This window comes from Advenella sp. (assembly GCF_052108595.1).
In the GTDB taxonomy this organism is placed as follows: Bacteria; Pseudomonadota; Gammaproteobacteria; order Burkholderiales; family Burkholderiaceae_B; genus Advenella.
Map to the genome: position 1 here is coordinate 3,233 of NZ_JBQEAU010000013.1, position 53,693 is coordinate 56,925.

General features: G+C 55.3%; 54 protein-coding genes and 1 tRNA gene. 25 read left to right on the forward strand and 30 right to left on the reverse strand.

Annotated features, from left to right (window positions below; translation table 11 throughout):
* Window positions 1–114 precede the first annotated feature (114 nt).
* Both ACTIKR_RS03895 and argF read right to left on the reverse strand, forming a co-directional pair.
* Complete coding sequence (locus tag ACTIKR_RS03895; RefSeq protein WP_193088921.1) at window positions 115–1,335, reverse strand: argininosuccinate synthase; 1,221 nt, start codon at window positions 1,333–1,335, stop codon at window positions 115–117.
* A 194-nt stretch (window positions 1,336–1,529) separates the two neighbouring features.
* A complete protein-coding gene (gene argF, locus ACTIKR_RS03900; RefSeq protein WP_193088922.1) occupies window positions 1,530–2,480 on the reverse strand; it encodes an ornithine carbamoyltransferase in 951 nt (316 codons plus the stop codon).
* 292 nt (window positions 2,481–2,772) lie between these two features.
* On the opposite strand from argF, the gene ACTIKR_RS03905 reads away from it, so the two are divergent.
* Complete coding sequence (locus ACTIKR_RS03905) at window positions 2,773–3,072, forward strand: DUF3579 domain-containing protein (RefSeq protein WP_014751133.1); 300 nt, start codon at window positions 2,773–2,775, stop codon at window positions 3,070–3,072.
* Window positions 3,073–3,795: 723 nt separating this feature from the next.
* On the opposite strand, the gene rpsT is transcribed toward ACTIKR_RS03905, so the two are convergent.
* From rpsT to lpxK, 7 genes are all read right to left on the reverse strand, one after another.
* Window positions 3,796–4,062 (reverse strand): 30S ribosomal protein S20, encoded by a 267-nt coding sequence (gene rpsT, locus ACTIKR_RS03910; RefSeq protein WP_193088923.1) that lies wholly within the window; start codon window positions 4,060–4,062, stop codon window positions 3,796–3,798.
* Between the two features lie 190 nt (window positions 4,063–4,252).
* On the reverse strand, window positions 4,253–5,866 hold the full coding sequence (murJ, locus tag ACTIKR_RS03915; RefSeq protein WP_193088924.1) for a murein biosynthesis integral membrane protein MurJ: 1,614 nt from the start codon (window positions 5,864–5,866) through the stop codon (window positions 4,253–4,255).
* Window positions 5,867–5,948: 82 nt separating this feature from the next.
* The gene (locus tag ACTIKR_RS03920) at window positions 5,949–6,707 is read right to left on the reverse strand and encodes a 3-hydroxyacyl-CoA dehydrogenase (RefSeq protein WP_442327196.1); all 759 of its coding nucleotides are present in this window, start codon (window positions 6,705–6,707) and stop codon (window positions 5,949–5,951) included.
* A 17-nt stretch (window positions 6,708–6,724) separates the two neighbouring features.
* Window positions 6,725–7,384 (reverse strand): adenylate kinase, encoded by a 660-nt coding sequence (adk, locus tag ACTIKR_RS03925; protein ID WP_193088926.1) that lies wholly within the window; start codon window positions 7,382–7,384, stop codon window positions 6,725–6,727.
* Window positions 7,385–7,449: 65 nt separating this feature from the next.
* Complete coding sequence (gene kdsB / locus ACTIKR_RS03930; protein WP_442327197.1) at window positions 7,450–8,238, reverse strand: 3-deoxy-manno-octulosonate cytidylyltransferase; 789 nt, start codon at window positions 8,236–8,238, stop codon at window positions 7,450–7,452.
* 1 nt (window position 8,239) lies between these two features.
* Complete coding sequence (locus ACTIKR_RS03935; RefSeq protein ID WP_193088928.1) at window positions 8,240–8,545, reverse strand: Trm112 family protein; 306 nt, start codon at window positions 8,543–8,545, stop codon at window positions 8,240–8,242.
* Window positions 8,546–8,574: 29 nt separating this feature from the next.
* Window positions 8,575–9,651 carry a tetraacyldisaccharide 4'-kinase gene (gene lpxK, locus ACTIKR_RS03940; RefSeq protein WP_193088929.1) on the reverse strand — a complete coding sequence of 359 codons (1,077 nt, stop codon included), beginning with the start codon at window positions 9,649–9,651 and terminating at the stop codon, window positions 8,575–8,577.
* A gap of 575 nt (window positions 9,652–10,226) precedes the next feature.
* On the opposite strand from lpxK, the gene xseA reads away from it, so the two are divergent.
* Both xseA and sodB read left to right on the forward strand, forming a co-directional pair.
* Window positions 10,227–11,534: an exodeoxyribonuclease VII large subunit gene (xseA, locus tag ACTIKR_RS03945; protein ID WP_442327216.1), complete on the forward strand. Its 1,308-nt coding sequence runs from the start codon at window positions 10,227–10,229 to the stop codon at window positions 11,532–11,534.
* Between the two features lie 50 nt (window positions 11,535–11,584).
* The gene (gene sodB, locus ACTIKR_RS03950; protein ID WP_193088930.1) at window positions 11,585–12,160 is read left to right on the forward strand and encodes a superoxide dismutase [Fe]; all 576 of its coding nucleotides are present in this window, start codon (window positions 11,585–11,587) and stop codon (window positions 12,158–12,160) included.
* Between the two features lie 92 nt (window positions 12,161–12,252).
* Here sodB and ACTIKR_RS03955 read toward each other — a convergent pair whose 3' ends face one another.
* The 3 genes from ACTIKR_RS03955 to ACTIKR_RS03965 are packed head-to-tail and all read right to left on the reverse strand — an operon-like array spanning window position 12,253 to window position 13,431.
* The gene (locus ACTIKR_RS03955; protein WP_193088931.1) at window positions 12,253–12,609 is read right to left on the reverse strand and encodes a hypothetical protein; all 357 of its coding nucleotides are present in this window, start codon (window positions 12,607–12,609) and stop codon (window positions 12,253–12,255) included.
* 9 nt (window positions 12,610–12,618) lie between these two features.
* A complete protein-coding gene (locus ACTIKR_RS03960) occupies window positions 12,619–13,134 on the reverse strand; it encodes a DUF192 domain-containing protein (protein WP_442327198.1) in 516 nt (171 codons plus the stop codon).
* A gap of 48 nt (window positions 13,135–13,182) precedes the next feature.
* Complete coding sequence (locus ACTIKR_RS03965) at window positions 13,183–13,431, reverse strand: cold-shock protein (protein ID WP_014751120.1); 249 nt, start codon at window positions 13,429–13,431, stop codon at window positions 13,183–13,185.
* Window positions 13,432–13,669: 238 nt separating this feature from the next.
* Between ACTIKR_RS03965 and clpS the strand changes: the two genes are divergently transcribed.
* From clpS to ACTIKR_RS03995, 6 genes are all read left to right on the forward strand, one after another.
* Window positions 13,670–13,978 carry an ATP-dependent Clp protease adapter ClpS gene (gene clpS / locus ACTIKR_RS03970; RefSeq protein ID WP_193088933.1) on the forward strand — a complete coding sequence of 103 codons (309 nt, stop codon included), beginning with the start codon at window positions 13,670–13,672 and terminating at the stop codon, window positions 13,976–13,978.
* Between the two features lie 43 nt (window positions 13,979–14,021).
* Entirely contained in the window at window positions 14,022–16,322 is a 2,301-nt protein-coding gene (clpA, locus tag ACTIKR_RS03975; protein WP_193088934.1) for an ATP-dependent Clp protease ATP-binding subunit ClpA, read from the forward strand.
* A gap of 2 nt (window positions 16,323–16,324) precedes the next feature.
* Window positions 16,325–17,602 carry a paraquat-inducible protein A gene (locus ACTIKR_RS03980; RefSeq protein ID WP_193088935.1) on the forward strand — a complete coding sequence of 426 codons (1,278 nt, stop codon included), beginning with the start codon at window positions 16,325–16,327 and terminating at the stop codon, window positions 17,600–17,602.
* Between the two features lie 89 nt (window positions 17,603–17,691).
* The gene (locus ACTIKR_RS03985) at window positions 17,692–19,539 is read left to right on the forward strand and encodes a PqiB family protein (protein WP_442327199.1); all 1,848 of its coding nucleotides are present in this window, start codon (window positions 17,692–17,694) and stop codon (window positions 19,537–19,539) included.
* The gene (locus ACTIKR_RS03990; RefSeq protein ID WP_193088937.1) at window positions 19,536–20,192 is read left to right on the forward strand and encodes a PqiC family protein; all 657 of its coding nucleotides are present in this window, start codon (window positions 19,536–19,538) and stop codon (window positions 20,190–20,192) included. Before ACTIKR_RS03985 ends, ACTIKR_RS03990 begins: the two co-directional genes overlap by 4 nt.
* 93 nt (window positions 20,193–20,285) lie before the next feature.
* The gene (locus ACTIKR_RS03995) at window positions 20,286–21,443 is read left to right on the forward strand and encodes an ABC transporter substrate-binding protein (RefSeq protein WP_193088938.1); all 1,158 of its coding nucleotides are present in this window, start codon (window positions 20,286–20,288) and stop codon (window positions 21,441–21,443) included.
* A 378-nt stretch (window positions 21,444–21,821) separates the two neighbouring features.
* On the opposite strand, the gene ACTIKR_RS04000 is transcribed toward ACTIKR_RS03995, so the two are convergent.
* From ACTIKR_RS04000 to ACTIKR_RS04035, 8 genes are all read right to left on the reverse strand, one after another.
* Window positions 21,822–22,823 carry a Bug family tripartite tricarboxylate transporter substrate binding protein gene (locus ACTIKR_RS04000; RefSeq protein ID WP_193088939.1) on the reverse strand — a complete coding sequence of 334 codons (1,002 nt, stop codon included), beginning with the start codon at window positions 22,821–22,823 and terminating at the stop codon, window positions 21,822–21,824.
* Window positions 22,824–22,960: 137 nt separating this feature from the next.
* Window positions 22,961–23,407, reverse strand: coding sequence for a dUTP diphosphatase (gene dut / locus ACTIKR_RS04005; protein WP_193088940.1), 447 nt, complete (start codon window positions 23,405–23,407; stop codon window positions 22,961–22,963).
* On the reverse strand, window positions 23,404–23,922 hold the full coding sequence (locus ACTIKR_RS04010) for a hypothetical protein (RefSeq protein WP_193088941.1): 519 nt from the start codon (window positions 23,920–23,922) through the stop codon (window positions 23,404–23,406). The genes dut and ACTIKR_RS04010 overlap by 4 nt, the downstream gene beginning before the upstream one ends.
* A 55-nt stretch (window positions 23,923–23,977) precedes the next feature.
* Window positions 23,978–24,601 (reverse strand): DedA family protein, encoded by a 624-nt coding sequence (locus tag ACTIKR_RS04015; RefSeq protein WP_442327200.1) that lies wholly within the window; start codon window positions 24,599–24,601, stop codon window positions 23,978–23,980.
* 33 nt (window positions 24,602–24,634) lie between these two features.
* Window positions 24,635–25,852 (reverse strand): bifunctional phosphopantothenoylcysteine decarboxylase/phosphopantothenate--cysteine ligase CoaBC, encoded by a 1,218-nt coding sequence (gene coaBC / locus ACTIKR_RS04020; protein ID WP_193088943.1) that lies wholly within the window; start codon window positions 25,850–25,852, stop codon window positions 24,635–24,637.
* The gene (gene lspA, locus ACTIKR_RS04025; RefSeq protein WP_193088944.1) at window positions 25,849–26,367 is read right to left on the reverse strand and encodes a signal peptidase II; all 519 of its coding nucleotides are present in this window, start codon (window positions 26,365–26,367) and stop codon (window positions 25,849–25,851) included. Before lspA ends, coaBC begins: the two co-directional genes overlap by 4 nt.
* The gene (gene ileS / locus ACTIKR_RS04030; protein WP_442327201.1) at window positions 26,360–29,227 is read right to left on the reverse strand and encodes an isoleucine--tRNA ligase; all 2,868 of its coding nucleotides are present in this window, start codon (window positions 29,225–29,227) and stop codon (window positions 26,360–26,362) included. The genes lspA and ileS overlap by 8 nt, the downstream gene beginning before the upstream one ends.
* On the reverse strand, window positions 29,217–30,182 hold the full coding sequence (locus ACTIKR_RS04035; RefSeq protein ID WP_193088946.1) for a bifunctional riboflavin kinase/FAD synthetase: 966 nt from the start codon (window positions 30,180–30,182) through the stop codon (window positions 29,217–29,219). The genes ileS and ACTIKR_RS04035 overlap by 11 nt, the downstream gene beginning before the upstream one ends.
* A gap of 49 nt (window positions 30,183–30,231) precedes the next feature.
* Between ACTIKR_RS04035 and purN the strand changes: the two genes are divergently transcribed.
* From purN to ACTIKR_RS04060, 5 genes are all read left to right on the forward strand, one after another.
* Window positions 30,232–30,909: a phosphoribosylglycinamide formyltransferase gene (purN, locus tag ACTIKR_RS04040; RefSeq protein ID WP_226816943.1), complete on the forward strand. Its 678-nt coding sequence runs from the start codon at window positions 30,232–30,234 to the stop codon at window positions 30,907–30,909.
* Between the two features lie 100 nt (window positions 30,910–31,009).
* A complete protein-coding gene (locus ACTIKR_RS04045; protein ID WP_442327202.1) occupies window positions 31,010–32,371 on the forward strand; it encodes an RsmB/NOP family class I SAM-dependent RNA methyltransferase in 1,362 nt (453 codons plus the stop codon).
* 382 nt (window positions 32,372–32,753) lie between these two features.
* Window positions 32,754–33,956 carry a DesA family fatty acid desaturase gene (locus ACTIKR_RS04050; protein WP_193088948.1) on the forward strand — a complete coding sequence of 401 codons (1,203 nt, stop codon included), beginning with the start codon at window positions 32,754–32,756 and terminating at the stop codon, window positions 33,954–33,956.
* Window positions 33,953–36,217 carry a UvrD-helicase domain-containing protein gene (locus ACTIKR_RS04055; RefSeq protein WP_442327203.1) on the forward strand — a complete coding sequence of 755 codons (2,265 nt, stop codon included), beginning with the start codon at window positions 33,953–33,955 and terminating at the stop codon, window positions 36,215–36,217. Before ACTIKR_RS04050 ends, ACTIKR_RS04055 begins: the two co-directional genes overlap by 4 nt.
* A 294-nt stretch (window positions 36,218–36,511) precedes the next feature.
* Window positions 36,512–36,588 (forward strand) — tRNA-Val (locus tag ACTIKR_RS04060).
* Between the two features lie 282 nt (window positions 36,589–36,870).
* On the opposite strand, the gene ACTIKR_RS04065 is transcribed toward ACTIKR_RS04060, so the two are convergent.
* Window positions 36,871–37,203, reverse strand: coding sequence for a winged helix-turn-helix transcriptional regulator (locus ACTIKR_RS04065; protein WP_193088951.1), 333 nt, complete (start codon window positions 37,201–37,203; stop codon window positions 36,871–36,873).
* Between the two features lie 148 nt (window positions 37,204–37,351).
* On the opposite strand from ACTIKR_RS04065, the gene ACTIKR_RS04070 reads away from it, so the two are divergent.
* Together ACTIKR_RS04070 and ACTIKR_RS04075 are read left to right on the forward strand one after the other, a co-directional pair.
* The gene (locus tag ACTIKR_RS04070) at window positions 37,352–37,678 is read left to right on the forward strand and encodes a nuclear transport factor 2 family protein (RefSeq protein WP_193088952.1); all 327 of its coding nucleotides are present in this window, start codon (window positions 37,352–37,354) and stop codon (window positions 37,676–37,678) included.
* A complete protein-coding gene (locus ACTIKR_RS04075; RefSeq protein WP_442327204.1) occupies window positions 37,675–38,457 on the forward strand; it encodes an SDR family oxidoreductase in 783 nt (260 codons plus the stop codon). Before ACTIKR_RS04070 ends, ACTIKR_RS04075 begins: the two co-directional genes overlap by 4 nt.
* A gap of 182 nt (window positions 38,458–38,639) precedes the next feature.
* Here the strand turns inward: ACTIKR_RS04075 and ACTIKR_RS04080 are convergent, their stop codons facing one another.
* The 5 genes from ACTIKR_RS04080 to ACTIKR_RS04100 all read right to left on the reverse strand — a co-directional run bounded on the left by ACTIKR_RS04080 (window position 38,640) and on the right by ACTIKR_RS04100 (window position 42,303).
* Complete coding sequence (locus ACTIKR_RS04080) at window positions 38,640–39,584, reverse strand: alpha/beta hydrolase family protein (protein ID WP_442327205.1); 945 nt, start codon at window positions 39,582–39,584, stop codon at window positions 38,640–38,642.
* A gap of 17 nt (window positions 39,585–39,601) precedes the next feature.
* A complete protein-coding gene (locus tag ACTIKR_RS04085) occupies window positions 39,602–40,033 on the reverse strand; it encodes a PaaI family thioesterase (RefSeq protein WP_193088955.1) in 432 nt (143 codons plus the stop codon).
* Window positions 40,034–40,555: 522 nt separating this feature from the next.
* The gene (locus ACTIKR_RS04090) at window positions 40,556–40,708 is read right to left on the reverse strand and encodes a hypothetical protein (RefSeq protein ID WP_193088956.1); all 153 of its coding nucleotides are present in this window, start codon (window positions 40,706–40,708) and stop codon (window positions 40,556–40,558) included.
* A gap of 320 nt (window positions 40,709–41,028) precedes the next feature.
* Window positions 41,029–41,370 (reverse strand): hypothetical protein, encoded by a 342-nt coding sequence (locus ACTIKR_RS04095; protein WP_442327206.1) that lies wholly within the window; start codon window positions 41,368–41,370, stop codon window positions 41,029–41,031.
* Window positions 41,371–41,415: 45 nt separating this feature from the next.
* Window positions 41,416–42,303: a LysR family transcriptional regulator gene (locus ACTIKR_RS04100; protein ID WP_442327207.1), complete on the reverse strand. Its 888-nt coding sequence runs from the start codon at window positions 42,301–42,303 to the stop codon at window positions 41,416–41,418.
* A gap of 251 nt (window positions 42,304–42,554) precedes the next feature.
* Here ACTIKR_RS04100 and ACTIKR_RS04105 point away from each other — a divergent pair, with 251 nt between their 5' ends.
* The 4 genes from ACTIKR_RS04105 to ACTIKR_RS04120 all read left to right on the forward strand — a co-directional run bounded on the left by ACTIKR_RS04105 (window position 42,555) and on the right by ACTIKR_RS04120 (window position 46,773).
* The gene (locus ACTIKR_RS04105; protein WP_442327208.1) at window positions 42,555–43,340 is read left to right on the forward strand and encodes a sulfite exporter TauE/SafE family protein; all 786 of its coding nucleotides are present in this window, start codon (window positions 42,555–42,557) and stop codon (window positions 43,338–43,340) included.
* Window positions 43,341–43,468: 128 nt separating this feature from the next.
* Complete coding sequence (locus ACTIKR_RS04110) at window positions 43,469–44,239, forward strand: YoaK family protein (RefSeq protein WP_193088959.1); 771 nt, start codon at window positions 43,469–43,471, stop codon at window positions 44,237–44,239.
* 265 nt (window positions 44,240–44,504) lie between these two features.
* On the forward strand, window positions 44,505–45,917 hold the full coding sequence (locus tag ACTIKR_RS04115; RefSeq protein WP_442327209.1) for an exonuclease domain-containing protein: 1,413 nt from the start codon (window positions 44,505–44,507) through the stop codon (window positions 45,915–45,917).
* 403 nt (window positions 45,918–46,320) lie between these two features.
* Window positions 46,321–46,773 carry a YaiI/YqxD family protein gene (locus tag ACTIKR_RS04120; protein ID WP_193088961.1) on the forward strand — a complete coding sequence of 151 codons (453 nt, stop codon included), beginning with the start codon at window positions 46,321–46,323 and terminating at the stop codon, window positions 46,771–46,773.
* Here the strand turns inward: ACTIKR_RS04120 and ACTIKR_RS04125 are convergent.
* A complete protein-coding gene (locus ACTIKR_RS04125) occupies window positions 46,758–47,933 on the reverse strand; it encodes an NAD(P)H-dependent flavin oxidoreductase (RefSeq protein ID WP_442327210.1) in 1,176 nt (391 codons plus the stop codon). The two genes, ACTIKR_RS04120 and ACTIKR_RS04125, sit on opposite strands and share 16 nt — an antisense overlap.
* A 475-nt stretch (window positions 47,934–48,408) precedes the next feature.
* Here ACTIKR_RS04125 and ACTIKR_RS04130 point away from each other — a divergent pair, with 475 nt between their 5' ends.
* Window positions 48,409–48,714 carry a hypothetical protein gene (locus ACTIKR_RS04130; RefSeq protein WP_193088963.1) on the forward strand — a complete coding sequence of 102 codons (306 nt, stop codon included), beginning with the start codon at window positions 48,409–48,411 and terminating at the stop codon, window positions 48,712–48,714.
* A 146-nt stretch (window positions 48,715–48,860) separates the two neighbouring features.
* Window positions 48,861–49,022 (forward strand): DUF1328 domain-containing protein, encoded by a 162-nt coding sequence (locus ACTIKR_RS04135; protein WP_024006252.1) that lies wholly within the window; start codon window positions 48,861–48,863, stop codon window positions 49,020–49,022.
* Between the two features lie 46 nt (window positions 49,023–49,068).
* On the opposite strand, the gene ACTIKR_RS04140 is transcribed toward ACTIKR_RS04135, so the two are convergent.
* Window positions 49,069–50,310 (reverse strand): MFS transporter, encoded by a 1,242-nt coding sequence (locus ACTIKR_RS04140; RefSeq protein ID WP_442327211.1) that lies wholly within the window; start codon window positions 50,308–50,310, stop codon window positions 49,069–49,071.
* A 380-nt stretch (window positions 50,311–50,690) separates the two neighbouring features.
* Here ACTIKR_RS04140 and ACTIKR_RS04145 point away from each other — a divergent pair, with 380 nt between their 5' ends.
* From ACTIKR_RS04145 to ACTIKR_RS04155, 3 genes are all read left to right on the forward strand, one after another.
* Window positions 50,691–50,966 (forward strand): hypothetical protein, encoded by a 276-nt coding sequence (locus tag ACTIKR_RS04145; RefSeq protein ID WP_442327212.1) that lies wholly within the window; start codon window positions 50,691–50,693, stop codon window positions 50,964–50,966.
* 88 nt (window positions 50,967–51,054) lie between these two features.
* Complete coding sequence (gene ung / locus ACTIKR_RS04150) at window positions 51,055–51,726, forward strand: uracil-DNA glycosylase (protein ID WP_442327213.1); 672 nt, start codon at window positions 51,055–51,057, stop codon at window positions 51,724–51,726.
* A 119-nt stretch (window positions 51,727–51,845) separates the two neighbouring features.
* Window positions 51,846–52,550, forward strand: coding sequence for a Crp/Fnr family transcriptional regulator (locus tag ACTIKR_RS04155; RefSeq protein WP_193088967.1), 705 nt, complete (start codon window positions 51,846–51,848; stop codon window positions 52,548–52,550).
* A 104-nt stretch (window positions 52,551–52,654) separates the two neighbouring features.
* Here the strand turns inward: ACTIKR_RS04155 and ACTIKR_RS04160 are convergent, their stop codons facing one another.
* Together ACTIKR_RS04160 and ACTIKR_RS04165 are read right to left on the reverse strand one after the other, a co-directional pair.
* Window positions 52,655–53,209, reverse strand: coding sequence for a carboxymuconolactone decarboxylase family protein (locus ACTIKR_RS04160; RefSeq protein WP_442327214.1), 555 nt, complete (start codon window positions 53,207–53,209; stop codon window positions 52,655–52,657).
* A gap of 8 nt (window positions 53,210–53,217) precedes the next feature.
* Window positions 53,218–53,693 (reverse strand): hypothetical protein (locus tag ACTIKR_RS04165; RefSeq protein ID WP_442327215.1); only part of this gene is annotated, 476 nt, incomplete at its 5' end.

Consider the following 53,693-nt stretch of genomic DNA (forward strand, 5'->3'; position numbering starts at 1 on the left):
CGGTATATGTACTGCGCTTTTTGTTGGCAATCGCCCGGCTGCTCCGGGCAATCGTGCAGATAAAACAAAACCGCCGGCAAAGCCGGCGGTCAGTTCATAACAGGGCGCAGTAATTTATTTACGGCCAGCTGTGGTTTCAATGCGCATACGCAGCGCGTTCAGCTTGATGAAGCCACCCGCGTCCGCCTGGTTGTATGCACCACCATCATCGTCAAAGGTAGCAATGGTTTTGTCAAACAAGGTATCTTTTGAATCACGGGCGACGGTGTAAACATTGCCTTTGTATAGTTTCAGGCGTACCCAGCCATTGACGAACTGTTGAGAGTGATCAATCAGCACCTGCAGCGCCTTGCGCTCCGGAGACCACCAATATCCGTTATAGACCAAAGCTGCATAGCGGGGCATCAGGTCGTCTTTCAGATGGGCGACTTCGCGGTCAAGGGTAATGGACTCGATGGCGCGATGTCCGCGCAGCATGATGGTGCCACCCGGTGTTTCGTAACATCCGCGGGACTTCATGCCGACATAGCGGTTTTCGACCAGGTCAAGACGGCCGATGCCATGCTTGCCACCCAGTTCGTTCAGTCTGGTCAGCACCTGGGCCGGCGTGAGCTTTTCGCCGTTGATGCCGACGATATCGCCGCGTTCGTATTCCAGATCCACATATTCCGGGGTATCGGGAGCCTGTTCGGGAGAGACCGTCCAGCGCCACATGCTTTCTTCGGCTTCGGCCTTGGGGTCTTCCAGATGGCGGCCTTCGAAGCTGATATGCAGCAGATTGGCGTCCATGGAATAGGGTGCGCCCCCATTCTTGTGTTTCATGTCGATTTCGATGCCTGCTTTTTCAGCGTAGGACAGCAGTTTTTCGCGCGACAGCAGGTCCCACTCGCGCCATGGCGCAATAACCTTGATGGCGGGGTTCAGCGCGTAATAGCCTAGTTCGAAACGAACCTGGTCGTTGCCTTTGCCGGTTGCGCCATGTGATACGGAATCGGCGCCGACCTGATTGGCAATTTCGATCTGGCGTTTGGCGATCAGCGGGCGGGCAATGGAGGTGCCCAGCAAATATTCGCCTTCGTATACTGCATTGGCGCGAAACATGGGGAAAACGAAATCACGCACGAATTCTTCGCGCAAATCGTCAATAAAAATGTTCTCGGGCTTGATGCCGAATTTTTCAGCCTTGCGGCGTGCGGGCTCAAGCTCTTCGCCTTGTCCGATATCGGCGGTAAATGTAATGACTTCACACTGATAGGTATCTTGCAGCCATTTCAGAATGACAGAGGTATCAAGACCGCCGGAGTAGGCGAGAACAACTTTTTTGACTTCGCTCATTAGGAACTCGTATATTTAGCAGGTTGTGAGAAATAGCGCGGATGTCGGGCTGAGGCGGGCCGCCGGATGTCCGGCAGCGCGTAACACTGCATCAGGGGCTTGTGGCAGATATTGCCATGAAACCTTTGCTGCTGCGCGTGATCAGATGCGACGCATAGACGGTATTTTAACGCGTTTCATGATTGCTGGCAGTCTCAGGCTTGTACGTCGGGCAATCGTCCGAGCAGCAGAAATTCCATCAGAGCCTTTTGTGCATGCAGACGGTTTTCAGCTTCGTCCCAGACGACACTTTGCGGGCCGTCAATCACCTCGCCGGTGACTTCTTCGCCACGGTGCGCAGGCAGGCAATGCATGAACAACGCGTCCGATTGCGCAGCCTGCATGAGCTGGCTGTTGACCTGCCAGTTTTTGAATGCACGTTTGCGTTTTTCGTTTTCTTCTTCGTAGCCCATACTGGTCCACACATCGGTGGTAACCAGACTGGCGCCGCGGCATGCGGCGGCCGGGTCGTCAAACTGTTCCAGCACATCGCTGGAAACGCCTGCAATCCGGTCTTCTTCGAGGCGGTAACCTTTAGGGGCCGAGACATGCATTTTGAACCCCAGCAATTGGGCTGCCTGAATCCAGGTATAGGCCATATTGTTGGCGTCGCCAATCCAGGCAACGGTTTTGCCCTTGATGGCGCCGCGATGCTCCATATAAGTCAGGATATCGGCCAGGATCTGGCAGGGATGAAATTCGTTGGTCAGTCCGTTGATGACCGGTACCCTCGAGTGGGCGGCAAAGCGCTCGATACGCGTCTGTTCAAAGGTACGAATCATGATGATATCGACCATCCGAGAAATCACGCGTGCCGTATCTTCTATCGGTTCGGCGCGACCCAGTTGCGAATCTGTGGTGGTCAGGTGAATCACCGAACCGCCCATTTGGTACATGCCGGCCTCAAACGATACTCGGGTGCGGGTGCTGGCTTTTTCAAAAACCATCGCCAGCGTACGATCGTGCAGCGGCATATGCGGCTCGTATCGCTTGAATTTGCTTTTGATGATCAGCGCGCGATTGAGCACGTAGAGGAGTTCGTCAGAAGTAAAGTCTTTGATCTGCAGGAAATGCCGCATCGGGCCGGTCGATTGCAAGGTTGTCATGGCAGGATGATTCAGTCGCTAACGTAAACAAATAAACAGGTAAACAAATAAAACAGAAAACCCGTAGTAAACAGGAAAAAGAAAAACAAAATATGGCTCCCGGCGGCACTCCGTGCAGGAGACGCCAGGCGATTGTCTTGAGAGGGAATGGGCGTGTTCCGGCACCGGGATATATCTGTTGTTTCTTTCATATAACCCGGCAAATTGCCGGTGCCGCCAGACGCTATCATATACAATTCTGTCTTTAGTATATCTTTGTTCTCTGACGGTTTTTATCGCAAGAGACTTTTTCTTGAAGATAATTGAAGTGCAACAATTAATTATCCACGGAGTGACCGAAGAAGGCCAGCGCTTTCGCCCGAGCGACTGGGCGGAAAGGCTCGCCGGCGTGATGTCGCACTTTCGCCCCGGCGGCAATGTTGGCCCGGGAAATCACATTACCTATTCGCCCTATGTTGTGCCCAATATCATTGATGGCGTCAAATGTGTGATTGTTGACTTTCGCCTGCGCGAACTCGAGCCCCTGGCCTGGAAATTTGTCGCTGACTTTGCCAAAGATAACAAGCTCAAAACGTCCGAACGGACACGCTGATTGTCTTTCGATTTCTCCCTTTTATTCCAGATTTGTCTGACCCGTTCTCGTAATTAGACCCACCCCTTTAGATAAGGGGGTGGATGCTGCGCGCGTAGCTTGTGGCTGGTTGGGTGTCGCATTATCCAGGCAGCATCGGCGGTTTTTCCGGGGGATATCGGCGTATGTCCTGGCAGCGTCTGCGTATGTCATGTCAGTTTCTGAGCGCTGCGAGCGGAAAAATATCCGCAATGCGCACTGAGTGTGACGATGGTCGGGAGTAGGGTGCGGCAGACGAAGATAGCGATTTGCGTTCGTATTGCGAGCAAGTTGTCTGTAGGCAAATTGTACCGGTCGGCCTGGACACGGGCATGTGACGCATGGTCGGTCCGCGCAGGGCCTTTTTGCCAGGGGCCCGGGCGTATTTTGTATTCAATAAGTGTCGCAGCCGGTACGAAGTGGCTTGGGCCTCACGTTCCAGGAATCGTCAGGCGTGCATAGGCTGTCGCGAACGAAGACTGTTGGACAGAAAACGCAATTTAACTCAATGGCGAGGCAATGGCTTGGGGGCGTGAGCGTATATCGGTATATTACCGAAAGTCGACAAAGCATAAAGCGCGGCCCAAAGCCACGCTTTATGATTACCATTGACGCAAACCGTGAGGCTTGCCGGTATTTGGCGCGATGCGGCTGGTGCGCGCTATCGCTTATCCTGCCCCGGCAAGGTACTGCCAGAGATGCAGATCAGGCGCTGATTGAGCGGATTGCAGCAGACAGGCGGCTTTTGTGACGGGCAGCTTTGTTTTTATGGATAATTTTTTTGTCGGCTACGCGATCAATGACGCTGGTTGCCTTGGCAAACACTTCGTTTGCGGCAGTCTGGTCGCCGGCGTCAATTGCCTGACGTACGCGTTTGACAGACGTGCGCAGCAGTGAGCGCAGACTGGAGTTGTGTTTGTTACGAGCAACGGATTGACGTGCACGTTTGCGTGCTTGTGCAGTATTGGCCATGGTAGTTCTTTAATTAAGTTAATTCAGCAAAGTCTGGTAGTTTAGCATATTCATCGTGGTATGCAAGAAATCTGTGCAAAAACACTGGTTTACGCCGCATTTTTACAGATTTGTGCGCTCAGGACAACAACAATCCCGCGCTGGCGGCCCGTGATCCGATGTGTCGTGGTCGGCACGGGCATTGGCGCTGTCAGCGACGGCGCGTGAAATCGGCTGGCCGAAACCCCGCCAGGAACAGCGCAGCGAAGTAGACCAGCCCGCAGGAAACCAGCAGGGTAATCAATGTCAGCAGGCGCGACAGGGTAAAGGTCACATGCGCGGGCAATAGCTGCGCGAGTGCGCCGTTGATCCATGTGTTGATGGTGCCAGGAGTCAGGGCGGTCCAGCTCATATATTGCTGCAAAAACAGAATCCACAAGGCCAGTGCGACCACGGCGGGCGTCAGTCTTACGAAAAAGGCCAGCCATCCAGCGTGAGGCTGGTAAATGTTCTTGCGGCGCAGCCCCACCAGCAGGCATAGTGCGTTCACCGTCGCGCCCAGTCCGATGGACAGCGCAAGGCCGGCGTGGTGGATAAACGGGACAAAAATCAGATTCATGATTTGCGTAAAAATGAGTACGCCAATGGCGATTTTTACTGGTGTCCGAATGTCCTGTTTTGCGTAGAAACCAGGCGCCAGGATCTTGACGGCCAGAATGCCGATCAGCCCGACCGCATATGCCATGACCGACAGACGGGTTTGCTGTACGTCGGCGGCATTGAAGGCGCCATAATTGAACAGGGTGGCAACCAGCGCGTCCGAAGCCAGCGCCAGCCCCAGGGCGGCGGGCAATCCGAGCAGCAGTACCAGTTTCAGGCCCCAATCTAGCAGATGGCTATAGGCCTGAGTATCCTGTTTACTGTGTGCAGCCGACAGGCTGGGCAATAGCACTGTCCCCAGCGCAACCCCCAGCAGGGCGGTGGGAAATTCCATCAGCCGGTCGGCGAACGAGAGCCAGGTGACGCTGCCGGCGGGCAACCAGGTTGCAATATTGGTGTTGATCAGAATAGAGATCTGGGCGACCGACACGCCCAGTGTCGCCGGTCCCATCTGGCGGATGATCCTGCGCACCAGCGGATCGGCCCAGGCGTTTTTGACATTCAATGAAAACCGGGGAGTCAGTCCCAGCCTTGCCAGGGCTACCCATTGCATGATCAACTGGGCGACACCGCCAAGCATGACGCCTACAGCCAGGGCGTAAACGGGCGTGGTAAACATGTCCGTAAACAGCACGCAGGCCAAGATCATCGACAGATTGAGCAGGATGGGCGTGAACGCCGGGATGGCAAACCGGCTCCAGGTGTTGAGCACGGCAGAGGCAAAGGCGACCAGCGACATGCACAGGATATACGGGAACATCACCCGCGTCATCCATACAGCGGATTCAAACGCGGTATCAGTGGATGCGTGGGACATCCCGGTGGCCATCGCGGTAACAACCCATGGCGCAGCGATAATGCCCAGGACGGTGATCAGCATTAGGGCATAAAGCAGTACGATAAATACGTGATCCAGCAGCACCTTGACTTTGTCCTGGTCGTGCCGGTTACGCGCTTCGCCAAGAATCGGCACGAATGCCTGGGAGAAAGCGCCTTCCGCAAACAGGCGGCGCAACAGGTTGGGGATCCGGAATGCAACCCAGAACGCGTCGGTCAGCGGGCTGGCGCCGAAGGTTCGGGCAACCAGAATATCGCGGGCCAGGCCCGAGATGCGCGACAGCAAGGTAAGGCCGCTGATGGTGGCGGCAGACCGTAAAAGGCTCATGGAATTGTCAGAAAAAAACAAGGCACGTGAATATTACGCCTTTGGCGAACTCACGTGCCTGTGATCGGGATGACAGTAAAAATTATTTTGGCGCAAGCCGGATGGCGCCGTCAAGCCGAATGGTCTCGCCGTTGATCATTTCGTTGGTAATGATGCTATAGACCAATTTGGCGTAATCCTGCGGTGTTCCCAGGCGTGACGGAAAGGGGATGTTTGCCGCCAGCGAATCCTGCACTTCCTGGGGCATGCCAAAAATCATGGGCGTGCCGAAAATACCGGGAGCGATGGTGTTGCAGCGGATGCCCGAGCGGGCCAGATCGCGGGCAACGGGTAATGTCATGCCGACGACACCGGCTTTTGAGGCCGAATAGGCGGCCTGGCCGATCTGCCCTTCATAGGCAGCCACCGATGCCGTGTTGATGATGACGCCGCGTTCCCCTGTGGGTTCCGGCTCGTTGCTGTTCATGGCGTGTGCAGCCAGGCGCAACATGTTGAATGAACCGATCAGGTTCACAGCGATGACTTTCTGGAAAAGATCAAGGGGGTGCGGCCCGGTTTTGCCAACTGTACGCGAAGCAGGCGCGATGCCGGCGCAATTGATCAGGCCGACCAGCTTTCCGGCAGCCGTGGCGGCGTTCACGACGGCGCTCGCGTCTTCTTCAAGAGTAACGTCACAGTGTACGTATTGCTGGTTCAGTTCGCTGGCAAGCTGCTGGCCCGGCTCGTCCTGAACATCGGCAATAATAACCTGTGCACCTTGTTCGACCAGCATTCTTGCCGTGCCGGCGCCAAGGCCCGATGCACCGCCGGTGACGATAAAAACTTTATCCCTGATTTCCATTTACTTTCCTCGCGATGTTAGGATTGGTTCAACGCTTGTTCGATACGGCGGGTAATTTCTTCCACCTTGCCTACCCCTGAAATATGGACATATTGCGGCGCCTTGGGGTCATTCTGTGCGGCCCAGTCGGAATAGTACTTGACCAGGGGCCGAGTCTGATTACGATAGACTTCCAGACGCTTTCTGACGGTTTCTTCCTGATCGTCATCGCGCTGTACCAGAGTTTCGCCGGTCAGGTCGTCCTTGCCTTCCACTTTGGGTGGATTGAACCGCAGATGATAGGTGCGTCCGCTGGCGGGGTGTACACGACGCCCGCTCATGCGCTCGATGATGTCCTCTTCGGGAACATCGATTTCAATGACGTAATCCAGGCCGATATCGGCATTTTTTAATGCATCGGCTTGTGGAATGGTGCGTGGAAAACCATCAAACAGGTAACCCTTTTTGCAGTCATCTTCAAGCAGGCGGTCTTTGACCAGCCGGATGATAATGTCGTCGGACACCAGTCCGCCATTATCCATCACTTGTTTCGCTTCGAGGCCGACAGGAGTTTGGGCTTTGACCGCTGCACGCAACATGTCGCCCGTGGAAATTTGCGGAATACCGTATTTCCGGGTGATAAAAGTTGCCTGAGTGCCTTTGCCTGCGCCTGGTGGCCCTAACAAAATGAGACGCATGGATCCCTCCTGGATGTTGTTATGTGTTACTGACGGAATGCTATTTTATATGATGCATTGCAAAATTAAACCGAGTTGCGGTAAAAACCGCGAACTCGTTCGAGATCTTCCTGTGTATCGACGCCCGGCATGGGCGCGCTGGTGGTCACCAGCACGTGGATACGGAACCCGTGCTCCAGTGCCCGGAGCTGTTCTAGCGACTCGAAGGTTTCCAGCGGCCCCTGACTGAGGGACGGGAAAATTTTCAGGAACCCGCTACGATAAGCGTATAACCCAATATGATGCAATGCGGGAAAACCTGTAGGCAATGCGGATGGCTCGGTCCCGGAACAGGGGCTATCGGCAGCAAAATGGTTGCGTGCCCAAGGGATGGGTGCCCGGGAAAAATACAGCGCGTACTGGTCAGTCGAGCAAACCACCTTGACAATATTCGGATTGAAAAAATCCTGCTGGCCAGCCAGCGGATAGGCGCAGGTTGATATGGCGGCCGTGCTGTGGGCTAGCAGATCCCCTGCCGTCAGGTTGATGATGTCCGGTTCGATCAAGGGCTCATCACCCTGAACGTTAACGATGACCTGATCATCCGGCAGTGCCAGCTGCGCAACTACTTCGGCCAGCCTGTCGGTACCCGACGGATGGTCGGCACGGGTAAGCAAAGGCGTATAGCCGTGGTGGCGCGCAACGTCGGCGATGTGCGGATCATCGGTGGCAATGTAAACCTGGCTGGCCGCAGAGCGTGCCGCCTGCTGGGCAGTACGCACGACCATGGGCAGGCCGCCGATATCGGCCAGCATTTTACCGGGCAGCCGGGTAGAAGCGGCGCGGGCCGGCACTATAACGATAAAACCTGCCATATTAGTCTTTGCCGCCGGGCGTGGCCGATCTGGATTGGGGCGCGGTTGTCTTGCTGCCAGTCTGCTTTGGCGCCGGTTCTGCGGCGGATTCGCTCGGGCGGATGTCCTGGGGACGAGCCGTTGCTGCCGATGCGCCGTGATTCTGGCTGAGCGCGCGCGCCTCTTCTTTGAGCATAATGGGTATGCCGTTTCTGATCGGGTAGGCCAGCTGGTCGTATTGACAGATCAGTTCCTGCTCACTCTGGTCATGGCGCAGGGGGCTGTTGCACAGCGGGCAGACGAGGAGCTTGAGAAAATGCGTGTCCATAGTAAGTGTGGTGTAATCGGTTGAATGGGTCAGTATACCGGTAATGATTTGAGTTGTTCGGTGATTCGGTCAAAAAAAACTGCATCGGAAAACCGGGGGGCGACCTCCATGCTCCACAGGCGCTCGTCCTGCATGGCCGCACATTTGGCTGCGTCCTTGGCCGTCATCAGGATCACGTCGGCATCAATGGCCCGAATCTCGGTCTCCGAATAGGCGTGGTGATCGGGAAAGGCAATGGACTGATGCACGGCGATACCAGCATGCGCCAGTGTCCTGAAAAATCGTGGCGGATGACCGATGCCCGCAATGGCAGCAATGCGCTGTCCCCGGTGCGCAGCCGTCCATTGCGCTGGCGGCATGCTTTGACCGGAGCGCAAATGAAGCATGCGGGTCGGGTGCAATTGCATGGTCACCTGCCGCGGCTTGCGCTGTTCGCTTCGGTCGGCTTTGTCTGGCGGCAGCTTTGCAACGGGTTCATCTGCAGGGATATTGATTACCAGATAATCAACCGATGCCAGTCTTGTGGCGGGTTCGCGCAACGGGCCTGCAGGCAGCAGGCGGCCATTGCCGATGCCGCGGCTGTCTTGCACAGCGATCTCGATATCACGCCCCAGGGCCAGATGCTGAAGGCCATCGTCGGCGATGATGACCGTGGTGTCCGGATACTGTTGCAGCAGGCAACGTGCAGCCCGCGCCCGGTCCGGGTGTATCGCGACAGGCGCGGCGTGTGCAAGCATGGAGGGTTCATCGCCCAAGTAGGTGGCGTCGACCTGGGCGCCGTAGCCATGGCGAGGTTCGGGACCGACGTTAATGCCATAGCCGCGACTGACCACGCCAGGCTGCCAGCCACGTTGCCGCAATGCAGCGATCAGGCTCAGAACAAATGGGGTTTTACCGGTGCCGCCAACGAAAATATTGCCTACGACGATGACCGGGACCGGCAGGCGATTCGGTTTTTTCAGACCGTGCCTGTAGAGTCCTGTCCGGATGGCAACGGCCAGGCGCGTGATCCATGACAGCGGCAGCAGTATGTTGGACAGCGGCCCGCCGCTTTGCCATTGGCGCAGCAGGGTGTCGGTCAGGTCAGCGTTTTTTTTCAGTACCATGGTCGGATATATGACTGGCGTCCGGTAAAATCGGAAACGGCCAGTGTACTTGTTTCTTGTGCCGAAAAATGGCTTCTCGAGCCAGCGATGGTCATTCGGACCGATCGCGGTCCATCGTCATCGATGGCGCCGGATATCATGAACATTATTGCATCAAATCCGAATATTGCTTTTTGAGTGGGCCGGCGTTTGCGCTGATGATCGATTGCACAAATCGCCGGTCTTGACAGGCGCGGGCAAATCATGCAATGCACAAAATCTGCAGTTGACGGTGGTGCCAAAATGGGCAAATGTAACTACTCACATTTTCTGTGGATAATTCTGTGAATAAGATGCTGTAATGGCGTATCTACACAAGTGCCGGGCTTGTTTGCTTAATCATTGTGCAATTTAATTGAAATATTTAATTTTGTTTAAATTCAATAAGATACGAGATATTTCTCAGAAATCAAATCAGGAAGCCATTGTAATGCGCCGGAAAAAAGCCCAGGCTCTTGATTTTTAATTTTTGTGGACAGTTTGGAATTGGAATTTTGGAAAATCAGGAAAATTACGACGCCTTGTCAAGCGAAAAAATGTTATCGGTCGCTCAACTGAACCGGCGCGTCGGCCGGCTGCTTGAACAAGGCGTGCCCACGCTGTGGGTTACGGGCGAGATCTCTAACTTTGTCCGGGCCTCGTCCGGCCACTGGTATTTCACCCTCAAGGATGATCGCGCGTCGGTGCGTGCCGTCATGTTTCGCGGTAAGACGACGCAGCTTGATTTTGTGCCAGCGTCGGGTGATCGGATCGACGTACGTGCCCGCGTGACGCTGTATGAACCTCGCGGGGATTATCAGTTGCAGGTGGAGTCGCTGCGCCGGGCGGGACAGGGCAATTTGTATGAGCAATTTCTGGCCATTCGCGCGCGCCTTCAGCAAGAAGGCCTGCTGGATGCGTCTCGCAAACGCCCGTTGCCGGCATTTGCCCGTCGCGTCGGCGTCATCACCTCGCTCGGCGCAGCCGCCTTGCAGGATGTGCTCAGCGCACTCACTCGCCGGGCGCCGCATGTGAGCATCGTGATCTATCCGACCACGGTACAGGGCAGGGATGCCGCCACCGAAATCATGAGTGCCCTGGCGCAGGCCCAGATGCGCAATGAAGTAGACGTCTTGCTGCTGGTTCGTGGCGGCGGCAGTATGGAAGACCTGTGGAGTTTCAACGATGAAGCGCTGGCCCGGCTGATTGCGGCTAGCCGGATTCCGGTGGTTTCGGGCGTGGGGCACGAAACCGACTTTACGATAGCCGACTTTGTCGCAGACCTGCGCGCGCCCACACCCACCGCCGCCGCAGAGTTGGTTTGCCGGCCGCGGCAGGATATCCTGAATGATATTGCCGGTTTGACCGGCAGGCTGTCACGGCATCAGCAACGTATGCTGGAGCATTACAGCTTGCGGCTAGATCGTCTGACGGGCCGGCTGGTGTCGCCGGCGCAGAAGATCCGTGCCGATCGGGTGCGCGTCGTGCATGCGGTCAGGCAGCTTGATGGCAGTTTGCGAACCGGCTTGACTCATAAAAGGAACCGGGTCGCCATGCTGACCCAGGCGCTGGAACACACTGCGCCCCAGGTGACGCACGCGAGAAACCGGGTTGCAACCCTGATGGCGCGCCTGGATCGTGCGACAGACCGCGTCATTAGCCAAACCCAGCGCCGTTTTGAGCGCACGCATACGCAATTTGAAACCATAAATCCACGTGCTGTGCTGGGACGCGGTTACGCCATCGTCTATGATGAAGCAGGGCATGTGCAGCGCGACCCCGGCGCGCTGCATGATGGACAGACCCTGAAGGTGGAACTGGAGAAAGGTACGCAGCAAGTCAGGGTCATTCCCGATCGCAGCTAGAATTTAAGGTATCATCAGAAGACCTTTTTCACTTTGACAAGGAGATCTACATGGCACACAGCTTACCTCCACTTCCCTATGAAATGGATGCACTTGCTCCCACAATTTCTAAAGAAACGCTCGAATACCACTATGGCAAACATCATAAGGCCTACGTTGACAAGCTGAACGAACTGATCCCTGGTACAGAATTCGAAAATGCCAGCCTGGAAGAGATCGTGAAAAAATCCGATGGCGTGATGTTCAATCAGGCAGCGCAGATCTGGAACCACACGTTCTACTGGAACAGCCTGACTCCTGGTGGCAGCGAACCGTCAGGTGCCGTGCTCGAAGGCATCAACAAAAAATGGGGCAGTGTTGACAAGTTCAAGGAAGAATTCAACAAAGCCGCTGCAGGCAACTTTGGCTCAGGCTGGACCTGGCTGGTGAAAAAAACAGACGGTTCACTCGATATCGTCAATACCAGCAATGCCAAAACACCGCTGACGACAGACGACGTTGCACTGTTGACCTGTGATGTCTGGGAGCACGCATACTACATTGACTATCGCAATGCGCGCCCCAAATATCTGGAATCTTTCTGGAAGCTGGCCAACTGGGATTTTGCCAGTAAAAATCTGGGTTGATAACGCCAGGCAGGGATTCGTCCTTGCATGAAAAAAAACCGCCAGTGCAGTTAATGACTGGCGGTTTCTTTTTGGCTGCGGAGCATTGCTCGTCAGCGCATGCATTGCTCGACAATGGTCACGATGTCTGCCGACGTGCCTTGTGCCACCCGCAGGGTAACGCGCGACCCTGAATTGGAATCAAGAGAACGCGGCGTGACGCTGATTTTTGCTTTGGGCGCATCCGGTCCTGGAATGGCGCCAAAATAATAGTCGGCATCGGACTCTGTCAAATTGGCGGCAGGATAGGGGCCTTTCCAGCCATTGATGATGCAGTTGGCCAGTTGTTTGGGCTGAATGTCCGAATCTCGTTCAATGGCCGGTTTGTGATATTCGGGCAGCGTAATGCCTGCGCACCCAGCAAGCAAGCTTATGCAGCTTCCCAGCAGGGCGATCCTGATTCCTTTCATAAATAACCTTTACTGTAGTGTTGCCGGCACGCCATCTTTTGCAGCGGGCAGGGTGTCCGGTATGACAGCCTTGATATTATCATCGACCTGGATGTGGTGGCTACGAAACCAGTCATGGTTCATCTCCAGTGCGTATCGGGCATCTGCACCGGAACAGTGAGGCACCTCGCTGTGCGGCTGCATTTCATCCAGGGCGACAATGGTGCCATGCCTGTCCAAGAAGGCGATGGAAAGCGGGATCAGGGTGTTTTTCATCCAGAAACAGCGGGGCTGGTCGTCGGCAAACACAAAAAGCATTCCGTGGTCGTGTGCCAGCGTTTTGCGATGCATCAACCCTTTGGTGCGCAACGGTTCGGTGTCGGCCACTTCGGCTGTGATTGCGTTGTTGTTGATCTGCAATGAGATGTTTGCGGCAGAAGCGCCGGCACCAGAAGGGCCGGAAATGGAAACGCGGGCGACAGCAATCCGTGGGGCCAGCAATAGGCCTGCCAGGATGGTGCAGCCCGCAATAAACGCTAACCGCAAGAACCTTGATGCGGGCAGGGGTATGGACATAGTCTGTAATTATACAGGCTATGCTGCCATTATATTAAGCGCCTGTTGCCCTTTTGGACCTTGTGCAATTTCGAAAGTAACGCGCTGACCTTCTTTGAGTGTTTTGAATCCATTCATCTGAATAGACGAAAAGTGGGCAAAAAGGTCTTCGCCGCCGCCATCGGGTGTAATGAAACCGAATCCTTTGGCATCGTTAAACCATTTCACGGTCCCGGTCTGTTTGTTACCGCCTTCTTCCGGGACTGATGTTTCTGTTGTTTCTGACATTCTTACAGCCTCTGCTCAAGATTTTACCAACCCATGGCAAATGACCGGTGACGCGTCATCTGCCGAAAAGATACTGAAACAGCTTTGTGGATACTATTTTTCAGTATAAATAAATGATGCGGATTAATATTATGTGAGTCAATAGTGGAAATTACCGATAATTCTGGGGTTCATAAACAACACCACTTGAAATATCGTATAAAGTATCAATATAAAGACTTTCTTAAGCAGGTTTGGTATGGCTCAGCAGTCAGGCATTGTCACTGAAGCGCAAAAGGCAAAATTGGCGCCCCCACCCATGTATCAGGTGTTACTGCTAAACGACGATTACACCCCGATGGACTTCGTGGTTTCGGTTTTACAAAAGATTTTTTCGAAAACCGAAGAAGAAGCCATGGTGATCATGTTAAAAGTACATCATGATGGCAAGGGAGTGTGTGGCGTTTATACCAGAGATATTGCCGCCACGAAGGTGGCAACGGTTGCGCAGTACGCGCGTTCCCATCAGCACCCATTGCAGTGCGTGATGGAACCCGTGGATTTGTAATGGTCCTGGCATTTCCAGGGCAGTTGTTTAGACGGAGGAAATTGTGATTTCTCAAGAACTCGAAGTGACACTTCATATGGCATTTGTGGATGCGCGTTCGGCACGCCACGAATTTATTACCGTCGAACACCTGTTGCTGGTACTGTTGGACAATACGGCCGCCAGGGAGGTGCTGACCGCCTGCGACGCCGATATCGAACAGTTGCGCAGCAAACTGCGCGCCTTTATCGACGCCAATACGCCCATCGTGGGCGGCTCCGATGAAGTAGATACGCAGCCAACTCTGGGTTTTCAGCGAGTCATTCAGCGGGCCATCATGCATGTCTCCTCCAATGGCAATGCGAAAAGCCCGGCCACCGGCGCCAATGTGCTGGTCGCCATTTTCAGCGAAAAAGATTCCCATGCCGTGTTTTATCTGCAGGAGCAGAACGTGACACGCCTGGATGTGGTTAACTATATTTCCCACGGCATCACCAAGTCTGCGGCACCGTCGCCAGACGAAAGCGCTGCGCCTGCCGAGCCGCAGTCCGGCGAGCCCGAAGAGAATAAGTCGCCGCTTGCGCTGTACGCCTCTGATTTGAATGCGCTGGCCAAGGCCGGCAAAATCGATCCGCTGATCGGGCGGGACAGTGAAATTGAGCGCGTGGTGCAAATCCTGTGCCGGCGCCGCAAAAACAATCCCTTGTTGGTCGGTGAGGCCGGCGTGGGCAAAACCGCGATTGCCGAAGGCCTTGCGCTGCGCATCTCTACGGGCAATGTGCCTGAGATTCTCTCCAAGGCCCGCGTCTATGCACTGGACATGGGTTCATTGCTGGCCGGCACCAAATACCGGGGCGACTTCGAGCAGCGTCTGAAGGCCGTGCTCAAACAGCTGGCCAGCCAGCCCGATGCGGTGTTGTTTATCGACGAAATTCATACGCTGATTGGCGCCGGCTCTGCCTCTGGCGGCACCATGGATGCCTCCAACCTGCTTAAACCGGCGTTATCCTCGGGCGCGCTGCGTTGCATGGGGGCGACCACCTATAAGGAATATCGCGGTATTTTCGAAAAAGATCACGCGCTTTCGCGCCGTTTTCAGAAAATCGACGTCAGCGAGCCGACGGTTGAGCAGACGATCCTTATTTTGCGCGGTCTCAAATCCAAATTCGAAGAGCATCATCATGTTCGCTATTCGGCGGCCGCCATTACCGCGGCGGCGGAGCTGTCGGCCAAACATATCAATGACCGTCATTTGCCGGACAAAGCCATAGACGTACTGGACGAGAGTGGCGCGGCCCAGCGGCTGCTGCCCAAGTCACGGCAGAAAAAAGTCATTGGCAAGGCCGATATTGAAAATATCGTGTCCAAAATGGCACGGATTCCGCCGCAATCGGTCAGCACGGACGATCGCAACAAGCTGGCGACGCTGGATCGCGATCTGAAAACAGTGGTTTTTGGCCAGGATACGGCCATCACGGCACTGGCTTCTGCGATCAAGATGTCGCGCTCAGGTCTGGGCAAACCCGATAAGCCTATCGGTTCGTTCCTGTTTTCCGGACCCACGGGCGTGGGCAAGACCGAGGTTGCCAAACAATTGGCTTTCATTCTTGGTGTCGAGCTGATTCGCTTCGATATGTCCGAGTATATGGAACGCCACGCGGTATCGCGCTTGATCGGTGCGCCTCCTGGTTATGTCGGTTTTGACCAGGGTGGTCTGCTGACCGAAGCGGTCAACAAGCAGCCTCACAGTGTGTTGTTGCTGGACGAGATTGAAAAGGCCCATCCGGATATTTTCAATATCCTGCTGCAGGTCATGGATCACGGCGTGCTTACCGATAACAACGGTCGAAAGTCGGATTTTCGCAACGTCGTTGTCATCATGACCACCAATGCCGGGGCTGAATTGCTTAATCGGCGTTCTATCGGTTTTGCTGACAGCCGCCAGAGCGGCGACGAGATGGCCGAAATCAAACGCATGTTCTCGCCGGAGTTCCGTAACCGGCTGGATGCCATCATTCCGTTTGCTTCGTTGTCCGAAGACATTATCATGCGCGTGGTAGACAAATTCCTGATTGAGCTTGAGCAGCAGTTGCAGGCCAAACGGGTGGAGGCAACCTTCACCGATAGCCTGCGTCAGCATCTGGCCAAAAAAGGCTTTGATCCGCTTATGGGTGCGCGCCCCATGCAACGACTGATCCAGGACGTGATCCGCCGTGCCCTGGCTGACGAACTGCTGTTTGGTCGTCTGGCAAACGGCGGGTCGGTCTATGTCGATATTGATGACAAGGACGAAGTCACGCTCACTTTCAATGATTCCGACCCGAAGGAAAAAAAGGATTCTGAGGAAGAAGCGCTGGTCTCCTGAGCATGACGGGCAATTACATCGCCTGCCATCATTGCGGGCAACTGCATGAAAGAAGCGCGCTGGTCTCGGGCCAGCGCGCTTCTTGCGTTCGTTGCGGTACGGTCTTGTGGTCCCAGGGGGTGCTCAACAGTTCGGCCTGGCTGGCCATTGTCCTGACTGCGCTGATCGCCTTTATCATTGCCAGTTTTATGCCGGTGGGCACCATCTCGGCAGTCGGGCTCAAAAGCAGTTCGACTTTCCTGGAAGCGGTTGCTGCCACTTGGCGCGCCGGCTATCCTAGTGTCGCCATCATGTGTTTTGCCACCGGCTTTCTGATGCCGTTGCTGGACGTCCTGATTCTGACTTGGCTCCTGGCGTTTTCACGCAAGGGTCGGCGTGCGCCGGGACTCAATCAACTGAGCCGCTGGCTGCATTTGGTGCGGCCGTGGGCGATGGTCCCGGTATTCATGCTTGGCGCATTGGTGGCTATCGTCAAACTGGCCGACATGGCCTCGCTCACGCCCGGGGCCGGCTTGTGGGCTTATGCCGCGCTCACATTTCTGCTTACCGGCCTGAGCAAGCTCACTTCCGAGCGGGTCTGGCTGCTGGCCGAACAGGATGGCGCCGTAAAGAACATACCGGTGACCATTGATCAGCAGCAGTTGCCTCTGGACTGCGAGGTATGTGGCCAGATCACCATGAGCACGGAACCAGAGGCGTCGTGTCAGCGCTGTCATAATCATGTGCATTTTCGCAAGCCGGCGCACAAGACGCGCACGCTGGCCATTCTGCTTACCGCCATTATTCTGTACTTTCCGGCCAACCTCTATCCGGTTATGATCAACACCACTGTGTTGGGCGGCACCGCTTCCCATACCATTCTGGGCGGTATCCTGGAGTTGTGGAATCTAGGCTCCTGGGACCTGGCGCTGATTGTTTTTGTCGCCAGCTTTGTGGTGCCGCTGACAAAAATTGTCATTTTGGGTATTTTGATCGGTCGTTCGGCCCAGGGTCGTCGTGATACGATGATGCGGTACACGCGCATGTATCAGACAGTGGAACTGATCGGTCAATGGTCCATGCTGGATGTCTTCGTGGTTATCCTGTTGACATCACTAGTCAATTTCGGTTCTCTGATGTCGGTCAGACCCGATGTCGGTGCCGCTGCCTTTGGTATGGTTGTGGTCGTTACCATGTTTGCGACCATGAATTTCGACATACGCAAGGGCTGGGATCAGGTCGATGACAATATCGAACAGCCCGACTATCAGCCGGCACCCACTGCGCCCACCTTTTCTTAGTGGCCTTATTGCGGAACAAACAGGAACGGATCTCCGTTTATTCTATAGAATGCATAGTTTACTGAACCAGTTGTCGGCAGGAGCATCATATGTCTGAAAAAGATCTGCCACCGTCGGACTCCTCCGAGCGCCCGTCGCAAAGCGACGCGACGCAGGCAGACCGCCAAACACCTGCCTCCGGGGGAGCAGCAGGTGCGGCGGCACAAGGCCATGGCGGCTGGGCTCAGGAAAATTCGCAGGCAGGTGGCCAGGACGCGTCATCCAATCAGCCTAATCCGGTCATCTCCAAAGCGCCGGTCATTACGCAAAAGAAAAATAAAAATATCTCGTGGATCTGGCTGGTGCCCCTCATTGCAGCGGTCATCGGATTGTCACTGCTGGTGCGTGACTATATGCAGCAGGGGCCGGTTGCGACTGTGACCTTCAAAACGGCAGAGGGCCTGGAAATCGACAAGACCCAGGTGCGGTACAAGGATGTGGTGGTGGGCACCGTGACCGACATTACCCTGACCGATGACCACAACTCGGTGCTCGTGAAGGTATCGTTCAAGCAGAACGCCGACTTTCTGATGCGCGAAGGGGCCCGGTTCTGGGTGGTCAAGCCTCGCCTGGCAGCCAGTGGCGTGTCCGGATTGGGCACGCTGGTTTCCGGCGCCTATATCGGCGTGGATATCGACGATTCGCATCAGAGCGAGGCAGAATATCGCAATGAGTTCATTGGACTGGAAAAGCCGCCTGAACTGATCAGCGGCCGGCCCGGCAAACGGTTTACCATTACCGCTCCCAGCCTCAATTCCCTAGACTTGGGCTCGCCGGTTCTATATCGCCGCCTGGAGGTCGGACAGGTGATCAACTACACGCTCAGCAAGGATGGCAAAGGCGTTGAAGTCCAGATTTTCATTGACGCACCCTATGATCGCTTTGTCACCAAAGACAGCCGCTTCTGGAATGCCAGCGGCGTTGACCTGTCCTTGAATGCGGGCGGACTCAATCTGAAAACCCAGTCGCTGGTTTCCGTGCTGGCCGGCGGGATTTCATTCGGCCAGTTGCCGCTTGTCGACGAAAAGGCGCAGCCCGAGCCGGCGCCTGACGGGACCCGATTTGTACTGAATCCGACAGAAGACAAGGCTCTGGCCAGGCCCGATGGGCTTGCTTTTCCGATACGCATGAAGTTCGACAAGTCGGTCAGGGGATTGCAGACAGGCTCTGCCATCGATTTCAAGGGTATTCTTCTGGGAGAAGTTAAGAATATTTCCATGGAGTTTGATATTGCCACCAAGAAAACCACGGTGATTGTCGACGGCGTGATCTATGAAAATCGCCTGGGCGCAGCGATACCGGAAGGACAGCGGCGCGATAAAAATGGCCAAGCGCTTCATGACGTGGCGCTCAAGGAGTTTGTCAGCAGCGGCATCCAGGCGCAACTGCGTTTTGCCAACATCTTTACCGGCCAGCTGTATGTGGCATTGGACTATTTCCCGGAAATGGCCAAAAAGCCGCCGGTTCCCGACGTGAACACGCAGCCTGTGGAAATTGCCACCGTGCCCGGCAGCTTTGACGAACTGCAGCAGCAACTGAATGTCATCGTCGAAAAACTGAAAAACCTGCCGATAGACTCTATCGGTCATTCGCTTGACGAGACCCTGCAAAGCATATCCAAACTGGCCCGTACGCTGGATACCACGATGGTGCCGGCGCTGACCACGACGGTGCAGAAGGCCGGTCGTTCGCTGGATGGCGTCAATAAAACCATGGGCAGCGTTCGCGGCGTTGTAGCCGACGAGAGCCCGGTCATGCTGCAGCTCAATAGCATGATCAAGGAACTGTCGCGGGCGGCCAAGTCCATTCGCAGCCTGGGCGACTATCTTCAGGCTGAGCCCAGCTCGCTGATCCGAGGTCGTTCGCAAGACAATATCCCGTTCAAGGAAAGTCAATGATAATGCGTAATTTGTCCGCAGCTCTGCGACCATTGGCGTTGGTCGCCGTCACCGCCATGCTCGGCGCCTGCGCTTCTGCGCCCACGCAATATTACACGTTGGCCGCCAGCGATCCGGCCAGTGCGCAGGGCGCGGCCCGATACGGCGTCAATATCCATGATGTGACCATTCCCGATGTCGTGGACAAACCGCAATTGATGATTCGCAGTTCAACCGATTCGTCGGCCGTGGTCCCGCTCAATGGATCCCGCTGGGCGGGTTCGTTGCAGGATGAAATCCAGAAAACACTATCGTCGAACCTGGTGAGCCGTCTTGGGGCAATCAATATCCAGGGCATTACCGGCAGTGAACAGAAGCTGCCGGTTTGGCTGATACAGGTCACCTTTCACCGCTTTGATATGATTCTGAACAAAGCGGCAGTGATTGACGCCACCTGGCGCATCAACCCGGTGCGCATGGGGGCGCAGTCGTCCCGCGTCTGCCAGACCAGGATCCAGGTTCAGGCCGGCAGTGGTGTGGATGCATTGGTGCATAGTCAGTCGCAGGCGCTGGCCCTGTTGTCCGATGTGATTGCAGGGGCCATCGATGGTCATACCCAGGTAAGCGCGACTGACGGCGGCCAGATTCAGTCGCTGGGATGTCATTCGGGTTAGAATGCAGCCACTTCTTGCGTTGCCTGTCGGGCCCCAAACTGTTGCGCAAATGTGCGGCACCGCAGGATACATTGTTTTTCCAGAGGTTTATCCATGAAATTGAAGACTACCGTTCTTGTCGGCCTGCTTGCCGTAACGCTCACGCCACTGGCTTTTGCGGACGTGACCGTGGGCATTAGCCTTTCCAGTACCGGCCCGGCGGCGGCCATTGGCATTCAGTCGCGCAATGCGATTGACCTGTGGCCCAAAACGCTGGGCGGCGAGCCTGCCAAATATATCGTACTTGACGATGGGACCGATGTCAGCAAAGCGGTACGAAACGCCCGCAAGCTGACCTCGGAAGACAAAATCGATATTTTGGTGGGGCCCAATACGACCGCGGCTGCGCTGGCGATTCTGGACGTTCTGAAGGAAACGAAAACGCCCATGATCGCCCTGGCCGCGTCAGCCGCCATTGTGACGCCACCAGATGATCCGGGGCGCCACTGGGCCTTCAAGATGCCGCAGAATGACAGCCTGATGGCCCAGGTGCTGGTCGAGGACATGGTCAAGAAAGGCTTCAAGAAAATCGCTTTTATCGGTTATGCCGATTCCTACGGAGAAAACTGGTGGAAGGAATTTTCCAACTTGGCTGCCGGCAAGGTTGATGTGGTTGCCCGCGAGTCGTATCAGCGGACCGATTCGTCGGTAACCGGGCAGGTGCTCAAGCTGATGGCCGCCAGGCCCGATGCCATTCTGATTGCCGGTTCCGGCACGCCCGCCGTACTTCCTGGAAAAACGCTCAAGCAACGCGGCTACAAAGGAGTGATCTATCAGACCCATGGCATTGGTACGCTGGAGTTTTTGCAAGTGGGCGGAAAGGATGTAGAAGGGACCTTGTTTCCTACCGGTCCGGGTGTGGTCGCCAAAGGGTTGCCCGATACCAACCCGGTCAAGAAAGTGGCCAGCGAATTTACAGAAAAATATGAAGCCAAATACGGCGCCAATTCAGCCACGCAGTTTGCCGGCGACGCCTGGGGGGCGTACATGTTGCTGGACAAGGCAGTGAAGCAGGCGCTGCAGCACAACGTCCAGCCGGGTACACCGCAGTTTCGTAGCGCCTTGCGCGATGCCATTGAATCGACCAAAGAGCTCATTGTCCCCAATGGCGTACTGAATATTTCAGCCAAGGATCACCAGGGCTTTGATGATCGGGCCCGTGTCATGGGAAAAATTGAGGACGGCCGTTTCCAGTATGCGGCAGACAAATAATGCAGAACGTGACGGTGTTGTAAGGCGCGGCGCAAGCCGTTGAGCGTGAGTTGATCGTGAGCAGGGACTGTATCTTTGTGCAAAACAGAATGCGGTCCTTTTTCTTGCCAGAAGTTGGCACCGTTAATGCGGCCAGTGCCTCAAGCCTGGATCTGGGTGCCGGACGCCTCTGCCAGAGGTGAGCGGCAAGGACCTGCATCCGGCCTGATTCGATCGTGCGTATTGTCGGTCATACTTGACTGCCTGCCTGAGGCCAGATAGCAAACTGGCATCACACATGACTGATTGCAAGTGTGATGCCAGGTGATAATTGCTGTGGTGCCTGTTGCAATGCTGACTATTGCAAATCTTCATCCTCGCAAGTCAGGCACCATTTTATTACTGCGCTGTTGCGCCGGAGATTTTGACAATCTCCTTGTATTTTGCCATTTCACTTTTGACCTTCGCGGCAAACTCCTCGGGAGCGGAAGGTTGGGTATCCGAACCCATGGTCAGCAGTTGTTTCTTGACAGCTTCGTCCTGCATGGCGGTGGCAAACGCCTGGTGCAATGTGTTGACGACAGCATCTGGTGTGCCGCCTGTGGCAAAAATACCGAACCAGGTGCTGATATCAAAATCCTTGATGCCGGACGCTTCCATTGTCGGCACATCTTTCATGATGTCCGATGTCGCTTTGGTGGTCAGCGCCAGGGCGCGCACCTTGCCGTCATTGACCAGGGGCAGGGCAGAGGCCAGGTTATCGAACATAAACTGGGTCTGGTCCGACAGCAGCGAGAGCTTGGCGGGGCTGGCGCCCTGATAGGGGACGTGTACCGCATCAATGCCGGTACGCTGCTTGAGCAGTTCGCCGGCAAGATGACCTGCGCTGCCATTGCCGCCCGAAGCGTAATTGAGCTTGCCGGGATTACTTTTGGCGTATTCAAGCAGCGATGCAACATCCTTGATATTGTTTTTGTCCGAGAATGCCGTACTCACCACCAGCACGTTGGGTACTTCAGATACCAGCAATACGGGTTCGAAATCCTTCACCGGATCGTAACTCAGGCTTTTGTACAGCCACGGGTTGATGGCGTGTGTGGCGACCGCGCCCATGACGATGGAATAGCCATCAGGCTTGGCGCGAGCGACCATGCCTGCGCCGATATTGCCGCCTGCACCCGGTTTGTTCTCCACAATAATGGTTTGTTTTAGCGTCTTGCCCGCATGTTCGGCCAGTAGACGTGCCACGCCATCGAGCGGGCCACCGGGAGAATACGGCACAACAAAGGTAATTGGCTTGCTCGGATACGATTTTTCCTGAGCCATGACCGGTTGCAGCAGGGTGGCACCCATCAGGGTGGCCAGTGCGCTTTTTAACAGCGTTCGTTTTGTCTGATTCATTACTTTTTCCTGGAAAATAAGGGGGGCCGGCCTCGTATAAGCAGATCACTCCAGCCTATTCACGGGTACGGACTGCCAGCGTCCATGCTCTGGAATACGATGGGCATCATACGGTGCCGACCAATGCTGCAGCCGTATCAGTGGCTGCCGGTACTGCCAAAACCGCCTGCGCCGCGTTCGCTTTGTGTAAATTGCTCGACGACATTGAACGAGACCTGCATGACGGGTACGACGACCAGTTGCGCGATGCGCTCCATGGGTTTTAAGACAAACGGCGTCTGGCTGCGGTTCCAGACCGACACCATCAAGGGACCCTGATAGTCGGCATCGATCAGTCCGACCAGATTGCCCAGCACGATTCCGCTTTTATGCCCCAGACCCGAGCGTGGCAAAATCATGGCCGCATAGCGAGGATCCTGCAAATAAATGGAAATACCGGTGGGCACCAATAGCGAGGCGCCGGGCGCCAGGGTTTGCTCCTGATCGACGCAGGCACGCAAATCCAGCCCGGCCGAACCGGTAGTGGCATAGGTTGGTAACTGGTCGCGCATGCGCTCGTCTAAAATTTTGACATCAAGTTTCATGTTTGTTTTTTGGCTTTGACCGAAGTGGGAAATCGTTTGGCGGCATTGCGGATCCGCCTGAAAATAATAAATAGAATCACCAGAATGAAGATCAGCGGCCAGCGCATGCCGTCCATGTCCAGACCGCCGCCAGGGTCGGTATTGTTGGCCAGGATAAAAACAGCCACGGCAATCAATCCGGCCACCAGGGCAAGGGGAAAAGACGGCCCTTTTTTCTTTGCCGGTGCTGCAGGCCTGGTTTCAAACCCTGTGTGCTGCTTGCCGCTAGGTGGCACGGGAAAGTCGATATCAGCCTGGCGACTGGTCGCAGTCGCCGTCCCGGCAGCAGTGTTGCGTGGTGGCCCGGCTTGCGCCGCTTTGCTGTTGCCTTGCGCTGTCGTATTAACCAACTGCGAGGGAAAGCCCGAAGAAAAGTCCGGGTTCACTGCCTGTTCCTTCATATCAAAATGGCGACTCAGTTCTTCTACATAGAAGGCGAAGTCGCCATTTCTGGGTTCGCGGTAGTCCATATTCATTGTTGCGCTCCATTGGCTGTCACTGCGTGGATAGCTGCGTTCTGCTGCGCCGGCCTCACTGCTTGTTCAGCGGCTGACGCACAGTTCGCCTTCGTCTTGAAACGATAACGATAATACACACGACTGCTAGTATCGCTAATATGGCGGCGCTGCCTGAGGCGCCCAGCGCATCGGCTCCGCGCACGCCAAGATACCCGGGCAAGAGCAGCCATGGGAACCAGATCACTCCGGAAAGCACATTGGCCAGCTGAAATCGCCCCTGTGGCATCTTCATTATGCCAGCCATGCCGGGGATAAGCGAGCGGAATGCACCCATGAAGCGACCGCCAAATACTGCCAGAAAGCCATATCGGTAAAACAGCAGACGGGCACGCGCGACCGAGCGTCGGCGTTTGCGCAAGGCGCCGCTTTTGAGCAGGGCGGGGCCGTAGGCATTGCCGATCCAGTAGGAAACGGCATCGCCCAGGATGGCGCCAGCTATTCCCCACAGTAGCACCCCTGTAAATTCGAGCGTACCGTTGGCAATCAGTATACCTGTCAGCGGCAGAATGACGGTCGCAGGGACAAATAACCCGACGATCAGCAGTGATTCTCCGAACGACACCAGGCCGATCACCGGCCCCGCCCAGTGTTGATGCAGGGTGATAAATGCAAGAATCTGATCAATATAGGGTTGCATTGGCGATCGTGATGACGCGGCCTGGGCCGGCGATCAATGGCTTGGGGAGGCGTCAGACCTGGTGGTGCGATTGGCGATCTCGGCGATCAGTCGCCGGGCGGCATCCAGCTTGTCCAGCACGGGCAAAGGGTGGCTGCCCTGATCGTCGAACAGCACCATGCGAGACTGATCCGACTCCATGGTTTCCTGGGCCAGATTGCCTACCAGCAAGGGGATTTTTTTTCGCTTGCGCTTGGCCTCGGCATAGTCGTGCAGGTTTTCGGTTTCAGCGGCAAAACCAACGCACCATGGGCCCAGGGCCAGCGCGGCCACTTCAGCCAGAATATCCGGATTTTCGGTCAGCGTCAGGTCCAGGCCGCTTTGGCTGCCGGTTTTTTTTACTTTCTGGGTTTGCGCATTGCTGATCCGCCAGTCTGCCACGGCCGCTACAGAGATAAAGATGTCCTGCTCTGGCGCCAATTGCATGACATGGGCATGCATTTGCCGGGCCGTTTTCACATTGATGCAATCAACGCCGTAAGGCGCATCCAGTGCGGTGGGGCCGGAGACCAGCGTCACACGCGCGCCGGCTTCCCAGGCGGCGCGCGCAATTGCATAACCCATTTTGCCCGAGGAGCGGTTGCTGATAAAGCGGACCGGGTCAATATCTTCCTGTGTCGGTCCGGCGGTGACCAGAATATTTTTTCCGGCAAGCGCTTTGCTCTGGAAAAAAGCATGTGTTTCAAAGACGATCTGTTCAGGTTCCAGCATGCGGCCATCGCCCACTTCGCCGCAGGCCTGCGAGCCGCTGGCCGGCCCCCAGAGCGTTACGCCGTCATTGCGCAGTTGCGCCGCATTGCGTTGCGTTGCCGGATGGCCCCACATTTCCCGATTCATGGCAGGCACCACGACCAGCGGGCACAGCCCGCGCGCCAGACACACCGTTGACAGCAGATCGTCTGCCAGGCCATGAGCCAGTTTGGCCATGAAGTCGGCGCTGCCCGGTACGATTAGAATCAGATCGGCCTGGCGACTCAGATTGATGTGCGCCATGCTGTTTTCCATGCGCTCGTCCAGCGTTTCGGTGTACACCGGATTGCCTGATAGCGCCTGGAACGTTGTGGGCGTGACAAATTGGGTTGCCGCATGCGTCATGGCAACGGTGATGGTCGCACCGTGGTCCTGCAGCCGGCGTACCAACTCTGCCGCCTTGTAGCAGGCAATGCCGCCGGTGACGCCGATCAGGATACGCTTGCCGGAAAGCGGACTCATGTCTGTTGCTCCCTTTTGTTGCGCAGATAGCGCAGCAGTTCATCCAGGACCAGCAGTACGGCCCCGATGGTAATAAACGTGTCGGCCAGATTGAACGCCGGGAAATAGGCGTCGTTCCAGTAAAACAGCAGAAAATCAATGACATGCCCGTAGAGCGTTCTATCTATGACGTTGCCGATGGCGCCGGCCAGTATCAGGGCCAGTGCCAGGCAAAAAAGCGGTTGCTCGCGGTGTTTGCGCAGCAGATAAAGGATGAACGCTGATGCAGCCAGTCCCAGCACCATGAAAAACCAGCGCTGCCAGCCAGCGCCGTCTGCCAGCATGCTAAAGGCCGCACCCTGATTGTAGATCAGAATGAAATCGAAGACCGGCAGCACGTTCACGCGTTGCAGATACTCGAAATTATGCTCAAAGTACTGTTTGCTGATCTGGTCTGCGCTGATCAGCACCAATGCCAGTGCGATCCACATCATATACGGCACTGCGCGTGCAGCCGGCTGCACTGCTTTATGCATAGTGCCTGTCCTCGCCGCCGTGATGCAGATTGTCGTCACAGCGTGAGCAGATATCCGGATGATCTGCAATGGTGCCCACTTCTTCGCGGTAATGCCAGCAGCGTTCACACTTGCGATGCTCGGATGGCGTGATGGTGAAATTAACACCTTCGCCCGGCACCCCGGCGTGTACCGTTGCGCGCGATACGATGAATACAAAACGCAGGTCGTCGTTCAGGCTTTGCAGGTACTCCAGGTCCAGCCCGTCGGCGAAAACGTCCACTTCGGCCTGTAGCGCTGAACCAATCCGGCCGGCACTGCGCACGTCTTCCAGTTGTTTGTTCAGGTCGGCGCGAATCTGCAAAATACGTTGCCACTTTTTGCTCAGTGCGGCGTGATCAGCCACCTCGGGCAGGGTGTGGAATACTTCGGTAAAGATCGTGACGGTGCTCGCGCTGTCAGTGTTTTTCAGCGTTGATTTCTGCAGTTCCTGCCAGGCCTCTTCGGCTGTAAAGGACAGCACAGGCGCCAGCAGCTTGAGCAGACTCAGCGTGATGTGCAGCAGGGCCGTTTGCGCCGAGCGTCGCGCCAGACTGTTGCGATCGGTGACGTACAGGCGGTCCTTGAGCGTATCCAGATAGAACGAACCCAGATCTTCCGAGCAGAAAATCTGCAGGCGCGCCATGGCCGGATGGAAATTGAATTCGTCGTAATAGGCGGTCACTTCATTTTGCATATCCAGCGTTAACGCCAGCGCATACTGGTCGACTTCGAACAGCTTGCCGGTTTCCACCATGTCTTTTGCAGCATCGAAATCATTCAGATTGCCCAGCAGGAAACACACGGTATTGCGGATACGGCGATAGCCTTCGACCACGCGCTTGAGGATCTGGTCCGAAATGGACAATTCACCCGAATAATCGGTAGAAGCTGTCCACAGCCTGATGATCTCGGCGCCCAGCGAGTCGGATACTTTCTGCGGGGCAATCACGTTGCCCATCGACTTGCTCATCTTGCGTCCCTGGCCGTCGACGACGAAGCCGTGGGTCAGCAGATTGCGGTAGGGTGGCTCGCCAAACAGCATGGAAGAGGTCAGTAGCGACGAATGGAACCAGCCACGATGCTGATCCGACCCTTCCAGGTACAGATCGGCCGGCCAGCGCAGCGTATCGGAATGCGAGCCCGTGGTTGCATTGTCCTTGCCGCCCAGGACCGTGAAGTGGGTGGTGCCCGAATCGAACCAGACGTCCAGTGTGTCGCGGTTTTTCTCGTAATGCACGGCGTCCTCGCCCAGCAATTCTGCCGGATCCAGCGCCTGCCACGCTTCAATACCTTGCTTTTCGACGCGCTGTGCAATTTGTTCAAGCAGTTCAACCGTGCGCGGATGCAACTGGCCGGTTTCCTTGTGGACGAAAAACGCCATGGGTACGCCCCATTGGCGTTGACGCGACAGGGTCCAATCGGGACGATTGGCAATCATGGCATGCAGGCGGGCGCGCCCCCAGGCCGGGTAGAAGCCGGTGGCGTCAATGCCTGCCAGCGCCTTTTCGCGCAGCGTGGCAGTGTGATCATCGGGCTGGCGATCCATGCCGGCAAACCACTGGCTGGTCGCGCGATAGATAATGGGCGTTTTATGACGCCAGCAGTGCATGTAGCTGTGCTTGAGCGATTCCACATGCAGCAATGTTCCGGCGTCCTGCATTGCCTTGACAATATCCGGATTCGCTTCCCAAATCGTCTTGCCGCCGAACAAAGGCAGGGAAGGCACATATTTGCCATCGCCCATGACGGGACTGATGATGTCCGCATCCTGCATGCCATTGGCCTTGCAGGACTGGAAATCCTCTACGCCGTAGGCGGGTGCAGAGTGCACAATACCGGTGCCGGTGTCTACCGTGACATAGTCACCCAGATAGATCGGAGACAGGCGGTCATAGCCTGCCTCTGCAGTGGCCAGCGGGTGGTGGAACGCAATGTGGTCCAGCGCTTGCCCGGCGCACTCGGCGATGACCGAGCCCTGCAACTGCCAGTGTTCAAGACAGGCCTGCACACGATCCTTGGCCAGTAGCAGCAATGGGCCGGTAGGCAGCGGCGCGTTCAGGCGCACCAGGGCGTAGAGCACTTCAGGGTGCACGTTCAGGGCCTGGTTCGAGGGAATTGTCCAGGGCGTTGTGGTCCAGATGACGACGGCACCATCCTCTACACTATCGAGGCCGAAAGCGGCAGCCAGTTTATCTTTCTGGGCAAAGGGGAAGGCCACGTCGACGGCCGGATCCTTGCGGTCGGCATATTCCACTTCCGCCTCAGCCAGGGCCGACCCACAGTCAAAGCACCAGTTCACCGGTTTGAGGCCACGGAACACATAGCCTTTTTCCATGATGCGCGCCAGCGCCCGCAACTCGTTGGCTTCATTGCCGTAATTCATGGTCAGATAGGGGTTTTCCCAGTCGCCCAGTACACCCAGCCGTTTGAAGTCGGCTCGCTGGCGGTCAATCTGCTCCAGGGCGTAGGCGCGAGCCTTCGACTGGACTTCAGCCACCGGCAGGTTCTTGCCATATTTTTTTTCAATCTGGATTTCAATGGGCATGCCGTGGCAGTCCCAGCCGGGGACATAAGGCGCGTCAAAGCCTGCCATCGTGCGGCTTTTGAGAATGATGTCCTTGAGAATCTTGTTGACCGCGTGACCTATATGAATATCGCCGTTCGCATACGGCGGGCCGTCGTGCAAAATATAGGCAGGGCGACCGGCGCAGGCCTTGCGAATCGCCTGGTACACTTTCTTTTCCTCCCATTCAAGCACCCAGCCGGGTTCGCGTTTTGGCAGGTTTCCCCGCATTGGGAAGGGGGTTTCAGGCAGATTCAGGGTGTTCTTATAATCCATGGACAGCAAAGTAGTTGCGAGCAACGTCCGCATCGTGGCGGATGGCGTCAGTCAGAGTTTGTAAATCGGGGAATTTTTCTTCGTCCCGCACGGCGTGCAAAAAGCTTATTGTAATAAGTTTACCGTATGCCGATACGTTTTTATCGAGAATATGCACTTCCAGCAGGACTTGTCCGTCCTCTTCGACGGTCGGGCGCACGCCAAGACTGGCGATCCCTGCCAGCGGCCCGGCCTGCAGTCCCTCCACCCTGACCACGTAGATGCCGGAGCGCAAGGCGCAGCGCGGCATGACACGGATATTGAGCGTCGGAAAGCCCATAGTTCGACCCAGCTTGCGACCATGCACCACATGCCCGCTGATTTGATAGGGATGGCCAAGAAATTCGCCGGCCCGTTCAATCTCTGCGTAAGCCAGCGCATGACGCAATTCAGAACTGGAGTAGCGAATGCCGTTAGGATCCAGTACATCGCGTAGCGTCTCTACCTCAAAGCCAAACCGTGCGCCGGCATCGCGCAGCAGGGCGATGTCGCCGCGTCGCTTGCTGCCGAAGCGGAAGTCTTCGCCGACATAAAGCCACCTGACTGCCAGCTGGCGCACCAGGATGTCTTCGATGAACTGTTCCGGCGTCTGCTGGGCAAACGCCTGGTCAAAGCGCCGGATATGAACATGCTGGATGCCGCAACAGGACAGGGCCCGCACTTTGTCTCGCAGAGTTGAAATCCGCGTAGGTGCTAGCTCGGGGCGTTGTTCGCGCAGGGCGAAGTATTCGCGTGGGTGGGGCACAAATGTCATGACTGAAGGCACCAGCGCCTTGCTGGCTGCGGTTTGCACGACATGCGAGAGCAACTGCTGGTGGCCCAGGTGGACACCATCGAAATTGCCAATGGTAAGGGCGCTGCCGGTTTGGGCAGCCGAGGCAAAAGCCTGACGGGAGATTTGAAGAGGATTTTTCACGCTATACAGTTTACAATTTTAAACTTGCAAGCATTACGGAAGTGTTCAGTTGAAACCAACAAATCCTGCGGTAACCCGGGTCGTCATCCTTATTTCCGGTCGTGGCTCCAATATGAAAGCCTTGGTGCATGCCGCAAGCCAAATGACAAATGTCAATATCAGTGCCGTCATCTCGCATAGTGCCAACAGCGAAGGATTGGCCTGGGCGCGGGCGCAGGGTATTCAGACCGAACAATTGGTGTATGATGCGGCAGGCGGGCAGACCCGTGCTCAATATGATCAGGCGCTGGCCGAACACATTGATCGCTACCAGCCCGATCTGGTGCTGCTTGCCGGGTTTATGCGCATTCTGAGCGATGAGTTCGTGCGACATTACACCGGGCGGCTGGTCAATATACATCCTTCACTCTTGCCGCTCTTTCCGGGACTGCATACTCACCAGCAGGCGCTGAATGCCGGGGTGCGTGTTCATGGCTGCAGCGTGCACTTTGTCATTCCCGCGCTGGACCAGGGCCCCATCATCGCTCAGGCGGTCGTTCCCGTCATGGCTGACGATACCGTCCAGAGTCTGGACCAGCGGGTGCTGGTCATGGAGCATAAGCTCTATCCCCAGGTCATGCGCTGGCTGGCGCAAAAAGCGGTGTTTCTGGATGAACAAGGCAAGGTAGGCTTTACAGAAAAACTGCCGTTACAGCAGTTTTACGCAGACACGGAATATGTCAGCTGATATACCCGCGTATATCGTTTACGGGTATCGTTTGCATCAGCGCCGGATATTTCACTATTGATATACCCCATTTGACATATCGTTCAATCAGGCAAAAATTATGACAATCAAATCCGCTAGAAAAGACACAGGACGTCGTTCTGTCAAACCCGATTTCACCCGTCGCACGCAGCGCTCGCCCCAGCCCGGCGCGCGCCAGCGCGGCATCTACACCACACGCCTGGGCCAGATCCGCGACGTTCTGAACGAAGTGCTCAAGTGGAAACATCCGGCAGATGCCGTGCTGTCTGCCTGGTTCCGCGCCAACAAATCACTGGGCGGGCGTGATCGCAATGAAGTGGCCGAGGCTGTATTCGATGTGCTGCGTCATTTGCGTCGTTACCGGCAATACGCCGAAAGCGGCACAGGGCCAGCACTGGAGCGTCTGGCCATTCTGGGGCTGGCCTCGGTGGTGGGCAAGGACACCATTGCCGGCCAGCTCTCTGAAGAAGAGAAAAGCTGGCTGTTGCGCATGGACACCATAGACCCGGCTTCGCTGGCCCCGGAAATACGCGGCAGCCTGCCCGACTGGCTATATGAACATATGAGTCAGCTGGACGAATTCGAAAGCCTGATCGCCGCGCTCAATACCAAGGCGCCGCTCGATCTGCGTGTGAATCCCTTCAAGGTCGACAGGGATACGGTATTGGCTCAATTGCAGGATACACCGGTGGCCGAGTTCGATCCTCAGCCGACGCCGTATTCTCCCTGGGGCATTCGGCTCAACGGCAAGCCGGCGATTTCACGGTGGGCCTTGTTCGAAAACGGTTCGCTCGAAGTGCAGGACGAAGGCAGTCAGTTGCTTGCGCTGCTGGTCGGACCAAAACGCAGCGATATGGTGATTGATTTTTGCGCCGGTGCTGGCGGCAAAACGCTGTTGCTGGGCGCGTTGATGCGCTCGGCCGGCCGCCTTTATGCCTTCGATGTATCGGCCGCGCGTCTGGCCAAGGCCAAGCCCCGCATAGCCCGTAGCGGTCTATCGAATGTGACGCCGATTGCCATAGCGAACGAAAATGATACCCGTGTGAAACGACTCGCCGGCAAGGCGGACAAGGTACTGGTTGATGCTCCATGTACCGGTGTCGGTACACTGCGCCGCAATCCTGATCTTAAGTGGCGCCAGTCTCCGGCCAGCGTGCAGGAACTGACCGAACTGCAGGCGCGCATTCTCAATAGTGCCGCACGCTGTGTCGCCCCGGGCGGCCGGCTGGTGTACTCCACCTGCAGCGTGCTGCCGCAGGAAAATGAACAGCAGGTTGATGCCTTCCTGGCAGCCCATCCCGAATTCACGCTGCTCAACGCTCAGGAGGTATTGGGAGACCGATGTCCTGACCTGGGCATGACGACGCCTTATCTCAGGCTGCGTCCGGATGTTCACGGCACCGACGGCTTTTTTGCCGCTGTGCTGGAACGTAGTAAATAAATTTGCTGCGGCAGGGAACCTGTTGTTGTCAAAATGGTCTTAAAATAGAGAAATAGGCGGTTAAAACCCGCTAATTTCTCTGTGAATGTGCGTTTGTAACCTTGCGCAACACAATCGGTGTATAAACGCGCATTGCAGACTGAAAATAGGGCTATATTTAAAGAAAAGCAGCGGGTACTGTGTCAGAATAATGACATTCTGCTCACAACTTGCTCAAAATCAAGAAAAAAGGCAATAAAGTTTTTTCTTAGTTAAATCATAGTGTTATAATTCCTGCGCGATTTGATATCGCTCAGCATCCTGCCCGAATAAGGGCACACTGCCCGCCGCAGCGGGCCAATGCCCGGTAATCTTGGGCATCTCAGGAGACCTTAAAGGGTATATGGATACAATTCTCGACTTTATTTCCGGTGGCTTTTTGCAACTTGGCTGGTGGCAGGTGATTCTTGTCACGCTGGTGCTTACGCACATCACCATTGCCGCGGTAACGATTTATCTGCACCGCAGTCAGGCTCATCGGGGGCTGGATCTGCATCCGGCCGTGTCGCATTTCTTCCGCTTCTGGCTCTGGCTGACCACAGGGATGGTCACGCGTGAGTGGGTGGCGATCCACCGCAAGCACCATGCCAAATGCGAACGTGAAGGCGATCCTCACTCTCCCATTATTTACGGTATCGACCGGGTCTTGTGGAAAGGGGCAGAGCTGTATCGTGAAGAGGCCGCCAACGAAGAAACCGTCAAGCGCTTCAGTCACGGCACGCCCGATGACTGGATGGAACGCAACGTCTATTCCCGCCATACCACGCTGGGCATTTTCACTATGCTGGCCATCGACCTGCTGTTGTTCGGCGCACTCGGTCTGACCGTGTGGGCTGTGCAAATGGCATGGATCCCATTCTGGGCCGCCGGCGTGGTCAACGGTCTGGGTCACTATATCGGATACCGGAATTTTTCCAGCCCCGATACCAGTACTAATTTGTTCCCCATCGGCATTATCATCGGTGGCGAAGAGTTGCACAACAATCACCATGCTTACGGTACGTCCGCCAAGTTTTCCAGCAAATGGTATGAGTTCGATATCGGCTGGGGCTATATCCGGATTTTGCAGGCACTGCGCCTGGCGCAGGTCAAGAAGGTTGCGCCCAAGCTGAAACTGGTTCGCGAAAAGTCCGATTCTGTGACCGAGCAAACTCTGCAAGGGGTGATTACGCACCGCTATGAAATCATGGCGCGTTACGCCAGCATGTTGCGCCAGTCCGTCCAGTCTGAAATCAAGCGCCTGACCCAGGCTGGCGCCAGCGACCAGGAACGTGAACTGCTGCAGAAAGTACAGTCGCGCCTTGGACAGGCCGATCTGGCCCTGAATCCACAGGAAAAACAGGAGCTCGACAGCATGCTGTCGCAAAACACGATGCTGGCCAAGCTGGTTCATATGCGCGAAGAACTGTATCGTGTATGGACAAGCTCCACTGCTAGCAGTGAGCAATTGCTTGGTGACCTGCAACAGTGGTGCCAGCATGCGCAGCAAAGCGGTATTCAGAGCCTTGAACAGTTTGCTCTCCGTCTGCGCCGCTATGCCGCATGATTGGGCAGTTAAATCCTGAGCAACTGGCGGCCGTTACCACAGCCAGTAAGCATACACTTGTTCTGGCTGGCGCCGGTAGTGGTAAAACCAAAGTTCTAACCACCCGCATGGCCTGGCTTATCCAGAATGGAAAAGTCAGTCCATACGGTGTGCTGGCCGTTACCTTTACCAATAAGGCGGCGCGTGAAATGCTCACACGCCTGACGGCCATGTTGCCGGTGGACACCCGCGGCATGTGGGTCGGCACTTTTCATGGTTTATGCAACCGGCTCTTGCGCGCTCATTATCGCGATGCCGGTTTGTCACAAAATTTCCAGATCCTGGATATCGCAGATCAGCTGGCAGCTATCAAGCGCCTGATCAAAGCCAATGATATCGACGACGAAAAGTTTCCGCCCAGGGACGTGCAGCGCTTCATTAATAATGCCAAGGAAAACGGCGAACGGCCCGAGCACGTTGAGGTGTGGGATGCACATCGCAAGCGATTGGCAGAAATTTATCAGTTGTACCAGGAGCAGTGCCAGCGCGAGGGTGTCGTCGATTTTGCCGAATTGCTGCTGCGCGCCTATGAGCTGTTGTCACGCAATGCCCTGGTGCGCGAGCACTATCAGCGGCGTTTTCGATATATTCTGGTCGACGAGTTTCAGGACACCAATACACTGCAATACAAATGGCTCTGCCTGCTGGCAGGCGGCGATGCGTCGCTGTTTGCCGTGGGTGACGATGACCAGTCCATCTATGCCTTCCGTGGCGCCAACGTGGGCAATATGTCCACCTTTGAACGCGATTATGCCGGCGACAATATTATCCGGCTGGAACAGAACTACCGTTCCTTTGGCCACATTCTGGATGCCGCCAATGCGCTGATCGAGCACAATACGGAGCGTCTTGGCAAAAATCTGTGGACCGACAGGGGAGAAGGCGAGCTGCTTCGAGTTGTTGAGCAGCCTACCGATCTGATGGAAGCCCAGTGGGTCGTGGACGAAATTCGTGCGCAGATCAGTGAAGGCCGCATGCGCAGTGAAATTGCGGTTTTGTATCGCAGCAATGCGCAATCGCGGCCCATCGAACACGCCCTTTTTTCCGCGCACATTCCTTACAAGGTATACGGCGGCCTGCGCTTTTTCGAGCGCCAGGAAATCAAGCATGTTCTGGCCTACCTCAGGTTAGTAGCCAGCGGTGATGATGATACTTCATTCATGCGCGTTGTTAACTTTCCGACGCGCGGTATTGGCGCCAGAACCCTGGAAAACCTCACTGACTCGGCACGTCAGATTGGGTGCAACCTGATTCACGCTGTGGGGGCAGTGTCTGGCCGCAGTGGTGGCAAGCTGCTGGCCTTTGCCAAATTGATCGAAACGCTGCGCGAAGCGGCGCAAACCTTGACGCTTGCGGAACTGATCAAGCACGTCAATGACATTTCCGGCTTGACCACACACTACGAAGCCGAACGCGAAGGAGCGGAACGGCTGGAAAATCTGGGTGAGCTTATCAATGCGGCCACTGCGTTCTGTGCCGAGGAAAATCTGGATGGCAAGGCCGCCATGGCCCTGGTTGAGCGCTCGGTAGCACCTGACGATCCCGATTCGCCTTTTGCCCAGGAGCAGACAACACCGCTGGCGCTTTTTTTGTCCCATGCCTCGCTTGAAGCAGGCGACAACCAGGCACAGGCCGGTCAGGATGCCGTTCAGCTCATGACCATTCATGCCGCCAAAGGGCTGGAATTTGATTCGGTCTTTATCACAGGTGTGGAAGAGGGCCTGTTTCCTCACGAAAACAGCATGATGGCCGAGGACGGACTACAGGAAGAACGCCGCCTGATGTATGTGGCCATTACCCGTGCCAAGGAACGCCTGACCATCAGTTTGGCACATGCGCGCATGTTGCATGGACAGACGCGTTACTCGATGCGATCGCGCTTTCTGGACGAATTGCCCGAGGATCATCTGAAATGGCTGACGCCGCGTACGCGCGAGCAGGCCGAGCCTTCCTGGGGCATGCGTTTGCATGTTGACGCGCACGCACGTCCTCCCACGGGCAGAATAGAGCCGCGGGCGCCGCGCAGTTTAAGCTCGGGCGTCAGTGTCAGCGGCAAACAATACAGGATTGGCCAGGGCGTGCGTCACGCGCGCTTTGGCGATGGAACCATCATCAGATTAAGCGGGCAGGGCGCAGATGCCCAGGCGGAGATCGTATTCAGGGATGCCGGCGCCAAAACGCTGGCCCTGGCCGTTGCCAAACTGGATATTATTGCCGCCTGAACGTATCGGGTCAGTTGATACTTAAGCAGCTCAAGGAATTTTTATGAAAGCGATGATATGCACTCTGGCCCTTTTCCTGGGTTTTGGTCTGCTCGGCGGGTGCGCTGGTAAGGCGGCGGACAGCGGGCGCAGCGGCAGTAAAGTCCAGATTTATGGCACTGTCGACTCCGGCATTGGCTATCAATCGAAGAGCATATCCCGTGATTGAGACAGTCTGATTAAATTGTTCATCTTTGTGGTTCAAAAATGTGGACAAGCCAGGCAATACAGTGTTAGAATTCTCTTCTTTCTTGAAGGCGGTTAGCTCAGTTGGTTAGAGCGCTACGTTGACATCGTAGAGGTCGCTGGTTCGAATCCAGTACTGCCTACCAGTTTTATCTGTCATGCACTGGTAGAGTATTCGAGTTTTTTCAAAGACTTTTTAAGCTTTATCACCGGCCAGACAATATCATCAAGCCCGCAAGCATTTTGCCCTGCGGGTTTTTTATTGCCTGTCAATTTTTCAAAAATCTGCCTGTCTATCTCTTTATTTGTCCCGCAGGGGCCGCTACAGCTACCATTGATGACAAATCGCGATCTGGCAATCCGGCAATGGCATGAATCTATTTTTCAGTTCTTGCTCAAGGCGCGTGTGTGCTGCCAATCCGCCGCGCTCAGGGACGCTGTTCGGCCCATTTGAGCAGCGAATCCAGGGCAGGGCACAGCGCCTGGCCCCATTCAGTCAGGCCGTATTCCACTTTGGGTGGCACCTCTTGGTGATCGATCCGACGCACAATGCCGTCGGTCTCCAATTGGCGTAATTGCTGAATCAGCATCTTCTGGGAAATGCCAGGCAGTGTGCGTTCGAGTTCGGAAAAACGCAGTAAACTTCCACCAAAAAGACGAAACAGAATAAGCAGTTTCCAGCGTCCTTCCAGCACGCGAATCGCCTGCTCAACGCCATCGGCTGCTGTATCGGCGGTATACGCGGGTCGGGTTATGTTCATGGTCATTTCTTTGTGGGTCAATGGTGCTTACTTTTTAGCACTTACTTTTTAGTGCGTACTTGTTGAAAAGTAAGTTTAGTGCCAGTATGTTCAAAAATCAAATTAAAGCTGTCGATTTTTGTTTACCCCACATGCATGGAGAACTTGAATGTCTGTCAATTTACCGGAACCGATCCTGGCTTATTTCAATGCCGATAGAGATAACGGCAAGGCGCTCGCCGATTGCTTTACTGAACAAGGTGTCGTTATAGATGAAAAGCAAACGTATAACGGACGCGCTGCCATTGAGCGCTGGCGCGCTGAAGCGACTGCAAAATACGTCTATACGTCCGAGCCTTTCGATGTGATCGAACAGGACCAGCAAATCATCGTGAGCAGCCGTTTGCAAGGCAATTTTCCAGGCAGTCCAATTCATATCCGGTATCGTTTCGTACTAGAAGACAATAAAATCGCCTCGCTGGAGATTGCCCCATGAGCTTTGACCTGAATATCGAAGGCTGTCGGGCGCTGGTTACCGGCGGCACCGCGGGTGTGGGGGCAGAGGTTGTCAACGTGCTGCATGAGCTGGGCGTACACATCATTGCTACAGCCCGCAAGGTGCCCGATCGCGCGCCGGACAATATATCCTACTTTGCCGCAGATATCGCTACGCCAGACGGATGCGCTGCGGTATGCGATGCTGTACTGGAACAATGGGGTGGTGTTGATTTCCTCATTCATGTTGTTGGCGGATCGAGTTCGCCACCCGGCGGTTATCTGGCGTTGAACGACCAGTATTGGCAAGAGGAGCTGAACCTGAATCTGATGCCAGCTGTTCGTATTGATCGATCCTTGCTGCCGTCCATGATCAAGCAGGGATCAGGCGTGATTATTCATGTCACCTCCATTCAGCACGAACTGCCATTGCCGGAAGCTACAACTGCCTATGCCGCAGCTAAGGCAGCACTGGCCACCTACAGCAAGAGCCTGTCAAAAGAAGTATCTCCAAAAGGGGGGCGGGTAATCCGGGTATCGCCAGGCTGGATTGAAACCGAGGCCGCCGCACAACTGGCTAGTCGCCTGGCGCAAAACAACAATACCGATTATGCCGGCGGGAAAAAAATAATCATGGACGCGCTTGGCGGGATTCCGTTAGGGCGCCCGGCCAAGCCGCAGGAAGTGGCTGATCTTATCGCTTTCCTGGTGTCGCCCAGAGCGGGCTCAATCACTGGCACCGAATATGTGATCGATGGTGGCACGGTGCCTACAGTCTGACAGCAGTAAAACCGTCTGATAATGAGTTAATATGCGCGCAGGGGCGCACAACGGTTCCATGGTCGTGTAAATCATATCAGAAGAGAAGGGGACCGTGACGTGACGAAAGCCTTGGCTTATGGCCGTTTTTGGTAAAGGTGGCTATATCCGGACAGCGATGATGCCGTCAGCGTGATTGCAGGTCAGGTGGTTCGGTATGCTTCTTGTTTAACCCTGTGGCTGATGATCGTGCCCCGCGCAGGTTCAATGACTTCTTCAAGCAACCAGTCAAAGGCAATTGGCCACAGCGAGTCAACGAAGCGGCTGTGGAAGAACGCGAAGTGCCCGATTTTCTCATGTTCAATGCTGGCTGGTGATATTCGCAGGTGATATCGTTCGCAGCCGCTATAGTAGTCAAGTACTCGGTCCAGTGCAGCCGGTGTACCAAAGGGATCGTCACTGACACCCAGCGCCAGCACCGATGCCTCCACTTGCCCAAAGCGAGCCGGCAGTACGCTCATTTCGGCGACCGTTTTGCCGTATTTGCGACCAATAGATCGTTCAAACCGTGGGCCCATGCCGGCCCAGTCCATAGCCACGCCTTTGGGCGTGTCTTCCATCCACCCCAGGCGCCTGGCCGGTACGAATCCGAATGCCTTTGTCAGTAGCGGCATGACGACATGCCATTGCAGGAACATGCTGGTACGTGACCGGCGTGCATAATCGCGCCAGTAAGCGTACTGCGCGCCCATGGTGAAAATGCGCTTGATCAAATGTGACGATGGCGCCAGTCCGATCAGAAATCCGCCAATCGAATGGCCCACGACATAGATGGGTGAATTGCAAAAATGGGTGTGGACATATTGAAGCACCGCTTCAAAATCCGCCTGGCCCCAATCGAGCCATCCTGCTGCAAGGCCGCGCAATGAGCCGTATTTTGAATCGCCGATACCGCGATAGTCATAGGTCAGCACTGTGCAGCCCCGTGCGTGCAATGCCTGGGCAAACCTGTCGTAGTATCGACAGCGTACTGATGTGGCGCTATTGATGATGACCACGGGGCGGTGCGAATTGATCTGCGCAAGGCGCCACAAGTTCGCCTGCAGCTGGTATCCATCGGTTGTGATTATTTGAATTGGCTGCGTCATGGCAAAGGTCCTTCGTCTCAACCGTTATGGGCAACATTCACAATGGTGGCCTGGATCAACGCAACGGTTTTGCCAACGCTGCCGTTGTCGTCCAGCTTGTGGACTTCTCCCGTGCAAACGGTCAGCAGTCTGCCCGCATTCTGTACTTTTCCGATTGCGATAAAGGCCGGGCCAAGCGCCGGGCGCAGCAGATTGATTTTAAACTCCGCAGTCACAACTTCATATCCGGCCGGCGCCATGGTCAGGGCGGCATAACCGCAAGCGCTGTCGACAATGCTGGTGACGGCGCCGGCATGCAAATAGCCGTGCTGCTGCGACAGGTGCGTTGAAAATGGCAATGTGATGTGCACCTCTGCTTCCTGTATCAGCGTCAATCTGGCGCCCAGGGTATGCATCAATCCCTGTTTGTTGAAGCTGGCTGTTATTCGTTGCTGTATATTGTTATCCATGACTGGTCATTAGTGAATGATTAATCAAGACAGAATGTCTCCCCAGTTCGATTATAGGAGAGGATTCGATGGCCAGTGCAATGGCCAGGCGTGGGGCGCATCGATGTCGTTGATCGATTTGCAAGGGGGGCTTCTGGCAAGGTGATGGCCTCTCTGGTTTGGAGGACTGTTTTTCTGCCTGGGGATCACTTCAGGATTTTTCTCTTTTATGCTTCTGTTGGGTTGCCACTGTCAGTGGCTTTTATGGTGGATATGACCATGCTTTCCGGGGGCAAGGGTAAAACACACTATAGGTCCGATGCTTTGAGGCTCAGCATAGATTGTACATACGCAGGCAAGGGCAGCACTAAGGGTTCAATGAACGCAATTGAGGGAGAGTCCAGGTTGGGGACAGGCGGGGTAAGAAGACAGCGAAGACGGTGCTGACAGTGATGGCAAGTAAATGCAATACGCAGGCGACAGCGGCGCGAAGATCACAGGCGTCCGGTACTGCGATGCCTGGCGAATTACTTAGAAGGCTGCTTATGTGCCAGCCTTGAAGGCGCGAATCAAATCGCGAACCTGAAGCATGTAACCTTTTGCCACGTTCCTGTTGCCGCTGGAGCGGGCCAGTTTATACTTGGTCACTGCCTTTCGGATCAGGCCGATATGGACCTGCTGGTATGCTGCGTTCATACTCATCTCCACGTGAATACATACCGATTTTACACTTTTATTACAAGTTGATGCATTCGGTGAAAACCAGTATATGTTGCTTGATATCCACAAGTACCTATGTTGAATACAGAAGCTGGATACGGGAGCATAAACGCAGGGCAAAAAAAAGCCAGCTGCAATAGCTGGCGAGTTCACCCAAAAGCAATGAGTTAACGCCATTGTAGGGGGATGGCTCCCAAAGCACAATTTAACAAATGTCAAGTTTGCATCTTTGGGCGCAAGAGTGAAGCGAATGTGCTCCGTAAAGGCGGTTTGAGCAGGTCCGACACCCGGCAGGATCAGCGAACCAGCAGCAGCCCCAGTCTGGCCACCGCATAGAAAGCCAGTCCGGCTGCGGCGATGCATGCAATGTAAGGGGGGGCACTAAGCCAGGGCCGCTGGCCCACGATAAAGCGGCTGGTGAAACCTGCAAAGGACAGGCTGTACAGAATGCAGGCGATATGCAGCACCGTAGGGTTTGACAATGAAAACCCCAGCATGAACAGGGCGGTGCCGATCATGAACGAAGGTAGCGCCACGGCAAAGCTGGCGGCGCGGTACATGGCTGCGCCATCAATCTCCCAGTGCGGGTCCTGTTGCGCGGGCGTTGTATCTGCAGAATCAGTATTGTGTGGTTTCATGCGCGCGATCCTTTGAGGCAAGAAGGGGCCGGATGCATCCGTGTTTTATTCAGGAGCCAGAATATGTTGCATCAGCGCCGTTACATAGGCTGGTAATTGTTCGCTGTCCCGTACGCATAGCACCAGATTGCGGCAGGCCCAGGCGTCAGAAAGTGCAATGATATTCAATTGCTGTGCCCGACGGTGGCGTTTGGCAGCAGCCAGCGGCACAATGGCAATCCCGACCCCATTGCCTACCATTCTGCAGACTGCGTCGATGCTGCGTACCCGCACCCGGTAATGCAGATGCCTGCCCGCCTGGCGACCATGCGCTGCAATGTGCTCCTGCAAGGCGCTGCCTGCCACCAGTCCGGCAAAGTCCAGATGGCTGATCTGGGCAAGACTGGCCGGATTTGCAATGGCTTCAGGATACTCGGGCCCGGTAATAACAACAAGTCGGTCTGCGCCTACCGGGAAAAGTTGAAGGTCGTGCAGATCAGCCGAATCGGCAACCAGCCCGATATCGGCCATGCCCTGGCGGATCAGATCAGCAATATCAGTACTGGTGCGTTCCTCCAAATCGATTGAAATATCAGGGTGACGCTTCAGGAAGGTGCCCAGCAACGCCGGCAGGTGCTCGTTGCAGGCCGATGTGTTGCCCAACAGCCTGACATGTCCTTTGATCCCGCTGCTGTACTGCCCCAGGTCGCCGTGCATGCGTTCCATTTGCTGCACTACAACGCTGGCGTGATGCAGCAGCGTGCGCCCGGCAGGCGTCAGTTGCACGCCTCTGTGGCTGCGATTGAGCAGCAGCACGCCCAGCACGTCTTCCATTCCCTTTATGCGCTCACTGGCCGATGCCGTGGTGATATGGCAGCGGCGTGCAGCTTCGGTAATGGTGCCCGATTCGTGCACGCTCAGGAACAGGCGAAGGTCGGCCAGGTCAAAGCGCATGGTCGCAGTATAACAGGCTGATTATGGAAATTCCTTAATCTGTAATCGACATTTCCTGATTTTCAGCTTTTTGACCAGCCCCTACAATAGAGACATGTTGCTATTTTGTCTCTGAGGAATCGGCAAAGTCTTCGGCAATGGTCGTGAGTACTGGCTGTAGATGAGTCCATGTTCTCACGACCAGCTTAAGGTATTTCCTTATGCATATTTCCAATTGAGCACGTGCTCACACTTTTTATGGCGCACAATTCATGGACTTTTTCACTGAGCATTTCCCTATCTTCAACGCAAATGGCGCCTATTCAGTCGGCACACTGGTGCTGGTGACAACCGTGTTCATCCTTGCCGGCGCAGTCAAGGGCGTTGTGGGGCTGGGTCTGCCCACCATTTCCATGGCGTTGCTGGCATTGTTGATGTCGCCGGCGCAGGCCGCGGCATTGCTGGTGATTCCGTCGCTGTTGACCAATATCTGGCAAATGCGGCCCTTTGATGCCGTGCCTCCATTATTGCGTAGTATTGGCACAATGCAGATTGGGATATTTGCCGGTACGATGATGGGAGCCTGGCTGTTGGGGGCGCCAGCCGGAGATGCAGCCGGCGTCGCCCTTGGGGTGGCGCTGGTGGCCTATGCATGTTGGGGGTTGACCGGGCGTTCAATCGTGGTTTCACCTGCTGCACGAACCTGGATGGGGCCATTGGTCGGCTTTGCGACCGGATTCATTACCGCGGCAACCGGTGTTTTCGTTGTGCCGGCAGTACCCTATCTGCAGGCGCTGCAACTGTCACGCGATCGCCTGATTCAGGCGATGGGAGTGTCCTTTAGTGTTTCAACTATTGCATTGGCCCTGGGGCTGTGGCTCAACCACAGCTATGCCCCTGGCGCCGCAGGGGTCTCACTGCTGATGCTGATCCCGGCACTGATGGGTATGTCATTGGGGCAATCGCTCAGGCAAAGGTTGCCAGTGGCCCATTTCAAGAAGGTTTTCTTTTGCAGTCTGATCGTACTGGGGCTTTATCAAGTGGCTGCCGCTGTCTGAGAAGCGCCAGTCTGCGTGGTCCGATCATGGTTCGCGCCATTGTTCTGCAAACGGCATATAATAGGTGCAAACAATAAAATGATCGATGTCCTTTTCACGCTAGCCTGTACAACCGGGCCGTCACCTATATGCCACTCAGATATACCCGAACGCTGACCGATTCTGTTCGCACACAGAAAGCCGATAAACAGATCGGCACACTGCTGGCCTTTGTGGCCGGCGCAATCAATGCCGGTGGATTTCTGGCGGTTCATCAATACACCTCGCACATGACCGGTATTGTTTCGACCATGGCTGATCAGTTGATTCTGGGCGCGTACGAGCTGGTCCTGGCTGGTTTGGCTGCATTGATCTGTTTTCTGTGCGGAAGCATTTGCACCACCATCATGGTCAATTACGCCAGGGTGCACCAAATGCGCAGCGAGTATGCCTTGCCACTTTTACTGGAAGCGGTGTTGCTGCTGTGTTTCGGCGTACTGGGGGCCCGGCTTGCCCAGATGCACGGTCTATTTGTGCCGATCACAGTCATGATTCTGTCGTTTCTCATGGGCTTGCAGAATGCGTTGATCACCAAGCTTTCCCGTTCCGTTATCCGAACCACCCATGTGACGGGAATCGTTACCGATATCGGCATTGAGCTGGGTAAGCTGTTCTATTGGAACCGGGGACGCGTGCGGGAAGACAGCCATTTTGTGGTGGCAGATCGGGCTCGCCTGCGTCTGCATTGTGCGTTGCTGATTGCTTTTTTTGCTGGCGGCACAATGGGGGCCTGGGGGTTTAATCATATTGGCTATATCGCGACGGTACCCTTGGCTTGCCTGCTGGTATTGGTTTCCGGCATACCGGCATTTGACGATATGCGTGCATGGCTCACCAACAGGCGACGCCCGGCCGAATAGACCGCATCGCTTGTGGCGTCAGTGCCGGACTGCTGGCCATTGGCGTGCGTGCCCTTTCATTCCCTGGACTTAACGGTCGGAGCCGGGCATATCGATCAGGCCTGCAGGCACTGGGATCAAGGCAAGAGATCGACTCTCTATAAAGATACCAATATGGTTTTGCAGACGCACTTGGCGCAATTGCAACAGGGGGCTGAAGTCTGCAGCACAGTGGGCCAGAATGGTGTATAAATGCTGTATAAATTTACAGTGCTCAATCCTGCCCATGTCCAGCTACGCTCCAACTGTTGCTACTCCAGACAAGCCCTTTGCTTTTGTCGATGTCGAAACGACCGGCGGGTCGGCTTCGACCGATCGTCTGACCGAGATCGCCATTGTGCGCTATGACGGGCACTCCGTCAGTACCTGGCAAAGCCTGATCAATCCGGAATGCCGTATCCCGGGCTATATAGAAAGCCTGACAGGAATTACCAGCCAGATGGTGGCCAGTGCGCCCACCTTTGCGCAACTGGCAGAACACATTCAGCAACTGCTTGCCGGGCACATTTTTGTCGCCCATAACGCCCGCTTTGATTATGGTTTTATCAAGAATGCCTTTCGGCGGGTAGGGCAGGATTTCAAGGCAAATATGCTTTGTACCGTCAAGCTGTCCCGCCGACTCTATCCGCAGCACCGGCGTCACGGGCTCGATTACCTGATTCAGCGGCATGGCCTGACCATGCAGGACAGGCACCGCGCCTACGATGATGCTTATGCATTGCTGCAGTTCTGGGAATGTGTCTGCCGGGAGCACGAGCGGAAAATCGTTGATGACATTGTGCAGGGCCTGGTAGCCCGGCCATCGCTGCCGGCGCATATTGATCCGGCCGTGATCGACGCTTTGCCCAATAGTTTTGGCGTCTATGTGTTTTATGGCGAGAACGAGCTGCCGATATATATTGGCAAAAGCAATCGTTTGCGCCAGCGAGTACTATCGCATTTTGCCAGCGATCATACGGCGCCCAAGGAAATGAAAATTTCCATGCAGATTCGACGTATCGAGCATATTCGCTGTGCCGGCGAAGTGGATGCGCTGCTGACCGAGTCGCGCTTGATCAAGGAATGCATGCCCACCTTGAATCGCCAGTTGCGCAGACAAAAGGATGTTTTTACCTGGCAACTGATCGAGAAGTCCCCCGGCCTGTGGGTTCCCGTTCTTTTGGGCGGAACTGACATTGCGATCGGGCATGGCTTGCATCTGTACGGTCTGTTTTCATCTGCGCGGGATGCGAAAGAGGCGCTACTGGCTATCATCAAAAGCGAAAAACTATGCAAGGCAACGCTTGGTCTGGAGAAGGTACACAGCGCCAGCCCGTGTTTTGCGCGGCAATTGAAGTCTTGTGCCGGCGCCTGCGTCGGGCAAGAGTCGCCTATTGCCCATTCGGCCCGACTGATGACCGCCTTGTCGGCGTTAAGGCTGCGGGACTGGCCATTCGAGGGCGCTGCGCTGCTGCGAGAAGGAAATCTGGTGCATGTCATTCATCAGTGGTGCTATTTGGGAACGGCCCGGGACGAAACTGAATTGCAGACACTGATGGACTGTGGCAAAGGTGATTTTTCCCGGGATACCTATCGGATATTGGTCAAGCATCGGGACAAACTGCTGGATGCCAGGGCAGTCAGCCTGGCCCTGGAGTAACGCAGACACGTGCATGGTTGGTCGAGGCTCTGCATTTGGGCTGGGGCGGGCATGCGCGGATGTCACATGTTTTCTGGTGTGTTGAACGCTCAGGGGCAACTGGCTCAGGGTGCCGCCGACAGATGGTCATCTGCAATGCCCGTTGCTATTATTTTTACTATTGCTATCGCAACTGCCATTTGGCATGCGATGTTGCCACGGCAATACGCGCCTGCTTACAAATACACGGCCTAACAGATAAGCGATCGCAGCACGGGTAGCATCCTTTTGACGACTGGCGGGCAAAGCGCCGTATAATTTTGCGAGTTGGCGCAATGGTGCGTAGGTGTCTACAGGATAAACGTATACATCGGACAGTCTGGCCAGAGACTGTAAATCGGGTTGTCTGCGGCAGGAGCAGGAAATGGAAATTTGGGTGGATGCGGACGCGTGCCCGGTTGTGATCAAAAACATTCTGTTCAGAGCCGCTGTGCGCTGGCAGGTGAAAACGACGCTGGTGGCCAATCAGATGCTCAATGTGCCCCCGTCTGTTTATATTCAGTCACGTCAGGTACCGCGGGGTTTCGATGTTGCCGATGCCTATATCAGCCAGCACGCCAGCGCTGGCGACCTGGTGATCACTGCAGATATCCCGCTGGCTGCCGAAGTGCTGGAAAAGGGGGTTCAGGCATTGAATCCTCGTGGGGAGCTGTATTCAAAGGAAACCATCCGCGAGCGGCTGACCATGCGCGACATGATGGAAGAGTTGCGCAGTGCCGGCATTGAAACCGGCGGCCCCAGGTCTTTTGATCAGGCAGACACGCGTGCGTTTGCCGGCCAGCTTGACAAATTGCTGGCGCGTTACGCCAAAGCGTGATTGACCTGCGGCGCGGCATTCCCGGTCAGCAGGTACTGAATGGTGTCGTACACGCTGCGAATCTGCTGGCCAAACGGCAACGGATCCTTGCCCCGGAAAAACAGACCCTTGCGCACATCGCCGTTGAACGCGTCGGTCAGGCGCTGGTCGATGCAGAATTGACCGATTTTTGAAATGCCGTCGCGCAGTCCACATACCTGCAGGCAGTTCATGCTTTGTACACAGCGGCGCGGATCGGCCTTGGCAGATGCCTGGAGTTTTTGCTCGTTGCGCAGGTATTTCTGTAGATAGGGCGTTATCACCGCCCGTGCCGGGAGTCCGGCGACGGACATGAATTCGACAATATCTTCGTCTCTGGCGCCAGCCAGTATCTGCTTGAAATTGTCATGCGCGTCGCCCTCGCGGGTGACGGCGAACGCGGTGCCGATCTGTACGGCGGCCGCCCCCCATTGCCGCAGTGCGGTACTGATCTTGCGCACATTAGCCATTCCACCGGCCAGAATGAGCGGGATCTTTTCGCCCTCCAGCCCCAGTTGCCGAAACACCTGCACGGTTTCTTCCAGCACTCGGGCAAAAGAGAAGCGGCCACTGCCCAGATCGTCAATAGTCGTTGCGCCCAAATGGCCGCCGGCGTGATTTGGGTGCTCGATCACAATGGCATCGGGCAGGCGGTTTTTCTTCATCCAGCGCTTGAGCACAATCTGTATGCCGCGCGATTCGGACAGAATTGGAATGAGCGCGACGTCGGGATGCTCGCGGGTCAGGTCCGGCAATTCCAGCGGCAGCCCGGCTCCCATGACAATCGCTTGCGCTCCGGACTCGCAGGCCTGCTGTACAAGGGCGGCGTAGTCGCTTACTGCCTTCATCACGTTGACGGCGATCATGCCCTGGCCGTTGGCGTGTTTTAAGGCCTTTTTGACCTCCCGGTCCAGGGCGATCCGGTTGAGCCTGTCATAGTGTTCCTGGCTGGCCAGTGCCCTGGATTGCTCCAGCAGATCCGGATGCAGGTGCCGCAGGTCGATGCTGGCGATGGTTCCCACGGCATTTTCACGCGCGACGGCCGCGGACAAGCTGCTGGCGGAAATACCGACGCCCATGCCGCCTTGCACCATCGGCAACAATGTATGATTTTTGATTCGTAGGGGCGAGAAGGAATGCATGCGGGTGTCCTGGTTGGATTGAGCACAAAGCTGCGTAGCCGGTTCCCGTGGTATTGACTGATGAGACGCGGCGCTTGTGAATATCTCATTGTGCGGGTTCTGGTCTGTTGTGCAGTTGACAAAAATCAATATCAATTGAATTAGACAGCAGGCCACAGGACAACCATGATTCGCTGAATTGGCAGCGTCAGCGTACGCTACCCGGGTGTACGCTGCTGTCTTGAAAAATATTGAAAATACGACCTTTTGCAATGATTGTTGCGGCGGCGCAAGCGGCGCGGCGCGCTCCCGGAGGCGCAAATAACCCGTTTCTGAAACCGACCGAAATTGGTCGGAGTCTGAATAGAAACCCTGCGAAATGCCAGTCATATTTGGTAATAGCAATCGCGCGTGCAGGCTATTACTATCGAATCGTGTTTTTCATACACATGGTTTCGGCACCAAAATGGTATGCCGTCAAGAAAGGAGTATGACTATGGTCTCCATCAAAAAACTGCTTGCTATCGTTCTTGCCTGCCTGTCTTTGGGCGCGGCTACGTCTGCACTGGCAAACGAGCGTCCCTACGAGCGTGGGTATAGCAGCCACCCTTATACAATGCAGGTTGACCACCGCCATTACGGCGATCGTCATTATCACAGGCATCATCCACGTTACCGCCATCATGGCTGGCGTAACAAGCCGCGTTATTACAGTGATGATCGCAGGTATGACCGTCGTCATCGCTGGGACCGCCGCTATGATTCACATCGCAGGTATTCTCGTTTTCGCGACGTATGGTAATATTCACGTGCAGTCTTTATTAAGTAAATCGTGAGTACACGCAGTGCCCGATTTCAGTTGAATTAAAGATCAGAATACTCAACCGTAAATGCAGTACGGGCCTGTTGTTTGATTATTAATAACCAACAATGTAGCAGGAGAAGCCCATGTTGCACTATGCCGTCGTATTTTTCATTATTGCCATCATCGCCGCTGTTCTGGGCTTTGGTGGTATTGCGGCCGGGGCCGCGTCCATCGCCAAGATCCTGTTCGTTGTCTTCATTGTACTGGCCATTTTGTCGCTGGTATTCGGCGGCAGATTCAAGTAGGGCGCTCGTGTTTCCCTGAAGCGTTCGTTTGCTTGAGGCGTTCCGCTCAGGCGGTATCCGGCCCGGCGGTCGTGCGCATTTGCCTGAAAAGCAATGCTGCGGCAAGCAGCATGACCGCCCCGGTCATCAGGAACACAGCCGTAAATCCTGCCTGATTGGCAACCAATCCTCCGGCCAGCGGTCCCAGTACCAGGCCGGCATATTGCGTGGACGTTGCATATCCGAGTACGCCACCGGCGGCATCGGCCGGCACATTATGTCGGATCATGGCTGTCAGCGCCGGCATAATGCCGCAAAGCGTCATCCCCATCAGAAAACGCAAGGTGATAAATTGCCAGTCGGTCTGGGCCAGTCCTTGCAGCAGTAACAGAACAGCCGTTGCGATAAAGCTTGCTATCAGCATTTTAAGGTGACCGTGCGTGTCGCCCCAGCGTCCTGCCCTTGAAGAAAACAGCATGCTGCCGAAGGCTGTGGCGGACATGGCAATGCCCGCCAGCAAGGGAATCTGGTCGGTCAGTGTACGCAGCGACGCCAGATAAAGCGTAATGATGGGCTCTACCGACATATTGGCAAACATCAGCAGGGTACCGGCCAGCAGCATCAGCAACACCAGATTGCGCTGCTGGCCCGATTTCCAGAACGAGTAGGGTATTGCGTTTTTGGGCGGCGCCTCGCGTGGCTTGTGGGTTTCGCGGATCATGAATACTGTACAGAAAAACGCGAGCAGAATAATGCCGCCGGCAACAAAAAATGTCAGTCGGATTCCCAGCAACGCCGGCACGATGCCGCCGATCAGAGGGCCCAGCAGGTTGCCGGCCAGCGTGCCCGAGGCCAGCATACCCACGGCCCAACCGGTATGGGCGCGTGGCGTCTGGGTAGCCACCAGAATAGTGGCGCCCGACGCGTAGCCGCCCAGCAGCCCGACCAGCAGTCGCAGCCAGAACAGTTGCCAGACCGTTTGCGCGCAACCGATAAGGGCGATGCCAATGGCCATGCCAAGGCTGGCGCGAATCAGAATGATTTTCCTGCCATAGCGGTCGGCAAACCGGCCCCACACCGGCGCCATCAGCCCGGCCGCCAGGAATGTGATGCTGAAGATCCAACCCGACCAACTGACGACGGCCTCGGGATCGGTGACACCCAGGTTCTGGATATATACCGGTAGTATCGGTAGTATCAGCGTCATCGCCAATATGGTGGTAAAGGAACCAAAAAGGCAGACGTACAGGTTCTGTTTCCAGGCAATCTGCTGGACTTCATTTTCGCTGGCGCTGTGCGGGGTGGTCATAAACGGAACTTCGCTAGGGGAGCAGCTTGTGAATGGTCAGCTGCCAAGACTGTCTAAGTTAAGCGCGATTCGTCGTAAACCGCCGGGCGTTGAGCTGAAAAGTGATACGAAACGCAAGAGTCTCACTTTAAACACAATTGCGATAATGTGGCTGAAAAACCCCTGAAAAATACCTAAATTGATGCTCAATTGGCACTTGCCTTTGCGCCGTTGCCCGACGATGTGTCATATTTTTACGACGGCGCCGGGCGATCCAAATGCAGCGACACAAACGCAATGGCTTTTTCTTGTACAATCGCCTCACGCTGCAATCTCCCCCCAGTTTCTTAAGGCTGCGCCATATTCGGTAAGCGGCTGATTATCAAGGACATACTGCACAGATGAATGTGCCCCAATCGCACCTGTTTCAGGAACGGCTGCTAAAGATGTGCCTGACGACTGCGTTGCTGGTCGCGGTTGCGCTCATGCGGGCGGCATACGCCGCACCTGATCTGGGCGCCGCCATGTCACACACTGACGATGTCGCGTCCGCACCGATCCATACGGGTCCCGGCACACTCGAATCAACCTTGATAGCACCTGCTTCAGGCGCGTTTGACCGGGTGTTGACAACAGCGGTTACTTCGATGTCGCCAGACAGTGGCAGTGCGCGATAACCCATGTCTGCTGCGAGGCGGGCATGACAATAGTTGGTACAATTCGGTTTTTCACTAACCAATACGGCGCTTGGTGCCGCTAAAACACATGACTGAAGTCGTCCAAAGCTGGGCCGATGCCATCGGGTCCGAAAAGGAAAAGCCTTATTTCATATCGCTGCGCGAACGTGTCCACCAGGCCCGGGCAAACGGCAATACGATATACCCATCGGAACAAGACATGTTCAGCGCCTTTCGGCTGACGCCACTGGAGCAGGTCAAAGTCGTCATTCTGGGGCAGGATCCCTATCATGGACCGGATCAGGCACACGGCCTGGCATTTTCGGTCAAACCGTCGGTGCGCATTCCGCCGTCACTCTTGAATATTTACAAGGAACTTAAAACCGATATTCCAGGATTCACCATGCCCAACCACGGTTATCTTGAAAAGTGGGCGCAGCAGGGCGTGCTGCTTCTGAATACAGTGCTCACGGTCCAGGCGGGCATGGCTCATTCACATGCTGCCTGGGGATGGGAAACATTCACAGACCAGGTGATTCGTGCGCTCAACGAAAAAAGGGAACATCTGGTGTTCATGCTATGGGGCAATCACGCCAAAAAGAAAGGCGAGTTCATAGACAAAAGACGCCACCTGGTTCTGACAGGCGTTCATCCTTCTCCGCTATCTGCAAGCCGTGGATTTTTTGGCTGCCGGCATTTTTCAAAAGCCAACGAATATCTCCAAACCCAAGGCCTGGCGCCGATCGATTGGCAGGTTTAAAAAATGGCAGGTCTAAACAAAAATTGATCGAAATGATGAGATTTTATTGACTTGTATCAAAATGTATTTTCATTAATGCTTTCACAATAGCGCTTATTCTCATTGGAAGGATTAAGCCTATGGTCAGAGGTGGTCTATCTGTTTGTGAATTCCTGGCTCGCTTGCCCATGTTCGAAGGTCTGGCGCCGGCCGCAGTCAAGACAATAGCGCAGTCAGTCACGCATCGCTCGTTCCACAAGGGCGCACTCATTCATGACATCATTGAAAAAGGCGCGACCCGCAAAGGGTTTCACGTTGTCGTCAACGGCAGTGTCAAGCTGTTGTTTGTCGCGCCCAATGGTGGCGAAAAAGTCGTACGTACCCTGGGGCCGGGCGATAGCTTCGGAGAAGAGAGCGTCTTTCTGGAGAATATGGAAAGCCTGGTGTCCGCGCAGGCCACCAGCGCTCTGTTTTTACTGCATATTTCAAAGGACAGTATGCTCGCCCTGCTTGAACGCGAGCCGGCATTTGCCATGCGCATGCTCAGCAACATGAGTCGCCGGGTGTATGCTTTGCTCAAGGACATAGAGTCTTATACGCTCAAATCGGCTACCCAGCGCGTAGTGGACTATTTTCTTGAGCATGCACAGCTTCAGGATGGCGGGCAGTTCCGTTTCAACACCAACAAGGCGCTGGTTGCTTCACTGCTAAACATCACACCAGAGCATTTTTCACGTATCATGCGCGACTTGTGTGCGCGTAACCTTATTATGGTAGAAGGCAGGGACGTCTATATTCCTGATCCAGCCCGCCTGCAAACCTACGAAACCCTGGAAAGCGGGTAGCACATTTATATACCCGCACGCCGGTCGTGTTTCATTGCATGCTGGCAGAGCAGGATTCGATGTCCCGTGCTTATCGGGGTTTAAATCATCGTTTAAATTCGAGTTTATCTTGTGAACTGTGCCTGCGCGCCTTCGGGCAGTCCAACTTCAAAAACATTCAGGGTCATTGAGATCAGAGTGTAGTATCCAGCCAGCCCGACCAGGTCCACAACATTGTCCTGGCCCAGCGTGTCGATTGCTTTGTCGTACAGCCACTGGGGTATCTGGCGGGTGGTCACCAGCGTGTGCACAAAATCATGTACAACCTGTTCATCTTCCCGCGCAAAGGGAATGGGCTGACGGTTATGCATCAGTGCGTCAATAGTGTCCTGTGAAACACCCGCTTTGAGCGCGATCGGCTTGTGCGCCCACCATTCAAACTCAGATTGCCACAACACTGCCATCGTCAAAATAGCCAGTTCAGACAGGCGGGTGCAAAGACTCGAGTCATAGCGGCAGTATTGACCCAGCGCCTGAGCATGCTCGGCCAGACCGGGCCGGTTCAGCCAGATAGCCAGCGGCCCGCGTACCTGACCGCGTGGGCCCGCGGCAATAGCAGCATATACCTGCTTTTGATGGTCGTTCATAGTGGCCGGATCCGGCGCTGATAGGCGGGTCATCGTGTTCCTTACTTGATAATGTTGAACATGGTGCGTTTGGTATTTTTGAAGTGCGGGCGTACCCGGCTGCTCCATTCGGTGCCTCGGACTGCAAGCCATTGCGGTGAACCAAAGATGTCTTGTGCCTGCAGCAAATAGAGCGCGTGGTAGCGCGGCGCGCCATCACGATTGTGTAGGCGCATGGCTCTGACGGTGCCTGGTACGGCTGCCAGGCCTGGCATATGCTCTTGTGTATACCAGTCATTGAAGTCGGCTTCGGCAGTGGCGTCAACGTCGGTTTCCACAACGTAATGCCAGGTCGCTGTTTTGTCCCAGGCCTGGCCACGCAGATCCAGCGTGAGCTGCAGCAGGTCTGTGCTCGCATTAGGGTAGTGCTGTGCAATAGCGGCCGCCAGCGTATCGGTCGGCCGAATCGTGCTTGTGGTTTTCGTTGGCTCTTGCGGCGCGGTGTTATCCAGGGCATCGGCAAGATAGATATAAGTCT

Coding starts and splice junctions, on each gene's coding strand:
- murJ (WP_193088924.1), bottom strand. CDS start 5,866: ATGAGCCTTTTACGGTCTGCCGCCACCATCAGCGGCCTTACCTTGCTG.
- ACTIKR_RS03955 (WP_193088931.1), bottom strand. CDS start 12,609: ATGAAAGGAATCAGGATCGCCCTGCTGGGAAGCTGCATAAGCTTGCTT.
- ACTIKR_RS04155 (WP_193088967.1), top strand. CDS start 51,846: ATGGTCAGAGGTGGTCTATCTGTTTGTGAATTCCTGGCTCGCTTGCCC.
- ACTIKR_RS04015 (WP_442327200.1), bottom strand. CDS start 24,601: ATGCAACCCTATATTGATCAGATTCTTGCATTTATCACCCTGCATCAA.
- ACTIKR_RS04055 (WP_442327203.1), top strand. CDS start 33,953: ATGATTGGGCAGTTAAATCCTGAGCAACTGGCGGCCGTTACCACAGCC.
- ACTIKR_RS03985 (WP_442327199.1), top strand. CDS start 17,692: ATGTCTGAAAAAGATCTGCCACCGTCGGACTCCTCCGAGCGCCCGTCG.
- dut (WP_193088940.1), bottom strand. CDS start 23,407: ATGAAACTTGATGTCAAAATTTTAGACGAGCGCATGCGCGACCAGTTA.
- ACTIKR_RS04075 (WP_442327204.1), top strand. CDS start 37,675: ATGAGCTTTGACCTGAATATCGAAGGCTGTCGGGCGCTGGTTACCGGC.
- ACTIKR_RS04010 (WP_193088941.1), bottom strand. CDS start 23,922: ATGAATATGGACTACCGCGAACCCAGAAATGGCGACTTCGCCTTCTAT.
- ACTIKR_RS04085 (WP_193088955.1), bottom strand. CDS start 40,033: ATGGATAACAATATACAGCAACGAATAACAGCCAGCTTCAACAAACAG.
- ACTIKR_RS03935 (WP_193088928.1), bottom strand. CDS start 8,545: ATGGACACGCATTTTCTCAAGCTCCTCGTCTGCCCGCTGTGCAACAGC.
- ACTIKR_RS03895 (WP_193088921.1), bottom strand. CDS start 1,335: ATGAGCGAAGTCAAAAAAGTTGTTCTCGCCTACTCCGGCGGTCTTGAT.
- ACTIKR_RS04050 (WP_193088948.1), top strand. CDS start 32,754: ATGGATACAATTCTCGACTTTATTTCCGGTGGCTTTTTGCAACTTGGC.
- ACTIKR_RS04115 (WP_442327209.1), top strand. CDS start 44,505: ATGTCCAGCTACGCTCCAACTGTTGCTACTCCAGACAAGCCCTTTGCT.
- ACTIKR_RS04045 (WP_442327202.1), top strand. CDS start 31,010: ATGACAATCAAATCCGCTAGAAAAGACACAGGACGTCGTTCTGTCAAA.
- ACTIKR_RS04105 (WP_442327208.1), top strand. CDS start 42,555: ATGGACTTTTTCACTGAGCATTTCCCTATCTTCAACGCAAATGGCGCC.
- ACTIKR_RS04110 (WP_193088959.1), top strand. CDS start 43,469: ATGCCACTCAGATATACCCGAACGCTGACCGATTCTGTTCGCACACAG.
- argF (WP_193088922.1), bottom strand. CDS start 2,480: ATGACAACCTTGCAATCGACCGGCCCGATGCGGCATTTCCTGCAGATC.
- ACTIKR_RS04125 (WP_442327210.1), bottom strand. CDS start 47,933: ATGCATTCCTTCTCGCCCCTACGAATCAAAAATCATACATTGTTGCCG.
- sodB (WP_193088930.1), top strand. CDS start 11,585: ATGGCACACAGCTTACCTCCACTTCCCTATGAAATGGATGCACTTGCT.
- adk (WP_193088926.1), bottom strand. CDS start 7,384: ATGCGTCTCATTTTGTTAGGGCCACCAGGCGCAGGCAAAGGCACTCAG.
- ung (WP_442327213.1), top strand. CDS start 51,055: ATGACTGAAGTCGTCCAAAGCTGGGCCGATGCCATCGGGTCCGAAAAG.
- ACTIKR_RS04095 (WP_442327206.1), bottom strand. CDS start 41,370: ATGAAACCACACAATACTGATTCTGCAGATACAACGCCCGCGCAACAG.
- ACTIKR_RS04080 (WP_442327205.1), bottom strand. CDS start 39,584: ATGACGCAGCCAATTCAAATAATCACAACCGATGGATACCAGCTGCAG.
- ACTIKR_RS04070 (WP_193088952.1), top strand. CDS start 37,352: ATGTCTGTCAATTTACCGGAACCGATCCTGGCTTATTTCAATGCCGAT.
- ACTIKR_RS04120 (WP_193088961.1), top strand. CDS start 46,321: ATGGAAATTTGGGTGGATGCGGACGCGTGCCCGGTTGTGATCAAAAAC.
- ACTIKR_RS04090 (WP_193088956.1), bottom strand. CDS start 40,708: ATGAACGCAGCATACCAGCAGGTCCATATCGGCCTGATCCGAAAGGCA.
- lpxK (WP_193088929.1), bottom strand. CDS start 9,651: ATGGTACTGAAAAAAAACGCTGACCTGACCGACACCCTGCTGCGCCAA.
- ACTIKR_RS04130 (WP_193088963.1), top strand. CDS start 48,409: ATGGTCTCCATCAAAAAACTGCTTGCTATCGTTCTTGCCTGCCTGTCT.
- ACTIKR_RS04100 (WP_442327207.1), bottom strand. CDS start 42,303: ATGCGCTTTGACCTGGCCGACCTTCGCCTGTTCCTGAGCGTGCACGAA.
- rpsT (WP_193088923.1), bottom strand. CDS start 4,062: ATGGCCAATACTGCACAAGCACGCAAACGTGCACGTCAATCCGTTGCT.
- ACTIKR_RS04135 (WP_024006252.1), top strand. CDS start 48,861: ATGTTGCACTATGCCGTCGTATTTTTCATTATTGCCATCATCGCCGCT.
- ACTIKR_RS03920 (WP_442327196.1), bottom strand. CDS start 6,707: ATGGAAATCAGGGATAAAGTTTTTATCGTCACCGGCGGTGCATCGGGC.
- xseA (WP_442327216.1), top strand. CDS start 10,227: ATGTTATCGGTCGCTCAACTGAACCGGCGCGTCGGCCGGCTGCTTGAA.
- ACTIKR_RS04000 (WP_193088939.1), bottom strand. CDS start 22,823: ATGAATCAGACAAAACGAACGCTGTTAAAAAGCGCACTGGCCACCCTG.
- kdsB (WP_442327197.1), bottom strand. CDS start 8,238: ATGGCAGGTTTTATCGTTATAGTGCCGGCCCGCGCCGCTTCTACCCGG.
- coaBC (WP_193088943.1), bottom strand. CDS start 25,852: ATGAGTCCGCTTTCCGGCAAGCGTATCCTGATCGGCGTCACCGGCGGC.
- ACTIKR_RS03965 (WP_014751120.1), bottom strand. CDS start 13,431: ATGTCAGAAACAACAGAAACATCAGTCCCGGAAGAAGGCGGTAACAAA.
- ACTIKR_RS03990 (WP_193088937.1), top strand. CDS start 19,536: ATGATAATGCGTAATTTGTCCGCAGCTCTGCGACCATTGGCGTTGGTC.
- lspA (WP_193088944.1), bottom strand. CDS start 26,367: ATGCATAAAGCAGTGCAGCCGGCTGCACGCGCAGTGCCGTATATGATG.
- ACTIKR_RS03980 (WP_193088935.1), top strand. CDS start 16,325: ATGACGGGCAATTACATCGCCTGCCATCATTGCGGGCAACTGCATGAA.
- ileS (WP_442327201.1), bottom strand. CDS start 29,227: ATGGATTATAAGAACACCCTGAATCTGCCTGAAACCCCCTTCCCAATG.
- ACTIKR_RS03995 (WP_193088938.1), top strand. CDS start 20,286: ATGAAATTGAAGACTACCGTTCTTGTCGGCCTGCTTGCCGTAACGCTC.
- clpS (WP_193088933.1), top strand. CDS start 13,670: ATGGCTCAGCAGTCAGGCATTGTCACTGAAGCGCAAAAGGCAAAATTG.
- ACTIKR_RS04140 (WP_442327211.1), bottom strand. CDS start 50,310: ATGACCACCCCGCACAGCGCCAGCGAAAATGAAGTCCAGCAGATTGCC.
- ACTIKR_RS04160 (WP_442327214.1), bottom strand. CDS start 53,209: ATGACCCGCCTATCAGCGCCGGATCCGGCCACTATGAACGACCATCAA.
- ACTIKR_RS04065 (WP_193088951.1), bottom strand. CDS start 37,203: ATGAACATAACCCGACCCGCGTATACCGCCGATACAGCAGCCGATGGC.
- ACTIKR_RS04145 (WP_442327212.1), top strand. CDS start 50,691: ATGAATGTGCCCCAATCGCACCTGTTTCAGGAACGGCTGCTAAAGATG.